Origin of the sequence: uncultured Aquimarina sp., assembly GCF_947496855.1 — a bacterium.
In the GTDB taxonomy this organism is placed as follows: domain Bacteria; phylum Bacteroidota; class Bacteroidia; order Flavobacteriales; family Flavobacteriaceae; genus Aquimarina.
This window is the reverse complement of sequence record NZ_CANMED010000001.1, coordinates 1,038,088-1,095,758: the sequence shown is the minus strand read 5'-3', so window position 1 is coordinate 1,095,758 and position 57,671 is coordinate 1,038,088. Positions and strand designations below refer to the sequence as shown.

45 protein-coding genes and 1 pseudogene (2 of these 46 only partly in view) are annotated in these 57,671 nt (G+C 32.7%); 37 read left to right on the top strand and 9 right to left on the bottom strand.

The genetic code is table 11. The features are described from left to right. Positions 1-802, bottom strand: partial view of a putative LPS assembly protein LptD gene (locus tag Q0921_RS04865; RefSeq protein ID WP_299254091.1) — the beginning only. The gene continues 1,979 nt to the left of window position 1, outside the view; only the first 802 of its 2,781 coding nucleotides appear in the window; its start codon is at positions 800-802; its stop codon lies off the left edge, out of view. A 198-nt stretch (positions 803-1,000) separates the two neighbouring features. Here Q0921_RS04865 and Q0921_RS04860 point away from each other — a divergent pair, with 198 nt between their 5' ends. The 32 genes from Q0921_RS04860 to Q0921_RS04705 all read left to right on the top strand — a co-directional run bounded on the left by Q0921_RS04860 (position 1,001) and on the right by Q0921_RS04705 (position 47,977). Next, complete coding sequence (locus Q0921_RS04860; protein WP_299254089.1) at positions 1,001-2,134, top strand: N-acetylmuramoyl-L-alanine amidase; 1,134 nt, start codon at positions 1,001-1,003, stop codon at positions 2,132-2,134. An 86-nt stretch (positions 2,135-2,220) separates the two neighbouring features. After that, positions 2,221-3,171: an MlaD family protein gene (locus Q0921_RS04855; protein WP_299254087.1), complete on the top strand. Its 951-nt coding sequence runs from the start codon at positions 2,221-2,223 to the stop codon at positions 3,169-3,171. Positions 3,172-3,184: 13 nt separating this feature from the next. Further along, a complete protein-coding gene (locus Q0921_RS04850) occupies positions 3,185-4,504 on the top strand; it encodes a (Fe-S)-binding protein (protein ID WP_299254084.1) in 1,320 nt (439 codons plus the stop codon). Positions 4,505-4,571: 67 nt separating this feature from the next. Continuing rightward, positions 4,572-5,018, top strand: a complete 447-nt coding sequence (locus Q0921_RS04845; RefSeq protein ID WP_299254081.1) for a phosphoheptose isomerase — start codon at positions 4,572-4,574, stop codon at positions 5,016-5,018. 63 nt (positions 5,019-5,081) lie between these two features. Continuing rightward, on the top strand, positions 5,082-5,873 hold the full coding sequence (locus Q0921_RS04840; RefSeq protein ID WP_299254079.1) for a (Fe-S)-binding protein: 792 nt from the start codon (positions 5,082-5,084) through the stop codon (positions 5,871-5,873). A gap of 122 nt (positions 5,874-5,995) precedes the next feature. Next, positions 5,996-6,481: an ABC transporter ATPase gene (locus tag Q0921_RS04835; RefSeq protein WP_299254077.1), complete on the top strand. Its 486-nt coding sequence runs from the start codon at positions 5,996-5,998 to the stop codon at positions 6,479-6,481. Between the two features lie 157 nt (positions 6,482-6,638). Then, positions 6,639-9,500 (top strand): glycoside hydrolase family 3 N-terminal domain-containing protein, encoded by a 2,862-nt coding sequence (locus Q0921_RS04830; RefSeq protein WP_299254764.1) that lies wholly within the window; start codon positions 6,639-6,641, stop codon positions 9,498-9,500. Between the two features lie 40 nt (positions 9,501-9,540). Further along, the gene (locus tag Q0921_RS04825) at positions 9,541-10,443 is read left to right on the top strand and encodes an aldo/keto reductase family oxidoreductase (protein ID WP_299254074.1); all 903 of its coding nucleotides are present in this window, start codon (positions 9,541-9,543) and stop codon (positions 10,441-10,443) included. A gap of 394 nt (positions 10,444-10,837) precedes the next feature. Further along, a complete protein-coding gene (locus Q0921_RS04820) occupies positions 10,838-11,566 on the top strand; it encodes a hypothetical protein (protein WP_299254072.1) in 729 nt (242 codons plus the stop codon). Next, complete coding sequence (locus Q0921_RS04815) at positions 11,567-12,799, top strand: hypothetical protein (RefSeq protein ID WP_299254069.1); 1,233 nt, start codon at positions 11,567-11,569, stop codon at positions 12,797-12,799. After that, a complete protein-coding gene (locus tag Q0921_RS04810) occupies positions 12,774-13,142 on the top strand; it encodes a hypothetical protein (RefSeq protein ID WP_299254066.1) in 369 nt (122 codons plus the stop codon). The genes Q0921_RS04815 and Q0921_RS04810 overlap by 26 nt, the downstream gene beginning before the upstream one ends. Beyond that, the gene (locus Q0921_RS04805; RefSeq protein WP_299254063.1) at positions 13,135-13,599 is read left to right on the top strand and encodes a type II secretion system protein; all 465 of its coding nucleotides are present in this window, start codon (positions 13,135-13,137) and stop codon (positions 13,597-13,599) included. Before Q0921_RS04810 ends, Q0921_RS04805 begins: the two co-directional genes overlap by 8 nt. Then, positions 13,599-14,741: a type II secretion system F family protein gene (locus Q0921_RS04800; RefSeq protein WP_299254060.1), complete on the top strand. Its 1,143-nt coding sequence runs from the start codon at positions 13,599-13,601 to the stop codon at positions 14,739-14,741. Before Q0921_RS04805 ends, Q0921_RS04800 begins: the two co-directional genes overlap by 1 nt. 57 nt (positions 14,742-14,798) lie before the next feature. Then, complete coding sequence (locus Q0921_RS04795) at positions 14,799-15,239, top strand: type II secretion system protein (protein WP_299254057.1); 441 nt, start codon at positions 14,799-14,801, stop codon at positions 15,237-15,239. 4 nt (positions 15,240-15,243) lie between these two features. Further along, positions 15,244-15,732 (top strand): hypothetical protein, encoded by a 489-nt coding sequence (locus Q0921_RS04790; protein ID WP_299254054.1) that lies wholly within the window; start codon positions 15,244-15,246, stop codon positions 15,730-15,732. A 2-nt stretch (positions 15,733-15,734) separates the two neighbouring features. Further along, the gene (locus Q0921_RS04785) at positions 15,735-17,159 is read left to right on the top strand and encodes a GspE/PulE family protein (protein WP_299254051.1); all 1,425 of its coding nucleotides are present in this window, start codon (positions 15,735-15,737) and stop codon (positions 17,157-17,159) included. 3 nt (positions 17,160-17,162) lie between these two features. After that, positions 17,163-19,085, top strand: a complete 1,923-nt coding sequence (locus Q0921_RS04780; RefSeq protein ID WP_299254048.1) for a type II and III secretion system protein — start codon at positions 17,163-17,165, stop codon at positions 19,083-19,085. Further along, the gene (locus tag Q0921_RS04775; protein WP_299254045.1) at positions 19,085-20,278 is read left to right on the top strand and encodes a PilN domain-containing protein; all 1,194 of its coding nucleotides are present in this window, start codon (positions 19,085-19,087) and stop codon (positions 20,276-20,278) included. Before Q0921_RS04780 ends, Q0921_RS04775 begins: the two co-directional genes overlap by 1 nt. Beyond that, on the top strand, positions 20,271-20,798 hold the full coding sequence (locus tag Q0921_RS04770; RefSeq protein ID WP_299254042.1) for a hypothetical protein: 528 nt from the start codon (positions 20,271-20,273) through the stop codon (positions 20,796-20,798). Before Q0921_RS04775 ends, Q0921_RS04770 begins: the two co-directional genes overlap by 8 nt. Continuing rightward, entirely contained in the window at positions 20,782-21,753 is a 972-nt protein-coding gene (locus tag Q0921_RS04765) for a hypothetical protein (protein WP_299254039.1), read from the top strand. Before Q0921_RS04770 ends, Q0921_RS04765 begins: the two co-directional genes overlap by 17 nt. Continuing rightward, positions 21,753-22,241 carry a hypothetical protein gene (locus tag Q0921_RS04760; protein WP_299254036.1) on the top strand — a complete coding sequence of 163 codons (489 nt, stop codon included), beginning with the start codon at positions 21,753-21,755 and terminating at the stop codon, positions 22,239-22,241. The genes Q0921_RS04765 and Q0921_RS04760 overlap by 1 nt, the downstream gene beginning before the upstream one ends. A gap of 605 nt (positions 22,242-22,846) precedes the next feature. Beyond that, positions 22,847-23,359 (top strand): OmpH family outer membrane protein, encoded by a 513-nt coding sequence (locus tag Q0921_RS04755; protein ID WP_299254033.1) that lies wholly within the window; start codon positions 22,847-22,849, stop codon positions 23,357-23,359. 11 nt (positions 23,360-23,370) lie between these two features. Then, a complete protein-coding gene (locus Q0921_RS04750) occupies positions 23,371-25,371 on the top strand; it encodes a tail fiber protein (RefSeq protein ID WP_299254030.1) in 2,001 nt (666 codons plus the stop codon). A gap of 29 nt (positions 25,372-25,400) precedes the next feature. Next, positions 25,401-25,994 (top strand): hypothetical protein, encoded by a 594-nt coding sequence (locus Q0921_RS04745; RefSeq protein WP_299254027.1) that lies wholly within the window; start codon positions 25,401-25,403, stop codon positions 25,992-25,994. 161 nt (positions 25,995-26,155) lie between these two features. Next, positions 26,156-32,323 carry a hypothetical protein gene (locus Q0921_RS04740; protein WP_299254024.1) on the top strand — a complete coding sequence of 2,056 codons (6,168 nt, stop codon included), beginning with the start codon at positions 26,156-26,158 and terminating at the stop codon, positions 32,321-32,323. Positions 32,324-32,353: 30 nt separating this feature from the next. Then, on the top strand, positions 32,354-32,983 hold the full coding sequence (locus Q0921_RS04735) for a hypothetical protein (protein WP_299254021.1): 630 nt from the start codon (positions 32,354-32,356) through the stop codon (positions 32,981-32,983). 3 nt (positions 32,984-32,986) lie between these two features. Beyond that, positions 32,987-33,718, top strand: coding sequence for a hypothetical protein (locus Q0921_RS04730; RefSeq protein ID WP_299254018.1), 732 nt, complete (start codon positions 32,987-32,989; stop codon positions 33,716-33,718). A gap of 4 nt (positions 33,719-33,722) precedes the next feature. Then, on the top strand, positions 33,723-44,579 hold the full coding sequence (locus Q0921_RS04725) for an RHS repeat-associated core domain-containing protein (RefSeq protein ID WP_299254015.1): 10,857 nt from the start codon (positions 33,723-33,725) through the stop codon (positions 44,577-44,579). Between the two features lie 7 nt (positions 44,580-44,586). Further along, positions 44,587-45,114, top strand: a complete 528-nt coding sequence (locus Q0921_RS04720; protein ID WP_299254012.1) for a hypothetical protein — start codon at positions 44,587-44,589, stop codon at positions 45,112-45,114. Between the two features lie 980 nt (positions 45,115-46,094). Next, the gene (locus tag Q0921_RS04715) at positions 46,095-46,775 is read left to right on the top strand and encodes a hypothetical protein (protein ID WP_299254009.1); all 681 of its coding nucleotides are present in this window, start codon (positions 46,095-46,097) and stop codon (positions 46,773-46,775) included. A 457-nt stretch (positions 46,776-47,232) separates the two neighbouring features. Further along, the gene (locus tag Q0921_RS04710; protein ID WP_299254006.1) at positions 47,233-47,685 is read left to right on the top strand and encodes a hypothetical protein; all 453 of its coding nucleotides are present in this window, start codon (positions 47,233-47,235) and stop codon (positions 47,683-47,685) included. A 157-nt stretch (positions 47,686-47,842) separates the two neighbouring features. After that, a complete protein-coding gene (locus tag Q0921_RS04705; RefSeq protein ID WP_299254003.1) occupies positions 47,843-47,977 on the top strand; it encodes a hypothetical protein in 135 nt (44 codons plus the stop codon). 62 nt (positions 47,978-48,039) lie between these two features. On the opposite strand, the gene Q0921_RS04700 is transcribed toward Q0921_RS04705, so the two are convergent. From Q0921_RS04700 to Q0921_RS04685, 4 genes are all read right to left on the bottom strand, one after another. After that, positions 48,040-48,234 carry a hypothetical protein gene (locus Q0921_RS04700; protein ID WP_299254000.1) on the bottom strand — a complete coding sequence of 65 codons (195 nt, stop codon included), beginning with the start codon at positions 48,232-48,234 and terminating at the stop codon, positions 48,040-48,042. Positions 48,235-48,771: 537 nt separating this feature from the next. Further along, a complete protein-coding gene (locus Q0921_RS04695) occupies positions 48,772-49,317 on the bottom strand; it encodes an RsmD family RNA methyltransferase (protein WP_299253996.1) in 546 nt (181 codons plus the stop codon). Between the two features lies 1 nt (position 49,318). Next, entirely contained in the window at positions 49,319-50,152 is an 834-nt protein-coding gene (locus Q0921_RS04690; RefSeq protein ID WP_299253993.1) for a DUF3822 family protein, read from the bottom strand. Continuing rightward, the gene (locus Q0921_RS04685; protein WP_299253990.1) at positions 50,124-50,780 is read right to left on the bottom strand and encodes a hypothetical protein; all 657 of its coding nucleotides are present in this window, start codon (positions 50,778-50,780) and stop codon (positions 50,124-50,126) included. Before Q0921_RS04685 ends, Q0921_RS04690 begins: the two co-directional genes overlap by 29 nt. Before the next feature lie 136 nt (positions 50,781-50,916). On the opposite strand from Q0921_RS04685, the gene Q0921_RS04680 reads away from it, so the two are divergent. The 5 genes and pseudogenes from Q0921_RS04680 to Q0921_RS04665 all read left to right on the top strand — a co-directional run bounded on the left by Q0921_RS04680 (position 50,917) and on the right by Q0921_RS04665 (position 55,424). Next, positions 50,917-52,344 (top strand): AAA family ATPase, encoded by a 1,428-nt coding sequence (locus tag Q0921_RS04680; protein ID WP_299253987.1) that lies wholly within the window; start codon positions 50,917-50,919, stop codon positions 52,342-52,344. 11 nt (positions 52,345-52,355) lie between these two features. Beyond that, on the top strand, positions 52,356-52,919 hold the full coding sequence (locus tag Q0921_RS04675) for a DUF4126 domain-containing protein (RefSeq protein WP_299253984.1): 564 nt from the start codon (positions 52,356-52,358) through the stop codon (positions 52,917-52,919). Positions 52,920-52,997: 78 nt separating this feature from the next. Further along, positions 52,998-53,702, top strand: a pseudogene (kdsB, locus tag Q0921_RS25035) (3-deoxy-manno-octulosonate cytidylyltransferase); the annotation flags it as partial. A gap of 78 nt (positions 53,703-53,780) precedes the next feature. Then, on the top strand, positions 53,781-54,842 hold the full coding sequence (locus tag Q0921_RS25030) for an iron-containing alcohol dehydrogenase family protein (protein ID WP_367183322.1): 1,062 nt from the start codon (positions 53,781-53,783) through the stop codon (positions 54,840-54,842). A gap of 24 nt (positions 54,843-54,866) precedes the next feature. Beyond that, complete coding sequence (locus tag Q0921_RS04665) at positions 54,867-55,424, top strand: 1-acyl-sn-glycerol-3-phosphate acyltransferase (RefSeq protein ID WP_299253981.1); 558 nt, start codon at positions 54,867-54,869, stop codon at positions 55,422-55,424. Here the strand turns inward: Q0921_RS04665 and Q0921_RS04660 are convergent. The 4 genes from Q0921_RS04660 to Q0921_RS04645 all read right to left on the bottom strand — a co-directional run. Next, positions 55,421-55,933 (bottom strand): hypothetical protein, encoded by a 513-nt coding sequence (locus Q0921_RS04660; RefSeq protein ID WP_299253978.1) that lies wholly within the window; start codon positions 55,931-55,933, stop codon positions 55,421-55,423. The two genes, Q0921_RS04665 and Q0921_RS04660, sit on opposite strands and share 4 nt — an antisense overlap. Positions 55,934-56,039: 106 nt before the next feature. Next, positions 56,040-56,537: a hypothetical protein gene (locus tag Q0921_RS04655; protein ID WP_299253975.1), complete on the bottom strand. Its 498-nt coding sequence runs from the start codon at positions 56,535-56,537 to the stop codon at positions 56,040-56,042. Positions 56,538-56,702: 165 nt separating this feature from the next. Then, on the bottom strand, positions 56,703-57,428 hold the full coding sequence (locus Q0921_RS04650) for a YebC/PmpR family DNA-binding transcriptional regulator (RefSeq protein ID WP_299253972.1): 726 nt from the start codon (positions 57,426-57,428) through the stop codon (positions 56,703-56,705). Between the two features lie 79 nt (positions 57,429-57,507). After that, positions 57,508-57,671, bottom strand: the 3' portion of a protein-coding gene (locus Q0921_RS04645) for a 4a-hydroxytetrahydrobiopterin dehydratase (protein ID WP_118455154.1). 124 nt of this gene lie beyond the right edge of the window; 164 of the gene's 288 nt are visible here — the last part of the coding sequence; its start codon lies beyond the right edge, outside the window — the gene reads right to left on this strand; its stop codon occupies positions 57,508-57,510.

Genomic DNA, 57,671 nt, shown 5'->3' with positions numbered 1-57,671 from the left:
ATGGGAAATAACCAAAAGGTAAACCAAGAGGTGTTGGAACATCTGCAATAAACATATTTACAAGACCAGTTACAATCTTCTTTTTAGGGACTAGTTTTATTCGTCTGGCATAAAAGTAATAATCTGCGTTATCAACATCTTCAGCAGTAGTGAATTTTACATTACTCATATATATAACAGAGTCATTTTCTCTTTTTGATACTTCTCCTTTAACATTCATTTCACCTTGTTTGGTTCTGGAATTATAAATAAGAGCTTTTTTTGTGTCAAAATTAAAACGAATAGAATCTGGTTCTACTACATTTTGGGCTTGTTTAAAAACTGGAGTTTGAGAATAATCACCAACAGAATCTTTAATTCCATAGGCATATACTTCATTCTTAGCATTATCAACAATAATAAGTCCAGCGTTAATTTGCATTTCACCATATATAATTTCAGCTTCATTGTAGAGGTACATTTTGTTTTCTCTACGGCTAAGTTTCATATAATCAGTAGATTTGTATTTTACCTTATCCGTCAATAATTGCGGTGGTTCCACCGTAGTGTCTTTCTTAGTCGTGTCCTGATCTTTCTCATTCTGTAGTATTTCTGATTTTGGATCTACAGTGTTCTTAGGTATAGAAAGAGTATCCTTTTTAACTGGAACTGGTTTCTTAGTGGTTTTATCAAACTCTTGTGCAGTTGTATAACAAATACAAAATAGTGAAAAACTTAGTGAATAAAGTATGTTACGTACCGTTGTTTGCAATGGTTTAAATCCTATTTTTGTAAAACTATGGCTTAGTTTTTGAAGTGCCAAAATTACATATATTTTTTATGTAGAGATTGTAATTGGTGAAAAAATAAATATTTATATCAAATACAGGGCTCTAACGTTATTATAAATAAAACTTGTATTGTAATTTCTAAGATCATAACCATATGATTTTAGAATTATTATACTAAATACGGAAACATTTAGGTAATGTTTCAAGCTAAGTGATAATTTTGTATAATTATGAAAAAGAAAATAATATATAGCTCCTTGTCGATTGTGTTGATTTTTATACTATCTGCATTTTCTATATCAGTAGGAAAGACTAGTCTTAAAGAGAAGTTTGTGGTGGTTTTAGATGCCGGACATGGTGGACATGATCCTGGAAATAGAGGGAATGGTTATAAGGAAAAAGATATTTCACTTAAAGTGGTGTTAGCAGTTGGAGCGGCTTTAGAAAAAGACGATAGATTTAAGGTGGTTTATACAAGGAAGACAGATAAATTCATAGAATTACACGAAAGAGGGAAAATAGCAAATAAGGAAAAAGCTGATTTGTTTGTGTCTGTGCACTGTAATTCGCACCATTCTCAAGCGTATGGAACAGAAACGTTTGTACTAGGTTTGCATGCTAATGATGAAAACTTTAATGTAGCAAAAAATGAAAACTCTGTTATTTTACTTGAAGATAACTATGAAGCAAATTATGATGGATTTGATCCTAATTCTCCAGAATCTATTATAGGGTTAACATTAATGCAGGAAGAATATCTTGATCATAGCCTTACGTTAGCAAGTTTTGTGCAGAATCGATTTAATAAAACATTAAAGAGAAAAAGTAGAGGAGTAAAACAAGCAGGTTTTGTTGTATTACATCAAACATATATGCCAAGTGTGTTAATAGAATTAGGATTTCTTACTAATAATAAAGAAGGGAAATATCTTAATTCGAAGAAAGGCCAGGAAGAAATGGCTAAATCTATAATCAAATCAATAGTCGATTATAAAGAAAGTCTGGATGCAGCATATTATGTTCCAGAACCTGAAATCCCAGAAATAGTTAATAATGATTCTATAACACAAGCAGTGGGAGAGCAATTATATGATAACATAATTTTTAAGGTTCAGATTGCAGCCGGTTCTAATGATATTGAACTTGCTCCCAAAAATTTTAACGGATTAGATCAATTATCTAAAGTTCAGTTTGGTGAGTTACATAAATATTATTTCGGAAACACCTCTAATTATAATTTAATCAAGCAGTTAAAAGGGGTAGCTGAAGAGAAAGGATATACCTCTTGTTTTGTGGTTGCGTTTAAGGATAATGAATTAATTCCACTTACAGAAGCGTTAAAAACAGATGCTTCATCGAATTAATCTAAATAAATACTGAGAATTCGTTCGTTAATAATCTTTAGAAGTATTTTTTTTGTTCTAAATTTGTGTCCTAAACATATGCTATTTTGAAATTTACTCGCGAAGTTAAAACAGGAATTTTAGCACTCTCTGCTATAGCACTTTTGATTTTTGGTTATAGTTTTTTAAAAGGTAAAAACCTTTTGAATGATGATAGAACTTTTTATGCTATATATGATAATGTAGAAGGTCTAATACCTTCTTCTGCTGTTACCATAAATGGTTTAGTGGTTGGTAAAGTAATCTCTATAGGTTTTGCCGATACTAATGGAAAGCTATTGGTTAAATTTAATGTTAATAATAAGTTTTCTTTTTCTAAAAATAGTTTAGCAAAGGTTTATGGAGGTGGTTTAATTGGAGGCAAAAGCCTTGCAATAGAACCAATTTATGAACAAGGACTCGAAGCGAAAGATCAAGATACACTTCCGGGAAAAGTAGAAGCAGGCCTTCTGGAACTGGTGAATGAACAGTTAACTCCTCTTCAGCTCAAGTTAGAATCAGCAATAAAAGATGCAGACACCTTATTAACTTCTGTAAATGAAATTTTATCTATTGATAATAAAAACAATCTAAACTCTATATTTAAAGACCTAAGTATTACCGTTAAGAACTTCAAAGGAGCATCTGGAGCTTTGAACAATATTTTATCAGGAAATGAAGGGAAGCTAAATAGTACACTTTCTAATCTCGATGAAATGTCAACGAATCTCAACCAATTTTCGGATTCTTTGTCAAAGGTTAACATAGGTAAACTGGTTAATGATTTAGATAGTGTTTTAGCTAATTTCGAAAAAATCTCTAAAGATTTAGAAGTAGGAAACGGAACTGCAGGTAAACTACTTAAGGACGATAAATTATATGGTAATTTAGAAAAAGCCAGTAAAGAGCTAGAATTATTACTTCAGGATCTGCGATTGAACCCTACAAGATATGTAAACGTCTCTGTCTTTGGAAAAAAGAACAAACCATACGTAAAACCTACAGATTCAATAAATTAACTACTGCCAAACTATGCAATATATTCCTAATATCATATTTATAATTGTTTTAACAGCCGGAATTGGATATTTTACTAAAAACATTCGTAAAGTTATTCGGAATATTCGATTGGGTAAGGACATAGATCGAACTGACAACAAAAAAGAGCGTTTCAATAATATGGCACGTATTGCTTTTGGGCAATCTAAAATGGTAAGAAGACCTATTTCAGGAATATTACACGTTGTTGTTTATTTAGGATTTGTTATTATTAATATTGAAGTGCTAGAAATTATTATAGATGGTATTTTAGGTACACATAGGATATTCAGTTTCTTAGGAGGTTTTTATGATTTCCTAATCGGTTCTTTTGAAATTTTAGCACTTTTAGTACTAGTGAGCGTATTTATATTCTGGATAAGAAGAAATGTTATAAATATTAAGCGTTTTAAGACTTTAAAAGGTTGGCCTAAGAATGATGGTAATATTATCCTATATTTTGAAGTTGTATTAATGACGTTGTTTCTTACAATGAATGCCGCAGATTTCCAATTACAAAGTTTGGGTGCAGAACATTATGCGAAAGCTGGAGCGTATCCAGTAAGTCAATATATATCACCATTATTTAATGGAATGTCACAAGCAACCTTAATTCTTGTTGAAAGAGGAGCCTGGTGGATGCATATTATAGGAATTTTAATATTCCTGAACTACTTATATTTCTCTAAACACTTACATATCCTTTTAGCATTTCCTAATACATATTATGGAGATCTAAATCCTAAAGGACAAATGGATAACTTAGAGGCTGTTACCAATGAAGTGATGCTTATGATGGATCCAAATGCAGACCCGTTTGCAGCTCCTTCGGATGATGAAGCCGAAACGGAACCAGAAAAATTTGGAGCATCTGATGTAACGGATCTAAACTGGGTACAATTACTTAATTCTTACACCTGTACAGAGTGTGGTCGTTGTACAAGTGAATGCCCTGCAAACCAGACAGGTAAGAAGTTGTCGCCTCGTAAAATTATGATGGATACCAGAGATCGACTTCAGGAAGTGGGAGATAATATTGATAAGAACGGTAGTTTTGTCGACGATGGCAAACAATTATTAAACGATTATATTACTCCAGAAGAATTATGGGCGTGTACAAGTTGTAATGCTTGTGTGGAGGCTTGCCCTGTGAGTATTAGTCCGTTATCTATTATTTTAGATATGAGAAGATATTTAGTAATGGAACAAAGCGCAGCACCGACAGATCTTAATAATATGATGTCAAATATCGAAAACAATGGAGCTCCTTGGCCATTCAACCAAATGGATAGATTAAACTGGAGCAAAGAGTAAAAACTATAAGATTATTAACCATAACTATTAACCATAAACTTTAAAAAATTAAGAGAATTTAGAAATTATGAAGAAGGAAGAAGTAGAGAAATTATTGCACGATAAGATAGAAGCTGGAGAACATATTAGTCCTGTTTTACCGGAAGGGATTAAAAACTATCTTATTGATATTGATGGAACAATTACGGAAGACGTTCCTAATGAAGAACCAGAGAGAATGGCTACTTGTGAACCATTCCCAGATGCATTAATTACATTGAATAAATGGCATGAAGAAGGACATATTATATGCTTTTTTACATCCAGAACAGAAGATCATAGAGAAGTTACTGAGACTTGGTTAAATAAACATGGATTTAAATATCATAGTCTTCTAATGGGTAAACCAAGAGGAGGGAATTATCATTGGATAGATAATCACTTGGTAAAGGCTACTCGTTATACAGGTAAATTTACTGAATTAGTAGAAAGAGTAGTTACTATCGAAGTTTTTGATGACGGTAAACACGATTAAATATAGATTTTTGATTTGATGAATTTTCAAACAAAAATCATTACATATAAATAGTATATACATATGAGTGAAGCATTAAAGGTGCCAACGATGGCAGAGTATATGGCTGAGGGTAAAAGGCCAGAAGTTTTATTTTGGGTAGGATGTGCTGGTAGTTTTGATGACAGAGCCAAGAAAATCACAAAGGCTTTTGTGAAATTACTTCATAGTTCCAAAGTAGACTTTGCTGTATTAGGTACTGAAGAAAGCTGTACTGGTGATCCTGCTAAAAGATCCGGGAATGAATTTTTATTTCAGATGCAGGCGGTTACCAATATAGAGGTAATGAATGCTTATGAAATAAAAAAAGTGGTTACCGCTTGTCCTCATTGTTTCAATACACTAAAAAATGAATACCCGGCATTAGGAGGTAATTATGAAGTAATGCATCATACGCAGTTTCTTAAATCGCTTTTGGATGAAGGGAGATTAACTGTAGAAGGTGGTAAGTTTAAGGGCAAACGTATTACTTTTCATGATCCTTGCTATCTAGGAAGAGCAAATGATGTGTATGAAGCACCTAGAGACCTTCTTAGAAAGTTAGAAGTAGAGCTTATAGAAATGAAACGTTGTAAGCGCAATGGATTATGCTGTGGAGCAGGAGGAGCACAAATGTTTAAGGAACCAGAACCAGGCAATAAAGACGTTAATATCGAAAGAACAGAGGATGCTCTAGAAACAAAACCTGATATTATTGCAGCAGGTTGCCCTTTCTGTAATACCATGATGACCGATGGTGTGAAAAGTAAAGAGAAAGAAGATAGTATAGATGTGATGGATGTAGCAGAATTAATTGCCAATGCTCAAGATTTATAAAAGTATTTTTTAATAAATTAAATATAATATTTAGAGAGTTGATATGTTTATTCATATTAACTCTTTTTTGTTGCAACAATTAGAAATAGTTTTTGTTATTTTAGAGAATAAAAAGAAAGCTGATGTTAGTAGATTTTAATGAGCTCCCTGATACCTCGAGAATTTGGATATATCAAGCCAACAGATCCTTTACTTCGGAGGAGTTAGAAGAGATAAAAATAAAGTTGGATACTTTTATAACCCAATGGACTGCACACGGATCAGATCTGAAGGCAGGGTATGATATAAAATATAAAAGGTTTATTAGTATTGCCCTAGATCAGGATATAAACGCAGCTACGGGGTGTTCCATAGATGCTTCTGTTCACTTTATCCAGAAATTAGAAGGCGATTACAATGTCGATTTGATGGATAAAATGAATGTTTCCTATAAACAGGGAGAGTTTGTTGCATATAAATCGCTTACAGACTTTAGGAAAATGGCAAAAAACAGATCTGTCTCTCCTAATACTATTGTGTTTAATAATTTAGTAACTAATATTGCCGAATATAAGACAGATTGGGAAGTTCCTGCTAAGGAGAGTTGGCATAACCGTTTTTTAAATTAGTTTTTTTGTGCGATATACTTTTACAAAATACTTTTCCTATATAATTTTTATTTTCACTTTATCAGTTTATTCCCAGCAATCTGATGTTTTAAAGATAGAAGATTCTATCGACGTAAACCATCCCGATTCTCTTACTATTGAATTAATAACTGATGTAATTCCATTAAGTCCTCTTGTTGTTATAGATGAATACGATACCCAAAGAGTGTGGGTAGATAGTATTTATAATAAAATGACACTAAAGGAAAAAATAGGGCAGTTATTTATGGTAGATGTTTTTTCTTCAGAACCTAAGAAAGAGACTGAAAAAATAAGGAAACTAATTGATGAATTTCATATTGGGGGAGTTATCTTTTCTAAAGGAGGGCCACAACGTCAGGCTAAATTAAATAACGAATATCAAGAACTTTCCAAAGTACCGTTGCTCATTGGAATGGATGCAGAATGGGGATTAGCTATGCGATTGGATTCCACCAAAGCTTTTCCTTGGAATATGACTTTAGGAGCTATTCAGAATAATGATTTAATAGAAGAAACTGGTCGGCAAATAGCTAAGCACTGTAAACGATTAGGCGTTCATATTAATTTTGCACCTGTTGTTGATATGAATACAAATCCAAAAAATCCAATTATAGGGAATCGTTCTTTTGGTGAGGACAAAGATAATGTGACAGAAAAGGCGTTAGCTTTTATGAAGGGAATGCAAAAAGAAGGTGTTCTAGCAAGTGCAAAACATTTTCCGGGTCACGGAGATACCGACAGTGATTCACATAAAACATTACCAACCATTAATTTTGATCAAAAAAGAATAGATAGTATAGAATTATATCCATATCGTAAACTAATTGCTGACGGATTATCTAGTGTGATGGTCGCACATCTTAATATTCCTAGTTTGGAACCTCGATCCGGATATCCATCCTCAATTTCTGAGAATGTAGTAACAAATATTTTGCAAGACAGTCTTGGTTTTAAAGGGCTAATCATTACAGATGCTTTAAATATGAAAGGAGCTTCTGATTTTAAGGCTCCTGGCGATATTGATCTTGCAGCTTTTAAGGCTGGAAATGATATTCTTTTAATATCAGAAGATGTTCCACTGGCATCTCAGAAAATTGTATCCGCATACTATGCGGGCGAAATTACAGAAGAACGCTTATCGCTTTCTGTTAAAAAGATATTACAAGCAAAATATAAGGCAGGACTTCATAAATACAAACCTGTGAAAATGGAATACCTTACCGAAGAGCTTAATAGTATTGCCAATGAGGTTTTGCATCATAAACTGGTAGAAAACTCTTTAACTTTAATTAAAAATGATCGAGCAATATTACCTGTTAAGAATTTGGATCTTAAAAAAGTAGCATATGTTTCTCTAGGAGATGATTCTGGAGAAATTTTTTTAGAAGAGTTGAACAAGTATGCTAAAGTAGATTGGGTAAAGGGTAATCAACTTCCTGATATATTAGATCAGTTACGAAACTATAATTATGTCATTGTTGGTTTACATAAATCAAATACAAACCCTTGGAAAGATTACAAGTTTAAGGATAAAGAATTAGTGTGGTTATATGAAATTGCAAGACTAAATAATACAGTGCTAAGTGTTTTTTCTCGTCCTTATGCAATGTTAGATTTGCAGACAACTACAAACTTCGAAGGTGTTTTAATGGCATATCAGAATAGTCCGATTGCCCAACAAAAAGCAGCTCAATTGCTTTTTGGAGCTATAGAAGCAAAAGGAAAACTTCCGGTAAGTCTTGGTGTAGATTTTCCTTTAGGAATGGGATTAGAAACAAGATCGTTAAAACGTCTTACCTATGGCATACCAGAAACGGTAGGTATGAACTCTCATAAGTTAAAGCGTATTGATTCAATAGTTGATATAGCATTAAAAGGAGATATGACGCCTGGCTTACAATTAATCGTTGCGAGAAAAGGTAAAGTAGTTTTTAATAAAAATTATGGATATCATACCTATTCAAAATCCCGAAAAGTTAAAAGTTCCGATATTTATGACTTAGCATCCTTAACCAAAATTCTTTCTACATTGCCATTAACTATGGAGCTTAAAGATAAGGGAATTTTATCTTTGGATTCTAGAGTAGGAGAGATGTTGCCTTCGTTTAGTGATTCCAATAAAAAAGATATTACAGTAAGATCGATGTTATCTCATTATGCACGATTAAGAGCTTGGATTCCTTTTTATTTGAAAACATTGGATACGGCTACAACAAGGCCTGATAAGAAATATTATAGAAATAAACCTTCTGATGAGTTTAATATTAAGGTGACTGCTAATTTGTATCTGAGAAGTGATATGAAAGATTCTCTAATGTTAAGGATAAAAGATAGCGAATTAAGAAGTAGACTCAGTTATAAATACAGTGATCTTCCATATTATTTAATGAAATCTTTTATTGAAGAACACTATGGGAATAGTTTAGACGCTTTGACGCAGCAACATATTTATAAAGGGATAGGAGCAAATAATATGGGATATTTACCTTTAAATAAGTTCGATAAAAAGCGCATTGTTCCTACCGAAAATGATCAAGCATATAGAAAAGAGATTGTTCATGGGTATGTTCACGATCAGGGAGCGGCAATGTTTGGAGGTATTGGAGGTCATGCAGGGTTGTTTTCTAATGCAAACGATGTTACTAAGATAATGCAGATGTATCTTAATGGCGGGTATTATGGTGGTAAGCAATATATAAGTAGTGAGACTATAGATGAGTTTAATACCTGCACATATTGCGATAAAAGAGTGAGAAGAGGAGTGGGCTTTGATAAACCTCAGTTAGGAGATGTGGGACCTACTTGTGGTTGTATATCGATGAATAGTTACGGACATAGTGGTTTTACTGGTACATTTACTTGGGCTGACCCTGATGAAGAAATAATCTACGTATTTCTAAGTAATCGTACATTTCCCGATTCTGCTAATCGGAAGCTTATATCTAATGATATTAGGTCAGAGATTCAGAGATTGATATATGAGGCAATAAATTATTGACAAGATATATATTAAGTCATTAGTCTAAAAATTTTATAAAATGAATACAAAACTTTCAGAAAACGGATCATTATTTTCTAGAATAGTTGCAGGATGTATGAATTGGGGAGAATGGGGAGCAAATCTTTCTATTGATGAATCTCAAAAATTAATTAAAGATTGCATTGGTATTGGTGTAACAACATTTGATCATGCAGATATTTATGGGCATTACACCACAGAAACATTATTTGGGAATGCTATAAAAGATAAAAGTTCATTAAGAAATCAAATGCAATTGGTTACTAAATGTGGTATTCAGTTAGTGACACCCAATCGTCCGGGCAACAAGATAAAATCTTACAATACAACGAAAAAATATATTATAGAGTCTGCAGAAAAATCATTGATGAATTTACAAACAGATTATATAGATATGTTGTTGATTCATAGACCAAGTCCTTTAATGAACCCATCTGAGATAGCAGAGGCATTTGCTATACTAAAGTCAAGTGGTAAAGTGTTGAGTTTTGGAGTGTCTAATTTTGCTACTTCTCAATTCGATATGTTAAATGCTTATTTCCCGCTACAAACCAATCAAATAGAAATCTCACCTTTACAGCTAGCACCATTCATTGATGGTTCCTTAGATCATTGTATACAACATAAAATAAAACCTATGGCATATTCTACACTTGCTGGAGGAAAGTTTTTTTCACAGCAATTAGATAAAAGAGTTGTTAGAATTAATAAAGTAGTGAGTCATTTAATAAAAAAGTATGATGTTCCTGCTGATCAGATATTAACCGCTTGGTTATTAAAACACCCATCAGGAATATTACCGGTAATGGGATCTACAAAAATAAACCGTATTCAGTCTGCTGTAAATTCGCTATCGCTTCAGATTACAGAAGAAGAATGGTTTAAGATATGGGAAGCTTCTACAGGTGAGGAGGTTGCTTAATTATATTTCTGTTTAGAAGCTCAAAAGGAGGTTTCAGCCTTCATTTTCGTTACTATAAAATTAAATACTACATCTTTTAGGAAAAGAAGTTGTTTTTTACGTGTCACATTTTATCAAAAAATAAAAAAAAATAAAAAAATCAAGGAAGAGAGGGTAACAAAATAATCATTCGCGACACATGTATATAGTAATAGTTTAGTTTGATAATCATGGTAGGCATTTTAATCAGATTAATTTTACTCAGAAATCAATGGCTACGGTGGCGTAGGGGTATGTGTGCCGTAGTCATATTTTTTATTGTTACTGTATATGTTTGATTATCAAAAAATTGCATTTTTTTGTTCTTTTTTTCAGATGAAAGTAGTTTATTTGCAAACCCAAAAAATCACCCAAAATGAAATTGTTATTTACACTGATTTTGCTATTCGGATCTACCCAGTATATCAACAAGGATATAAGTAGAAAGGTTATTTCTGATGATGATTATAATTATACATTCTTTGTTTCTGAAAAGAATACATCTAATTATCAAGATTTCAAGGAGTATCATTGGTATAAAAGTGGGAAAATTCATTCTTCTTTTGGAGGCGGTAATGGTCAAATTTTACATGGACAATATAATAAGACTTATAGAGGTAATGGAATTGCAGAACAAGGAGAGTTTTATTACGGTCTTAAGGATGATACATGGAGGAATTGGTATGAAAATGGAAAAATAAAGAAAATATCAAATTGGCAAAAAGGGTTTCTTTCTGGAGCTTATCGGGAGTTTACAGAATCTGGTATCTTATTGGTAAGTGGTAAGTATAAAAAGAATAAAAAACACGGTAGATGGATTCTTCATAATACCAAGGATACACTTTATTTCAAAAGAGGAAAAAAAGTAATTAAAGAAGAGGCTGTAGAAGAAATAGAGGATGATAAAAAGGAAAAGAAGAGCTTTATAATAAAGACCAAAGCCTTTTTTAAAGATATCTTTAAAAAGAAAACACCTGAAGAAAAAGAGAAAGCCAAGAAAGAAAAAGAGATTCGAAAGCAAAAGAAAGAAATAGAGAAAAAACGTAAAGAGTTAGCAAAAAAGAAAGAAGCTAGTAAAAAGAATACTTCAAAAAACAATAGGTAAATGTTAAAAGCAGGTTCTTTACTATATGCTATTTATGTCTGTTTGATTATCGCTATTCTAAGTGGTGGACTTATATACGTTTTTACAATCAACAAAACTTTAGCAACCAGACAATCAGTTAAAGAACAGCTTATAGATCGTTGTACTTCCTGTTTTAATTACTTTTTGTTAAACTCCGTATTATTCGGTAAAACGAGTACGCAACAAGTTGATCTATTTAATGATGGATTAATATGTGAGTTTACAAAAGAAAGGTGGGGAATGTATTCTAAATTATTAGGAAAATCTTTTTTCAAGAAAGATACAATTGATAGAAATTATATAATAGGAGAAGTCGTTGATCAAAATCCATTAGCACTATATCTATGTGATTTTGGAGAAGAACTTAAAATTTCAGGGACTACTAAGATTAAAGGAAATGTGAGACTCCCTAAGAAAAGATATAAAGTGGTTAATATTTTGGGTAATCAACAAGCCAATAATCCAAAACTAGAGGGGAATATTACTGTTTCATCTCAGAATTTACCTAAAATAATTTCTCCCAAATTAAAATACCCAAATAATACTATAGAAACTACTTTATCCAAGCTAAAGGAAAACCAACCAATCTTTCGCGGATTTGACCAGAAAACAGCTATAGTTTACCTAGATAAAGGAGAATCACTGGATAGATTAAATATCAAAGGTAATTTTATTTTTAAATCAAGAGATACAATACGTATTGATGATACAACAAAAATAGAAGATGTTATTGTTCAGGCGCCGAAAGTAGTATTAGAAGAAGGTTTTGAAGGAAGTTTGCAGATTTATGCAGATAAAGAAGTAGATATAGAATCGGACGTCAAGTTACGATATCCATCTTGTATTGTAATCGAAGCTTCGACAAGAGATTATAAAAAGAAAATTAATATAGCCGAAGATGTAGAGATTTATGGTGGAATTGTAATCAATGGTTCGAGTTTTAGAGAAAAGCAAAATAACTTTGTTGCTATCGATCAAAACTCTTTAGTGATGGGAGATGTTTATTGTAATGGTATTATGGAATTAAAAGGTAGTATTATAGGTTCTTTATATACGCATAAATTACAATTAGAAACAAGAAGCTCTAAGTATGCTGACGTTATTTTAAATGGTGTGATTGATGCAACTGAATTACCAGATAACTTTGTAAGACTGCCATTATTTGGAAGTACAGGAGAAAACAGATTTGAAAGAATTAAAAACATACAATAAACATCTCCTTAAAGGGAGTTCATTAATCGAATCGGTAATAGCCATTGCGATTATAGCTACTTGTTTATTAGTAGCGATTAGGTTGTATGCGGCAGTTTTAAACAGTAGTTCATCTTTGAGTTCTTATAAAATGAAGTTTAAAGTAGCAGAACTGTATAATAATGCTAAAATAACTAGTGATTTTGATGATGAATTATATGAATTCAAAACATATTCAATTAAAAAGAAAGTTGAAGATTTTCAAAGTAATAAGGAGTTGAAAAATATAAAATTTATAGTACAAACAGCTTCAGATACTATTGTATATAACTATTTATTAGTCAATAAAAAAAGAAATGAGTAAGGTAAAAGCATTTACTATATTAGAAATGTTAATTAACCTGACCATTATGTCAATCATAATGGGGCTAATATATTTTGCGTATGCCTCATTTGTAAAACAGGTAATAAATTATCAAGTTTCTATAGATGAACAAAATGAATTGACAACAAGTTATGTGCAATTAAGAACTGATTTTTTTAATGCAGAAAGAGTTGTGAAATCTTATAAAGGATTTAAGGTGATTCCTTATAACAATAAAGAAATAGAATATAAAATTACAGATAAATACCTTATTAGAATACAGGTTCATATGCTGGATACCTTACCTGTAAATAAACTTTCGATTTCATCTGATTTTAATATCATTACTAAAGAAGATCTTATTACTAAAATGATTATAGAAACAACGCTTTTTGATGAACCAATAGAGTTCGTAATAGCTAAGGATTATGCTCCTAATCTTAAACTGAAATTGTAATGGGAATTGATATAAGTAAAATCCATAAAAACACGAATGTTAAGATAGATAACAAACCATCTTCTGTTGGGAATTTCTTTAATCAAGAATTTAGCTTTTCCAAAAAAGTAGGAGCAAAGGAAAAAGTAGCATTATATAAAGATTTATCTACACTATTGAATGCAGGTGTAGATTTTAAAACGGCATTAGAGATATTAGCGAATCAACAGAAAAAGAAGTATTTAAAGGAGTTGATTTTGGAATTAAAATCCAAAATTATAAAAGGAAAAAGTTTTTACGAGGCTTTAGAAGATACAGGGCTTTTTTCTTCATATGAGTATTTCAGTATCAAGATAGGAGAGGAGACAAAAAAATTAGATACTGTTCTTTTGGAATTGCATAAATATTTTAAACGTCAGATTAAATTAAGAAAACAAATTATTTCGGTGATAACGTATCCGTCATTTGTTTTAATATTGACTGTAGGAGTTTTATACTTTATGTTAACCTATGTGGTTCCAATGTTTAAATCTGTATTTAATCAATTTGATGGAGAGCTTCCGGCATTGACTAAAAATATAATCATATTATCAGAAAAATTCCCGACCATATTCGTAGGAATATTGGTTGTTATTGTTACTTGTACGTTTTTATTTAAAGTATATAAGGAAAACCCATCTTTTAGAAATTTTAAGGCAAAATTTATTTTGAAAATTCCATTTTTTGGCAAACTAGTTAAAATGGTTTATTTGGCAAGGTATTGCCAGTTTTTAGATTTGTTATTGACTTCAAAAACCTCGTTAACAGAATCGTTGGATATGGTAAAAAAAATGATTGGCTTTTATCCTATAGAATCTTCAATTGATCCCATTAGAAATGATGTGATCAAAGGGGTCCCTTTTGCAGCAGCTATGAAAAAGCATAAGATTTATGAATATAAATTAATTTCTATGGTTGAAGTAGCAGAAGAAATTAATGAATTAGATACCATGTTTTCTCGATTAGCAGATGAATATGATGAAGAAGTCGAACACAAAACTAAAATGATTGGAGTAGTCTTAGAGCCATTGATAATTATTGTCATAGGGCTAATTGTTGGGCTAATAATGGTAGCTATGTATGCACCAATGTTTGATCTGAGTAAAATTATAAACGGAAATTAAAAAATTTAGATTTTGTTAACACAATTTAATACTTTTGCAAACCCTAAATCGATCTTAATGAACTTATTAAGATTACAAGAAAAACCTATGAAACGCAAAAACAACTGGTATGCTGCGGCATATTCTATGACAGAGATATTGATTGTACTTTGTATTATCGGTATTTTGCTCCTAATGGTACTTCCTAGTCAGACTTCTGTAATTACTCAAGCTAAATCTATAGAAGCTCAGAGTATGTTAAATCATTTATATGGATTAGAGAAAAACTACTTTTTTAGACATTCTAAATATACAGCTGATTTTGATGAGCTCGGTTTTGAACCTGCATTAACGATAGAACAAGGTGGTCAAGCGGTGTATAGAATTGAAATCATAGAAGCTTCTACGAACTCATTTAAAGCTTCGGCTACTTCTTTATCTGACTTTGATGACGATGGTAACTATAATACCTGGGAGATCGATCAAAAAAAGACACTGAAAGAAACAGTTAAAGATTAATTCGTTGGATACTGTTATTCAAATAATCATAATACTACTATTTACATTGGTATTTATTCAAGACCTAAAGCTTAGAGCTATTCATATATTATTGCCAATTTTTATTTTAATTTTTGGGTTGATATCTTATTTTAATAATGGGTATAGTGCAATTGGTTTGCTATATAGTTTTACTTTTTTGATCATTACTTTTGGTGGTTTGTATTTGTATTTATCCGTTAAAAATAAAAGATTGACCAATCCTTTTAAAAAGAATATGGGGTTAGGAGATGTGCTGTTCTTTGTAGCGATAATTCCTTTTTTCTCTTCTTATAATTACATCTTGTTTTTTATAACAGGGATGTTGTTTTCGATACTAGGGTTTTTAGTGATCAAACTAGTTGTTAAAACAGATTTAGTGCCTTTGGCCGGGCTATTAGCATTGTATTTAATTCTACTCAAGATCGGAAGTTATATTTCGGATTTTGATGTTTTCTTTACTAATTTTTTATAATTATGGATATAGCTAAAGAAATCATATTAACTACGGAAGAGCAACAAATCATTAATACAGATTTAGCTCACAATTACCAGATTGTTCCTAAAGAAGATAAAGGAAAAAGTACTAGCTTTTATATATCCGAGGCTGTTGCAAAAGACCCTATTAAGGATGAGTTAGAATTAATCATGGGGAAAAAGGTAGAACTATACCCAGTTTCTGCTGATACAATTAACAGAGCCTTGATCTTATATTATAGAACAGGTAATGCTAATAATACTCAAAATACTACTAAATCAGAAAACTTCAGGTCTACATCTCAAGATTTCTTAGAAGAATTGATTTTTGAAGCAAAATCAATAGGAAGTAGTGATATTCATTTCGAAGTTTTTAAAGATGAAGCTAGAATTCGATATCGTATTGATGGAAAGCTTACTGAGAAATATAAAATAGAAAAAGAAAATTACCTTGAATTAGTTAATAAGATCAAAATCAAGTCAAATCTTGATATTACCGAGAAAAGATTGCCGCAAGATGGTCGCATTAACTATGATGATTTTGATATTCGAGTTTCAATTTTACCAACATTACACGGTGAAAAAATAGTGATGAGGATATTAGGAAGAGATACAGCACATCTTAGTATGGACAAGCTAGGAATGGAGGAGAAAGAAAAAGAAATATATCTCGAAGCATTAAAAGCATCCAAAGGAATTATATTGATTAGTGGCCCAACAGGTTCTGGAAAAACAACTACGTTATATGCTAGTTTAAAAGAATTAAATAAAGTAACAAGCAATATAGTTACGGTAGAAGACCCAATTGAATATACGTTAAAAGGAATTAATCAAGTGCAGCTTAGAGAAGACATTGGGTTAACTTTTACCAGTGCTCTTAAAACATTCCTGAGACAAGATCCTGATATCATTATGTTAGGTGAGATCAGGGATGGTGCTACAGCAGAGATGGCAATTAGAGCAAGTCTTACAGGACATTTAGTATTATCCACTATTCACACAAATTCTGCTATAGGAACAATTTCTAGATTAATTGATATGGGAGTGCCAGCCTTTCTTATTGCAGAAACATTAAAAATTTCCGTAGCACAACGATTGGTAAGAAAATTATGTAATTCTTGCAAAGAGCATGCAGTTTTACAAGAAGGTGAATATAAGAATGATGCTTTTATAGGAATAGAAGAACATTGGATTTCTAAAGGATGTGAACATTGTCATTATACAGGCTATAAAGGAAGAACAGCAATTTATGAGATTATACCTGTTGATAATGTATTAACTCAAGAAATAAAGAAAAATTCAACAAATCTGGAAGAATCCATTTCAGATTATACGGAATCGAGTTTGTCGGGGAAAGCAATTCGATTAGTACAAAATGGAATAACATCAATTGAGGAGGTTTACTCAATTATTATAGAAAAATAAAAAATGATAAGAAAAATACTATTAATTAGTTATCTCTTAGCAATCAATGTGTTGTGTGCCCAGAATACACAAATGACGGTTGAAGAAAAGTTAGAAGAAATAGCCAAAACAAAGATAGGTTTAGAAGAAATAACTCAAATGGATGTTTCTGGTTTAACGCTTTTTGAGATCATAACTTCATTGGGAGAAGAGCATAAACTTAATGTAGTTGCTGACCCTGGACTAAGCCAAATGGTAGTTAGTAACTTTTTTGATGTAAAAGTTAAAGATGTTTTTCTTTTTCTAATTAGAAAATATGATTTGGAAGTTGAGTTTATGAATAATATCATTGTTTTTAAACAAAGAGAAATAGTAAAAGAAATACCTAAACCAAAGCCCAAAAAAGAGTTAGATATCAGGTATAGTAAGCAAAATAATTTTCTTTCTGTAAAGCTTAAAAACGATTCTTTACCATCTGTAGCAGCAAAAATTACGGAATTAGCAAATAAGAATATAGTATTGGCACCAGATGTCAAAAACATGAATGTTTCCGCTTATATCATTAATCGACCTTTTGATCAAGTAATCGATATGATTGCTAAATCGAATCAACTGATTGCAGAACAGGATGATAATGGGTTTTATTTTCTTTCAAAAGATACAGAAGTTCTAAACCCTGAAAACAAGGGTAATAGAAATAATAATAGAAGGAGGTCATCATCTAGAGCTTCTACTAAAAATGTGATAGGGGATTTAGAAATTAAATTAAATGATAACGGATATTTAAATATAAAAGCATTCGATGCTAGCGCCACTGAAATCATATCAAGAGCAGCAGGGTTATTGAAATTAGGTTATACAATGTATGACAAACCGGATGAAATAGTAACGACTATTTTTTCTGAAGAAATAGATTTTGATAGCTTATTAAAACATATGTTTAGAGGAAAGAAATTTGCTGTTAATAAATCGGATGAATTTTACTTAATAGGAAAAGAGACGACAGCTGGTTTAAGAGCAACAGAGTTAATCCAATTAGAGAATAGAACGATTGAATCTGTTTTAGCAACATTACCTAAATCCTTAACTCAAGACGTAGAAATTCAAGAATTTGTAGAACTTAATGGAATGCTTGTATCAGGATCAAAACCCGTGATAATTGAATTACAACAAGTTATTCGGAAATTAGATAAAGTTGTACCATTAGTACAGATAGAAGTGCTTGTTGTTCAGTATAATAAGTCCTATGATGTACAGACCGGTTTACAAGCAATTCTTGGTGATGGATCCGAAGACGTAATAACACAAGGAAACATTTTTCCAAGTACGGATGTTACTGTAAATTCGGGTACTATAAATCAATTGATAGATGCTTTTAATGGACTTGGGATTATCAACATTGGTAAAGTAACTAAAAATTTCTATGCCAATCTGAGCGCTTTAGAAAATAATTCTATTGTTAACCTAAAATCTACTCCAAAGATAGCTACATTAAGTGGCCACGAAGCGAGTATTTCTATAGGAGAAACCGATTATTATTTCGAACAAACTAACAGGTTGATTAATACTGGAGTCAATGATAATATTTTGCAATCTGGTCAATGGAAGCCAACGGAAGCAAATTTAAGCGTAAATATAAAACCTTTTGTATCTCTGGATGAGCATGTAACTCTAGAGATTTCTGTAGAGAAAAGTGCTTTTTTAGGGAGAGCAGGAGAGAATGCTCCACCTAGCAAGTCTACACAGAAATTCGAATCATTAATTCGAGTTCGGAATAATGAAATGATATTATTAGGAGGATTGGACGAATTAGAGAGAGAGAATTCTGGTAGTGGTACTCCAGTATTATCGAGAATACCAATAATTAAATGGTTTTTTAGTAGTAAAAGAAAAGCCAGAGATAAATCCAAATTGCATGTATTTATAAAGCCAACAGTAATCTACTAATGATCATTAAACTTTTAAATAATATCCTTTCAGGAAGCAGAATTCAATCTGTTCAGATCCATTTGGATGCTGATCAGAAAGAGTATAGTTTGGTTGAAATTCAGAAGAAAAAAAGTAGTCTGGCTATTGTAGAACGTTATACTACTCAAAATTTTGAAGAATTAACAGCAAAAATTTCTAAAAATAAACCTGTTATACTTTTAATAACTGGTATGGGAATATTGTCTAAAAAGGTTAAAAATGACGTAGGGTATCAATCAAAAATAATATTCAACGCGGATCCTAATGATTTCTATTGGAATGAATATACACAAGAAAAAGAAATTTTTGTTTCTGTAGCCAGAACAGAAATAATAGATGCAGAGATAGAATTATTTGATAAAGCGCAGATTTCTATAGTTGATTTTAGTATTGGCCCTTTTGTAATGACTTCGTTAAGTCCTCTTATGAATGAAAAGGAAGTATATACAAAAAATACCGTCTTACATTTTAATAAAGATTATTCGTTAGTAAATTTTGAAAAAAGACATGAGCAAGATATTCTTGAATATACGATTGGCGATGAAACTTTATCTAGTTTAGATATTCTTTGTTTTGCAAATGCCCTCAACAATTTATATCCAAATGATGCTATTAGTTCCGAATCTAATACAATGTCTTTAAGAAGGGAAGAATTTGCCTTTAAGAAAGCATTTAATATTTTAGGAATTTTTACACTATCATTTTTCTTAGTTTCGTTATTGATAAGCTATCTTTTATTAGGTCATTATCAAGAAGCACATCATAAAATACAGGTTGAATTAGGTCAGCAAAATGTAGCTTATTCTAAATTAGTTTCTTTGGAGAAGGATAAAGAGAATAAAGAGGCAATACTAAAACAATCTGGACTTAGTGACACTAATTTCTTGAGTTTTTATATTGCCAAAATCACTAAAAATGTTCCGTCAGAGATTAACCTAAAAATGTTAAGTATATTTCCAACTTCTTCAAAAATTAAAGCAGAACAACGAATTAATTTTAGTAATAATCTGATAGAATTAGAAGGAACAGCTTCGTCTAATGCTGAATTTACATCTTGGATAAAAGAACTTAAAAGAGAACCTTGGATCAATAACTTAGAAATTATTGATTTTCAAAGAGAGAACAGAACGAATTCTTTTAAAATCAAATTAACACTGAAATTCGATGTTTGAAAACCTATCATATAAGAAGAAATTTTTTGCGTTACTGGCTTTGATGCTGGTTTTAGGTATAACAGCATATAAACGATCCTTTAGCATGACCATAGATGCTGCTCAATTATTAGAAGAGTCTAAGCTAAAATTAGAGAAAGTAAGTAACTCTCAGCAGCGTATTACTAATTTAATCGCAGAGGTATCGTATTTAGACAAACTCATCGGTAAAGAGGTAGCAAATCCAGATATAGTTCAGCAAGAAATTTTAAATACATTTAACGATATAAATACAGATACCCAGTTAGTAAAACTAGAAGCAATTCATAAAGCTAGTGATGAATATTTTAATATTTATACGAATAGATTGATTCTAACAGGTACTTATGGTGATCTATTAAAAACTACTTATAATTATGAAAAAGCTTTTGATTTTTCTAGGGTAGTAAGTCTGCAGTTTTATATTGAAAAAGAACCAAGAACACGAAGAAAAAAATTATTTGAACAAATTATATTTCAGAATTATGAAAAAATACGTTAGTTATATTACCATAGTATGTGTAAGCTTTTTTATAGGCTGTGATGATATTATTGAGGACGATATTACCAATGATGTAGTAACAATTACCGCTCCAGAAGATATGACGCAGATCGAAGGAAATTCTGTACAGTTTAGATGGAATGGAATTGATGGAGCAGATGAGTATCGCATACAAATTAATAATAAAGTTTCAAACAGTATTATTTTAGACTCTCTTGTAAATACTACTGTTTTTGATTATACGATGAATCCAGGATCATATCTATGGAGAGTAAGAGGAGAAAATTTTGCATATCAGACGGGATATTCTTTTAATTCGGATTTCGATGTAATTTCATCAATAGACCTGTCCGAGCAAGTGGTAACATTAGAACGTCCCCTTAATGAAGAATTTCTGAATAATACGGATATTACTTTTTCTTGGCAATCAATTAGTACGGCTACTTCCTATAAGATTAAGATTTCGAAAATAGAAGGAAATTCAGAAACCCTAATTTTTAATAATGATGATAATAATATTAGCGGCACATCCATTACTATCGGAAATTCAGTGATACCAGAAGACGGTCGATATAAATGGGAAATACAGGCTCTAAATGATTCAAGTATGACCTTGTTTTTTTCGCATTTCTTTTCTATAGATACTCAGAATCCTCCAGAACCAGTTTTAACAGAGCCTACTACGGGTGAGACAGGTTCTGTAGATCAAGAAATCAGTTTTAAATGGACTTATACGGATACAGGAGCCATAACATCGGGGATAACAAGTACGATCCAGATAGCTACTGATGATAGTTTTAATGATGTTATAGAAACAAACTCTAATCCGCTCACTACAAATGAGTATACGTTTACTTTTACTGTAGCAGATACTTATTTTTGGCGAGTAAAGGGGGAAGATGATGCCGGAAATTCTGGTGAGTTTAGTGATGCTAATCAAATTATTATTAATTAATGCAAAAGAAAAAGATTAATAAAATTTTGATTATAGCTGTTGCTCTGATTTGGGGAGTAGTTATTTATAAGTTTGCCGCTCCATATTTTTTAACTAATGATGTGGTAGTTACAGCAGATGCTCTTGTTAGTCCCCCCAAAATATTTTTACGAAAGAAGGATACTTTTAATCTCAACATACCAAATAGAGACCCTTTTTTAGGTAAGACATTAAATAAAAGAAACGCTTCAGTATTTATACCCTCTCGACCTCAAAAGAAGTCAAGATCTAAAACGGTTGCATCTAAGAGCTGGCCCAGAATTGAATACTTAGGTTTTATAAAGTCAAAAGAGAGTTCATCCAGATTAGGATTGTTACGAGTAAATGGTATTTTAAAAAGAGTACGAAGTGGGGCTGATATGCAAGGTGTTAAAGTTAAAACTATTTCTGAAGATAAGATAACTCTTCAATTCCAAAAAGATGTCAGAGATTTTAGAAAAGCTAATTAATAGAACTCGTTGTGCATTTAGGTATTTTTGGGATAAGATTCGTCAGTTCGAGTGCTTCGACTTTAGGAGAAGTGTATCGAGAATAGAATTTTAATCCAAAAAAGCTGTTCTCGATACACTTTGTCTCCATTTCAGTTAGACAAAACACTCGAATTGACGCTTTTTTTAATATAATCATTTCTAAATACACAACAGGTTAATAGCTTGTTATTTGATTCTGAATATAATAAAACGATTTTTATAGACTTTTCAATGAAGGGACTATTAAAAAGGCTGTGATATGTTAAAATATGTCACGGCTTTTTTTATGTTATTATTTTTTTTGAAAAAAAATGAATTTTCATGGTAACATTTGAATTGTTAAAGACACTTACTTATAGGGAAAGGGGAAATACTATATTTTCCTTAATCATTGGAATACTAAATAATAATTAATAAACTGAGAGCTAATAATTTGTAATGTTTTTTACGAGTTTTTGAAAGAATCGTATGTTTTTAAACCAATTATTAATGAACAATTAAATGTTAAAAAATTTACGGTTTTGACTTACTATTTTGATTTATTTAACATATATTTGCCCTCCCAAAATAAAATTCAAAATATCTTGAAAAAAAATTACACTACTTTGTTGGTGATATGCAATTTTTTATTTTTAGTTGTCATATCTGCTTTGTTTTCATTTTGTTTTTTAAGTAGATCTGAATCTACTATTGCATATGTTGACAATGTTACCTTATTTAATGGATTTAATATGTCCAAAGATCTTGGAAAGATCAATAATGGGAAAATTATAAAGCAAAAGAAAAAATTAGATAGTCTGTATACCATCTATTCAATCTTCAAAGAACAGAAGAATACGGAAAAAGCTACAACACTAGAAACTCAGTTAAGGTTAGAGGATCAAGAATTAAGAAAAATTAATGAATATTTTTCTAAAGAGGTGAGTCAACAAGTTTGGAATCGATTAAATCAATATATAAAAGATTACGGAGAAGCAAATAAACATGAAATTATCTTAGGAACACAAGGTAATGGGAATATTATGTTTGCTCAAGATGGAATCGATATTACAGAAATGGTATTAGAGTATGCTAATACTAAATACGAAGGGAATTAAAATACAAATCAATGAGAAAAATATATTTTTTTAAATTTTTATTAGTACTTAATGCCATAGTGGCTTATTCACAAAACCTTGTGGATAGTTCTTCTTGGGTTGTTGGTTCTACAGCTACTCCGTCAGGGTTTACTAATTACGGTTTTACTCCAGGAGTAAATACTAGAGAATTAGGTCTGGGCCCCAATGGAGAAGAGGTAGTTTTGTGGACGGCAACTCCAACAGATGTTAATAGTTTAGATGGTGGGTTTATTACAACAAATGTGCCTATAGATAATACAAAAACATATCGTTTATCGGTTTGGATAAAAAAAGCAGGAACTAATGATGGGGCAACATATTTTGGAATGTATTCAAAAGATAGCAGTGATAGTCAAAGCACGTTAAATCTTGATGGTACATTGAATAACAACCCTTATTTTAGAATAGGAGATTTGCCAACTTTAAATGAGTGGTATTTACTAGTAGGGTTTGTTCATAAGAGTGATTATAATAGCACAGTTGAAATTGGAGGAATTTATAATACGAATGGAGATAAAGTGTTAGATTTAAACAATGATTTTAAGTTTTCTACGACATCAGTGAATTTAGTACTAAGAGCTTTTCAAAATGGCACGAACACTCTTACGGATCGTGAATATTTTTATGACCCAAGAATTGAAGTTGTAAATGGCACAGAAACAAGTGATGGTGAAAATAATAATACTGCCACGGATCCGAGTAATGTGTTTATAGGTAACGATGCAGGAATAAGTAATACTACAGGAAAAAACAATGTATTTGTAGGTACTAATTCAGGACAAAGTAATACCACTGGTCAAACCAATGTTTTCGTAGGCAGAAATTCTGGAAGGAGTAATATAGATGGGAAAAATAACGTTTTTAGCGGTAATGCTGCCGGATTTGGTAATATATCCGGAAATTTTAATACGTTCTTAGGGACATATGCTGGTAGAGAAAATATAGATGGGAAGCGAAATGTATTTATTGGTAGTAATGCAGGAAGGAATTCTATCGGAAATACAAATGTTTTTATTGGGTATGAAGCTGGCTTTAATGAAGTAGGGAATAATAAATTATATATCGAAAATTCTAGTAGTGATACTCCTTTGGTCTATGGTGACTTTGCCAAAGATCAACTAGGTATCAATACCAATGCCATCCCAGATGGTTATAATTTTGCTGTTGGTGGTGGTGCTAGTATTGATGGTAGTATAAGGGCAGCAACCTTGGATATAGAAGCTCCGGATAACTCAGAGGATTGGTTGCCAGTTACTATTGGTAGAGAAGTAAAGCCTTTTTTTAGAAATTTTAATTTTGTGGTTTCTCCTAGTACTAATACTAATGAATTGTTAGGGTTTAGTATCATTGATAAAAATTTAATTTCTAGACAGGATAATTATTTCCGAGATGATTTTTCTAGAGTTTCCTATATGACTAATAGAGATCAATATTTTTTCTCTGTAGGTCATAATGATAGAGAAGGGCAAGATCGCGCATCGATACAAATGCCGTTAACAAACTCTAAAGTTGTAATTGCTGGATTCGGAGATTATTTAGAAGATCAAAATCATAAACTGATAGTGAAAGACGGTACCGCCCTAATAGAAAATGCTATTTACACCAATGGTAGAATCGCTATTGGTACTACAGAAGAAGATCCTGGATACGCACTTACGGTAAAAGGGAAAGTACATGTACAGGAAGTAAAAGTTGATCTTCTTGGAGTATTAGCACCAGATTATGTATTCAAAAAAGAGTATGACCTTAAAACTTTAGAGGAAGTTCAGAATTATATTGCTAAAGAAGGGCATTTACCGAACATTCCATCTGCATCAGAGATGGAAAAAGAAGGAGTGAATCTTAAAGAAATGAATATGAAATTGCTCGAGAAAGTAGAAGAACTTACTTTATATACGATTGCTCAGGAAAAAGCAATAAAAGAGCAAAAAGAAGCAAACGATTCATTAGAAAAACGTTTGCAAAAACTGGAAGAATTGTTACAACAATAATCAGTAAAATTTACCACAATTTTAGAATTATGATGTTCAAAAAGGAATATATCCTCTTTTTGATGGGGATACTACTGTTTGTATCCTGCCAAAAAGAAAAGAAAGTACCGAAATCAGAATCAGAATACAAGCTATTTAATCTGGAACAAGCAGGTTGGAAATCTAAGTCGGTTTCGCATTTGTTTTCGCAGATAGAATACAAGGCTACCTTGGTTCCTTTGCAATATTATATTCTAAAAAATGAAGGAAGTAAGAATTTAGCAAAAATAGATTCAATATACGAATCACTTAAAAACGAACGTATTTTAGAAGTTGAGTTTCAACAAGAAAAAGAAGATGATTTACTAAAATCAAAATATACGAATCGAGATTATGAAACCTCAGTGAAGTATATGTCTTTTTATATAGAGAATGATTTTAAAGCAGTCACACAAAGCGGAGATACCATCGATTGCTCCGGAGTTACGTTTGAAAGAAATTTTAAAGTTGCACCTTTTAAACGATTATTACTCCATTTTGGCAACATTCCTGAAGAGGAAAATATACAATTGATCTATAACGATCAATTATTTGGTAACGGATTAATGAAATTTAATTTTAAAGAAACACCTATTAAATTGTAATAGATAGCTTTTTAAATAAAAGTCGAAATATAGTAGTAACATTTTAATCATAGACGACACTATAGTATATACAACAATAATTTTTGTTTGTATATAAGAGGTAAATGATGATAAATAGAACACGATTACACTAAATTATAAAATTATAACACATCAGTGATATGATCAATACAATTAGAAAAAGTAAGGTTACAAAAGTAATTGCAAGTTATTTGGCAATCCAAATGGTTATTCAGATGACACAGCCTATGCAATTACTTGCATTAACTAGTGGCCCCTCACAACCTGAGTTTAACTCATTTACACCTATTGGTACTTCTGATATGGTGAATTTGTCCTCAGGTAATTTTAATTATAACATCCCGATTATGGATGTAGGAGGATATCCATTAAATCTGGCATATGATTCAGGTATTACTATGGATCAGGAAGCTTCTTGGGTAGGATTAGGTTGGAACCTCAATGTGGGTCAGATCAATCGTCAAGTACGTGGCTTACCTGATGATTTTAGCGGGGATTTAATGCGTTATGAAAATGACATGAAAACGAATAAGACTGTCGGTGTTGGAATAAATACTACTATCGGTTGGAGTGGTATAGAATCTCCTCTTATAGATCTTAATGAAGGGATTATTGTACAGCATAATAATTACGAAGGAATAACCTTTAAAAGGTCTATGGGAATTGGTTATCAGTTAAACGATAATGTTAGAATTGGTGTGGATATCTCTTCTGCTGTTGGGGATGGAGCTACAGTAAACCCTATGGTTTCTTTATCAGGGCGATCAAAGGAGAATGCAGATAATTATATTACGACAATGACTGGATCTGTAGGAGTAAGCTATAATAGCAGAAGAGCATTAGAATCTGTTAATTTAGGATTTGTTGTAAATGCTACTCAAAGAGAAAGTTATATGGATGCTAAAGAGCTATTTGATCGAGAAGTTACAAATCAGAAAGTGGGAGGGCCTTCTGGGACTATTTCATTTAATAATAACACATTTACCCCCACTAAAAGGGCAGGGATAACTCATGGTAATTTCAGTTTTGCTGGATCTATAGGACCTTCATATTATGGAGTTGATTTACAATTTCAAGTAAATGGTTTTGGATCTTTTCAGGAAATAAATGAAGATGATCGTGATAAACGAGTTCCTGCATTTGGGTATGAAAACACAGAAAAAGGAGAAGGACTAAATGGGGTGCTGGATTTTAATAGAGAAAAAGATCGAGTTTTTAATAAACATACTACAGTTGTTCCTGTATCGAACTATACCTATGATTTGTATGCTATTCAAGGACAGGGAGTACAGGGGATGTTTAGGCCCTATCGTAGCCAAGTAAGTTATTTGTATGATCATCGTGTAATCGATCAAGGTACAGGAGCAAGTTTTGGAGTAAAGTTTGGTGCCGGTTGGAATTTTTATGCAGGAGGAAAACAAGAATATACACCATCTTTTGGAGAGACTGGGAAATGGGTAGATAATAATAATGCATTAGGTAAGTTTTTAGAGTTTGATAAGGATAAAAACCCTTTAGATTATGAACCCTCCTATTTTAAGATGATAGGAGAGCGACGCATAGATCAAGAGGAAACACTTTTTACAGATAAGTTACACAATAACAATCCTATGAAACTGGAAATCTCAGGTTCTAAGTTTCATAGACGCGCTGAGCCAGCATATAGAGTAAAAGATATATCTGGAAATATAACGTATCCTGACCCACTAAAACCGATAAATTCCTCAAAATTAAAGAGAACCCAGAGAGATCTTAGAAATCAAAATATTCTTAAAGTATCAAAAGCCGAAGCAATCAACGATCCATTGGTTGAAGTGAATGCAAATGCAAAAAGTCATCATACCGCTGGAATGAAAATTCTAAAACCTGATGGAAGTACCTATGTATATGGAGAAACTGCTTATAATCTTAAAAAAGTAGAAGCAACGTTTGACGTTTCAGGACGACCAGATATAGATTGCTCTGATGGTACGATTGGGTTTTCTAATCCTAAAAATGATGCTTCCAGGTATAGTGATCAATATCTTAATAGGATTACAACACCAGAATATGCACATTCATACTTATTATCAAGTGTGCTGTCATCGGATTATGAGGATATAGATAATAACGGGCCTTCTGTAAATGATCTTGGTGCATATACACTCTTTGAATATGAAACACCTACATCGGATTATAAATGGAGAATACCGTATGAGTATACAAAAGCAAGTTATAATGAGGGGCTGAAGTCCAATGAAGACGATCAGAAAGCCAACTATCTATATGGCGAGAAAGAACTAAAATATATTAATAAAATAGAAACCAAAACCCATACGGCTATATTTCATTTGTCTAATAGAGAAGATGCCCGCGGTGCGCAAGGAGAAAAAACAGATGAAGGAACTGAAGGTTATATGAGAAAAATTGACAGCATTTCCCTCTATTCAAAGCCTGAATATGATCAGTTAGGAGAAAATGCATCTTATATTAAAAGAGCACATTTCGAATATAATTATGAATTGTGCAAAGGAGTACCTAATAACCTTAATAATGAAGGGAAATTGACTTTGGATAAAGTTTATTTTACCTATAGAGGGTCTAATATGGGTAAATACACTCCATATGTATTCAATTATGATGGTTTTAATCCTGATTATAATCTAAAAAGTTATGATATCTGGGGGAATTATAAACCTGTGGTTAAAGAAAAACTAAACTATATTAATGGAGAAGTAGAATATAAACCCAATGAAAATGGCGTAGAGGTTCCTTCTGTTAATAATAGTTTTGAGGAATCAACAGACTACTGCAAAGTGTCAGGATCATTATTAGCTCCTGAGTTTCCCTTTGTACAGCAGGATGATAAGAAATTACAGGATGCATTTGCATCTGCTTGGACTATGACCTCCATCGATTTGCCATCAGGAGGTAATTTAGAATTAGAGTATGAATCGGATGATTATCAATATGTTCAGAAACGTCGCGCTATGCAGATGTTTAAAATAACAGGAGCAGGTTTTGTTTCTAATCCAGACAATTTTAATGAAGTAGAGAATGCTGTGCTATATAACAGTGGTGATCATAAAAAATATATTTATGCTAAACTAAGTGATCAAGTACTTTCGATAACTGAGCAAGATTTTGTAAATGATTATTTAGGGGATCAAATTGATAAACCTATACAATTTAGAATGTTGTTAAATATGGTTGATGGTAAGGAAGAACAGTCTGATTATGTTTCAGGATATTTTGAGATTGATAGACGTCCAGAGTTTCAAATTAAACTTTTAAAAGAAGAAGGAAAAGGTACCTATGCCGCAATACCACTAAAATTTTTAAAAAGAGAAGGCGGGTTTATTAATAGTAATAAGGAAGTAAATCCTATTGCAAAAGCAGGTTGGTACTTTGGCCGTCAATATTTAAATAGACAGGTATATAGTCTTAATGGAAATGCAACGAATGATACTTTTGAGGAAGTTTTAAATGAAATAGTAGGTAGTATAGGGGCAGTTGCTGAGATTTTTATCGGTCCTAATGGAAAACTACAAGAAAAAAGATCCTCCAGAAAATTTGAGGCTGAGAAATCTTGGGTACGACTACTTAATCCAAATAAGAGAAAATTAGGTGGAGGTGTACGCGTAAAGCAAATAAAAATGCACGATGCCTGGGGAGCGATGGTTAATGATCAAAGCAATCCTAATTATTCTCAGTTTTATGGACAGCAATATAATTACAATAAAGAAGATGGATCTAGTTATGGAGTTGCCACTTTTGAACCAAATGGTAGTAAAGAAAACCCATTTGTTGAACCTTTTTATGACGAAAAGCCTAATGGTAATTTTCTGGGAAAAGATAAACTATTGTCACCACAAGCATTTAATTATGCCGAAAAACCTTTTGGAGAATCATTTTTCCCTTCCTCTACAGTAACTTATAGTAGAGTAGAGGTCAAAAACCTTCCTAGAAAGAGAACAGAAAATGGGGACACGTATGTAGTCAAGAAAAGTGCTACAGGAAAGGTGGTAAGCGAAAGATATACCACTTGGGATTTCCCAACGATAGTGCGCCATACAGATATTACCAAAGCTAATGATGTTACGCCTGTGTTATTTAATATTCTAACCTTAGGAGTAAGCGATAGAAATCATCTTACGTTATCCCAAGGATTCACAATCGAAACTAATGATATGAATGGGAAGCTAAGAAAACAAAGCGTTTTTCCTGAAAATCAAAAGGATCCGATATCAGAAGTAGAATATCTTTATAATGTTAAAGAGAGTGGAGAGTTAAATAATATACTCCCTGTAATCGATAGTAAAGGTAATGTGATTACTGATAAATCAATTGGTAAGCATTATGATGTAATTAATGAATTTAGAGAACATAAATCCAGTTCTAATTTGGTAGGAGTAAATATGAACCTTACAGGATTTCTAGTACTTATATATCCTGCTATCATTCCAATTCCTTTACCGGCATATTCTGATCATGAAGATATATTAAGAACTGCGACTACAACTAAGGTGATCCATAAAACGGGGATTTTGGTAGAGAAAATTGCAAGGGATCTTGAATCTGAAGTATCTACAAAAAATATTGCCTGGGATGCACAAACAGGTGATGTGTTGTTAACCAGAACCATCAATGAATATGATGATTACTATTATAATTTTAATTATCCAGCACATTGGGCATATGATGGTATGGGACTGGCTAGTAAGAATATTGGAATTTCTGGAGAATTAGGTGCTACAGAAAACGTTCCAAAATTTAGTTTAGTGGATGTAGATGCTGGCAAAACACATTTGGATTATTTCAGAAATGGAGATGAACTAATGACATTGGACAGGAATACCAGCACTGAAGAAAAATTATGGGTAGTTAATGTTACTGAAACTGATATAACATTAATGAATAGCAGAGGGTTTCTCATTAATCAAGAATGTTCTGACTATGCAACAGGTAATTTAAAATTTAAAATTGTTCGATCGGGATATAGAAATCAACAAATGGCTTCTATGGCGTCGGTAACAAGTATGGTAAACCCATTAAGAGATACAGATAATGATGGAGTTGTGGATACATTTTCTACAAATGCATATGATTACAATGGTTCTGGTACTAATAATCCAAAAATTGTAAATGCAAGTGCTGTAGAATATACAGATTATTGGAAACCCCAAAGAGAACAAGGTTTACCTGGTTTTCCTAGCTTATTAGCAGATTTATATGATAAAATAAGTAATGGAGAAATAGATGAAGATGGAAACGAGTTAACCGATGCTGATCTTATAGTTGCGCATAAATATGGATTTAACCCATATCTATATAATGTAAGGGGAGATTGGAGAGCCGTAAACTCCTATGCACATTTAACAGGAAGAAATTCTGATGTAGATGCTCCAGAGTTCTCTACCGCTTCTAATGGATTTTTCACTTCGTTTAGTAATTTTTATAAAAATTCGGAAGACGGTGTTTGGAAAAAAGACCAACAAGATTGGACTTTTGCGAGTAAGGTAACTAAATATAGTCCATATGGAGCAGAGCTAGAAAACAAAGATGCGTTGAATAGATATTCTGCAGCGCAGTATGGATATGATTATACCTTACCAGTTGCAGTAGCCTCCAATAGTGAATATAAAGAAATAGGATTTGATGGATTTGAAGATTACCAGCTAGAAGATGTAATAGGCTCAGATTCTCAAAGTGCTGCATCAAATTTCCGAGCCCTTTTATCAAATTCCCACTTTGATTTTAAACGATTGCTACTGGATAATAGAGAAAGTGTAGAAATATCAGATGAAGCATCGCACACAGGTAAATACAGTATAAAAGTTTCTGGTAGTTCAACAAAGACAGTATCCATGTCTTTATTAGATTATGAATCTGTGGTAGGTACTATCCGCTGTAATACTGGTGGATCTGGCAGTACTGATGAACCTAATGACAACTGTAACAATAGAAGAAAACGAATATTCTTAAAGGGAGACCCTAATGAAGATATAAGTTATACATACGCATTTCGTAAAATCGGATTGAATTCTGACGAATGCGTGTATTCTAAGTATCTTACTGTTAATGGAGTAACTTATAGTACTAATGGTGGTTCCAATACAATTCGTTTAGATAGTAATGGAGAAAGAGAATTTATTGTTTCCGGTGGAGCAACAGGTTATTTTGGATTCAGCACTAACGGTGATGTCGAATGGGAAGTAAATTTTGCGGCAGGCACTTCCAGTAATGCGGTAAGAGTATTGCTAAAAGACCTATGTGATGATAGAGGTTGCAATACCACTGGAAATCCAGTTGGAGGAACAGGGTTTTAATTATAAAAATATTTCATAAAAAATAAGCATATGATAGTGTGTAAAAAATATATAGTCTTTGTTTTTATAATTATAGGAACATATATATCCCGAGCTCAGAAAGATCCAGTTTTAGTTCTTGATGTTTCAGTACCGACCTATACTTCATTTAAACCAATACCTGGAGAGAAATATGTAGTTAGTGGATGGTTAAAAGAAGATCGACCACAGCAGGTGGTATCATATACCAGTAGCGGTATAATAATAGATTTTGGACCTAATCAATTATTCAATGACGATCAGATCCCTATTGAAGGAGATGCAGATTATACTTTTTATCCTTCTGGAGATATTATTGATGGTTGGCAACGTGTTATCGGAATTTTTGAAATTCCACAAGATGCAGTTGCTATCAAAATAGGTCTAAAAGGAGTAGGATTTGGGATTGACACCTATTTTGATGATATCCGGATATATCCATTTAATGGTAATATGAAGTCTTTTGTTTATGATAATGACACGCAAAGATTAATGGCAGAATTGGATGAAAATAATTATGCGACTTATTATGAATATGATCAGGAAGGTGGTTTAGTTCGTGTTAAAAAAGAAACTGAAAAAGGAGTGTATACCATCCAGGAAACTAGATCAGGGAATTCTAAATTAACTACACAACAGTAATAGATGAAAAATAATAATTGGATGCTTTTGTGGTGTAGCTTTTTCCTTTTTGGAATAGTAAATGCACAAGATTCAGATCTGGATAAGGCAAAAGTCATAATCCAGAAAGTAAAAGACGCTTATGAAAAGCAATCTCAATATAATGTAAATGTTGATTATACATTATATGATGGATATGAAGGTAGTTCTGTATTAGAATCCTATGCCGGAGTTATGGTAAGAAATAACGAGAATTTTTATTCTAAAATACATCATACCGAGAGTTTGCAGACGGAGAAGCATTATGTAAGAATCAATCATGATGAAAAAGCGGTAATGTTTGGTATGATGAAAGCTAAAGATAAAAAGATGGCAGGATTAAACCTCGAAATTCTTTTTCAAAACTTTGATAGCGCGATAATTAAAGAAAAAGGATCTGTGTACAAGATAGAAATGATGGCACCTCCTGTTTCTCAATCTCCGTATGGTAAAGCTTTTTTAATAATAAATAAAAATGATTACAGTATTAAGAAGCAAACATTATTTTTTTCTTCAAAGATTCCTGTAAAAAATCCAAATGGTGGAGAGAGATTAACGAATCCAAGACTAGAAGTGGTATTCACTAATTTTTCTCTAAATAATGATTTGTATACGGGTAAATTCGATATCTCATTATACGTTTTAATATCAAAAACAGGAAATAGAATTTCACCTGAATTAAAGAACTATCAATTTATAGATACAACAAGACAATAAGCATATGAATTCTAATAAGATCAATTACTTCATCAAAAAAGGAATTTTAAGTTTTCTTACATTAATCTGTGTGTTTTCAGGATCGGCGCAAGATTCAGTGTATACCGTTCAGCAATCTTTTTCTTCAGTACAAATTGACGAATCGCTAAATAATAACAGCATAGTACTCGAATCTCTTGATACAGAAATAAATGCAAATACAGTAGTAGTCAACCCTCAGTCATTTGTTAGGATATCTGTGGATTCTGATAAAGCTCCGTTCTATTGGTATTCTTATACAATTACCTTACAAGTTACCCCTATCTTACAGGACGGATCCCTAGAAGAATCTGCTACACATAATAAAGTTTTTACAGTTACTTCTAATCCAACCAAAGTTTCATCCGAGTATACTGATATATCAGAATATGTCATCAATAATAAGTATGGAGTTAGCGTAAAAGTAATAAGTATTTTAACAAAAAACATTGAAGATAATTCGGCTGCCGATAATATATCAACTTCTCCAGAAAATGTGTCAATGAATCTTGGATTCAGAGCAAAACGATATGATCCTTTGTCCACGATTGCAGTTCAGGTAAATAAAGAAGAACTTAAAGATAATCAAAATACAACGAATGTTGGTTTGAAATTAAAATGGGATCCTATTGATGGTGCATTAGAATATGATGTAGAGTGGACATGGATTGATAATTATGGATTGGATCTTAGTAATCCTTTACCTGCTGAAGATATTGATCTTACGAATAGACAATTTGAACTAAATAGTACACGTATTTCTACAGATGAAAATTTCTATGAAATACCTTTGATCTATGATAATGGATATCTAGTGTATCGTGTACGTGCTGTAGGAAGGTTTATGGAAGATGTTTCTAAAAAATACTATGGCGATTGGAGTACGGGAACTTCTGAGAAAACTAAAATTTCTAACTGGGCACCAAGTTTTTATTTGGTTACAGCTCATGAGAATCGCAAAAACTGGCAGTTTCAGGCAAGTTATGCAGAAGAAGGAAAAAAGAAAGAAGTAGTTAGTTATTTTGATGGAACTTTACGAAATAGACAAACGGTTACTAAAATTAATAGTGATGATAATGCTATTGTAGGAGAAGTAATTTATGATAATCAAGGGCGTCCAGCAATCGAAGTATTACCAGTTCCTGCTGCGGATAATCATATTGGGTATTATAAAGATTTCAATAAAAATAGCACAGATGATACTTCATATTCACATGTAGATTTTGATTGGAGTTTAGTTTCGCAAAACGGAACAGCTGTAGATGACAATTGCGCTAATGCAACGGATGGTATGTCTAACAATTCCGGAGCAAGTCACTATTATGGACCGCAACCAACGGTAAGTAACACATTTCAGGATTATGTGCCTGATGCAAAAAATTATCCTTTTAGTCAGATAGAATATACTCCTGATAATACTGGACGAATAAGTCGAAAAAGTGGAGTGGGAGTTACCCATCAATTAGGTTCAGAACATGAAATGAAATATTTTTATAGTACTCCTGAACAAGAAGAACTAACCAGATTATTTGGCACTAGTGTTGGAAATGCTAGACATTATAAAAAAAATATAGTAATTGATCCAAATGGGCAGGTAAGCACGAGTTTTATTGATCCGCAAGGGCGTACAATTGCAACAGCGCTAACTGGAGGAACTCCCTCTTTTTTAGAAGGTTTGGATGATGAAAGTTCTGTAGATTTACATCAAGACTTTACGTTAAATCTTATTAATAGAAATAGAAAACAAGAATCAGAATTATATCCTGGAATTTATGATGCCTATGTAACAGGTAAACAAATCATTGCTACTAGTGATGGAACTGATTATCTTTTTGAGTATAACGTACAGGAAGATATATCTTTTGAGCTAGCATGTAATCCAGGGTATTACTACCCTTTTGTATATGATCTTTCTATAAGCCTAAAAGATGATTGTGGAGAGGAACAATTACTTCCAGAAATAAATACGACTGCAGGGACAGAAGACTTAACAGGAAATAATATTGTTGTCCGCACACCAGATGAAGCAAAAACGGCTTCTGTACGATTAAATACAGGAACCTATACGTTTAGTAAAGTGTTACAAATCGATCATAACGTTTTAGATAGATATGCTAGTGATTATAGGGATAAATTACAAGACCCTGATCCTTTAAATAACTGTTATATAGATCCAAGTCAGTTTGCACCATCTGCAACTTTTGATAGTTGTTTTACAACTTGCGAAGAATGTGTAACTAACCTAGGGAATATTGAAGCTTACATAGTCGATGAGTTAAAAGGCAAATACTATAATACCTCTTTTAGTGCAGGTAGCGAAGACGAAGAAGGGTTCGTAACGGTTACTTGGACAGATAGTAATGATGATATTAATGGTGAAGAAGTTCTGGATAGTGCGGAAATTACAGCATTTATCAAAACTTTTACACGAGAATGGGAATTAATTAAGCAAGCTTGTGAGGCACCTTGTGCTACCTTTTATAATGGGGCAAGTTGTGAGGTAAGTAATACCACTTTATTGCAGGATATGAAACCTCTTGGGCAATATGGCTCAGTTGATTTTACAACGGTGTTTGATGAAAATGAAACCCCGGTTTTAGATGAAGATGGTAGTGAGGAAACGGCCATTCAGGATGAACTAAGTATTTTTAATAAGGATAATAAATTAGTATATAACGGTACCAAGGTTACTTGGAGAACTCCAGCAGAGCCATATCAGGATTCTCCTAGTGTAATTTCTAAAATTGTTGTGGTACTGAATGAAGATGGAACTTATACGCCAGCAGTAAAAGAAGGGGTGACACCCAATCCAGGTACTACCCAATCAGGAGCTCCATATGAATGGATAGTCCCTCAAAATCTAGAAAAAATTGAAGATTTCTTAAGTGAGTGGAAAGAATACTGGGCGGTTTCTTTATTGCCCTATCATCCAGAGAATTGTTATTTGGAGTATGCAACCGCTTTATGTAATATCAAATCAGATGTTGACATTTATGATGTAATTTCTGGAGATCCTCAAACTGTAGCTATGGACAGCGATGGTTTTGATAGTTATATACGTGAAATCAACTCGTATCAGACAGCTACAAATAGTAATTATAATCTGCTTACAGGTGATGTTTTGGCTCTAATGAATTTAGATCCTTATTTTAATGAAGATGTGTTTTTATTAGGCGAAAATACGACTCAGAATACGAATCTAAGAAATTGGAGAAGAGGGATTATGCAAACCGCATTAGAAACCAAATACGAAGATTATACGGATAATGGTGCTAATATTACGATGCTTCATTTCGCTTACTTAACAGCTACATGTGATGGGCTTACTACCTGTGATGATAACTCTTTTAGCGGAATTTCCTCTGTGAATTCATTAGGTAGTGCTACTCAAAAAAACCAAATATGGAATACCTATAAAGGAAGTTATTTAAGCTTAAAAGAAAAGATAAAAACCGTTTTCAGAAATTTATATGCCCTGCAAAATGGCTGTTATAATGGTTGTATCGGTAAAGGAGTCGCTAGTTCTAACATTACCAGTGTGATTCGTAACTATACCATATCAAATACTATTTTTAATCATGCAAATGCTACTGCTAATCCTAGTCAATTTTGTGATGCACAAAACGCTGAGTTGTATAAAGAAAAACTAAAACGATTTGTAGGAGCCGATGAACAGTATAATGCTGATCAGGATGAGGGAGATATTATAGAAGAAAACGCAGACGATGGTGATTATTTCAATTACGTACAAACCGGAGAATGCCCTTTAATTAGTGACTTGGAAAATTTCCTGGATAAATTTGTTACAGAAAAAGGTATTGATGGTAATGTACAATCCTTTGTTGGTAATCGAATCTATAGAGGACAATATCTTAATGCAGACTTATTTGAAGCCTTTGGTGGAGAAGTAAATACCCAATCTCAACTTAACTTTGATGGTGTTGTAGAAGGTAACAGCCTTAAACTACAATCTAATATCGTCAATGCGTGCAGTAATTTGCTTACCCTTAACTTACCAACTATAGGTTGGGGTAACACAAACAATTGGAATAACTACAACACCTTAGATGGAGTTGGTTGGCGTATACTTAACTTTTCACAATTGTTCTATGATCAAACACTTTCTAGTCCGTCTCAAGGTGTTTTTGGTTTCCAAATTCTAGCACAGGTGGCTATGGGAGCGGATATCAAGGAATTTGTGTTTACCGGTAGTACTTGTGTAGCGATAGGAGAATGTGGTACCCAAGATGATGGTATAGGCGAGGTATTAGACGACCAGGTTGATAATGATCCAATTAACAATAATAATACCATCGGATGTACGAATCGAGCTCAGTTTGCTGATGATTTGGTAAACCTGATTAATGAATTAAGAAGGAGGAATACGGTTAATAATACAACTGATTTATCTACTATAGAGGAGTATACCAAGAGTATCATACCAGAGATTATTGAAGATGATATCGAAACTCCAAGAGCAGTGTGGTCATATGCAGGTCAATCCTCGGATACATATGATATTGCTTTAGATGGGAATGTGATTTTTTCATTTTCTGCTACCACATCATTTTTAGCAAATTCAAGTATAAGTAATTTTACGAGCCTATATTTTGTGCCTGATACAGGTAATAGAAATCAGAAATTATATTATACAGATACGTCTGGAACTAGCCAGTATGTTGAAACTTCCATTGCACAAGATGTAGATTATTCTTGTTGTAAAACGCAAGAGGAGGTAGTGTACGATTGTTTCGAAGATTACATAAAGATCAATAAAAGCAAATTAGAAACAGGATTCTTAAATATTTTAGTCGCCACTTATAACAATAATTGGCATCAAATAGATCCCTCGGTAAAAATAGATTTGATTGCAAATGGTTTGGTTACTCAAGAATTAAACCGCGTATTTGAAGATATGGTGGGAGGAGCAAGTATTACTTCTGTAGAATTAATTAATCCATCCGATACGGGGCCTGCTTTTGGAATATTAATCAACAATAATAAGTTTTTAGCATTAGCTAATAGATCGGAGTTATTCGTTGCAGAAACTACTTCTCTTGTGCAATTAGGAAGTCAGGACTCAGGTGGTGTATTTTATAATCTACTTGTATATGATGCTGGTCAGGAGAATACAATAGTTACTACATTAGTCATTAGGGATATAAAAACTGCCCTAGTTAGTCCATATATAATAATTTGTGATACAGATACACAATATGATTGCTCAACAAGTCCTTCATTTGAATCTGAAATGATTTCCATCGGGCAAGATTTACATGAGATTAATATATATTTAGAGGAACAAGGTATATATGATTTATATTACAACGGCGGTTTTTCTGTTGTAGATCTGGAAGCAGAAGGAAAGTTAACCCCTTCACTTCGAGGTATTTTTGGGCAGGCGATTGATAACCAAAGCATCACTTCTTTTAATGTCGCAAAAAGAGAATTTGGATCTCCTAATATAGGAATCGTAATAAATAACCAATACTTTTTCCCATTTTCAATTAGTAATTATTCTGGTCCAAATTTTCATCAAGTTACATTTAATAATTTAGAGGATCAAATCATTATTGATGGCGTACCGCACTTTACATTTCAAATAGAGAGTACTAGAAGTTTACCTCAAGGTAATACTTTTCGTTTTTTGTTAGATTTCGGATATTATCGAGCTAGTATAGTCAATGATAAGGTGGTTCTGGAAGATGGTCAATTTGAGCAGTTTAGAGTTCCATGTGCTGTTGTAAATGATGATGTAGACCAACCCTTTGCAGCTGCATCAGCCATCCCGGAACCTAAACCAACTTGTGAAATCTGTATCCCACAGACCGTAGCACCAAAGCCTTGTGAGGCAAACTATGAGCAATTTTTGAGTGATATGCAGATTAATCTGGAAACCTTAGAATCTTCCAGGGTTGAAGGATATACATTATTAGATAACTTTTATACACAAACAAATTTCTGTAACCTTAAGTTTCAGTATCTGGTAGCTTCTTATGATAGGTATTTAACAGAACTAGGTGTGGTATCAGCATTTGATCCTAATTTCCTAACCATAACAGAATTTGGGAATACCCATCTTAACTATGGCTATGATAAGATCAATACAGTAATCAATGCTTATAAAGCATATAGAGTAGCAGAAAGTGCAAACCCTACGGATGATTATTTTTGGAGAGAATTTGTGAATAATAAATATTTAGTAGACAATAGCAGCGTGTGCCCTCCTGCTCCCTTGGATGTTACCATCGATATAGAAATAGCTGACGATGATACAACTAATTGCGAAGAAGCTAATATTGTGGTGGCCGAGACGTATCAAAGCGATTCGTACCAAGCATATCTTGATGCATTGGTACATCAGTTTAAAAGAGAATACATTACAACAGGAATTGATAATGTAAACGAAACGCTAGAGGTAACCTATGAGGATAAAGAATATCAATATACATTATATTACTATGATCAGGCAGGTAACCTAGTACAAACGGTACCACCAGAAGGAGTAAACAGAGACGAAAATTTAATAGATAATGTGATTCCTTCGCATAGCCTACAAACCAAATACAAATATAATTCGCTTAATCAGTTGGTGTGGCAGTCTACTCCAGATGGAGGAGAGACACGTTTTGCCTATGATAAATTGGGTAGAATTATCTTATCTCAGAATGCGAAACAAAAAGCAGCACAAGTGTATGAATATGATTGTTCGGCAAATGAAACTGTATTTGCTATAAGTTTAGCACAGACCAATGGATTAGAGGTTATTGAAAATGGAACGATCAGTGTAATAAATGGAGAGCAACCCCTACCTGGAACACCTAATTATGGAGCGTTTTCTAATGAGTCTGTCCAAGAGCAAGGATATATAGAATTTAATTTGGATATTGGGGTATCGGGTGGATTAGTCCAAAGAACTCTAGGTGTTGGATTATCCTACGCTAACTCAGATGACTCTTTTGATACGATTGATTATGGTATTAAAGCAGATCTTTTATCCAAAGAGTTTACGTTACTATTTAATTCTCCAATCACACCATTACAGCAAGGGTTTAATGATAATGATCGTATAAAAATTGAACGTAAAGATGGTAAAATCAATATTTACCGCAACGGACAAATAATAGCATTTCCTCCAGATTCCAGACCAAACGATCCAATGTATATTGATATAAGTATTGCAGGAAATAGCGCCGTTACTGGATTAACTCTAACTAATAAAGTAGATAAAACCTGCTTTACAGGAAACTATAGTTATACCGATTATGATGAGTTGGGTAGGATTGTAGAAGCCGGAGAGTTGGCACTAAGTGACCAGTATGCTATAAGCAATTCGGGTAGGTTGATAGCCGTAAATACTGGAGCTATTATTACAGAAGTAGATGAAACATCATTTCCACAGAATCTTACAGATCAACCCAGAAATGAAGTAACGCGCACACAGTACGATACATTCTTGCCAGGTACAGAAGGAATGTTTACAGAGAATGTCTTTACTGGAGATATCCTTTTAAATAACGATATCACTACCCGAAACAGAGTAACGGCAGTACTATACCACGATTCTTACGCAGAAGGAGATACAGAGTATGATAACGGAATCTTCTATAACTATGATATCCACGGTAATGTTAAGGAACTGGTATGCGATAACAAAGTACCTGAACTGGTAGCCATTGATCAAAATCAAAAAAGAGTTCGATATGAATATGATCTAATTAGTGGTAATGTGCATCAAGTAATTTTTCAGGAAGATAAATCGGATCAATTTATACATAACTATACCTATGATGATGATAATCGTATTACGGCTGTAGAAACTTCTAATGATGGAGTGATTTGGGAGAAAGATGCATCCTACGAGTATTATGCGCATGGCCCATTAGCAAGAGTACTGATTGGTGATAAAAAAGTACAAGGTATGGATTATATCTATACGTTACAGGGATGGTTAAAAGGAGTAAATGGTGAGGCTACTGATAGTACAGGAGATGTAGGTAATGATGGAGTCGTAGGAGACATACATGAAAAAGTAGCCAAAGATGCTTTTGCATATTCACTCAATTACTTTACAGACGATTATACAGCACGTAATCAGACATCTCCATTTACATTAGCGGCTAATGTTCCTGATCCAGGCAAGCAATTATATAATGGTAATATTAATACCATGGTAACTGCTTTATTGGACACAGATGAACAAGCGATTAATGCCAGTGTGAATACTTATAGCTATGATCAGCTAAACAGGATAAAAGGGATGACCAATTACGAATCCGGTTCTAACGGGATCTTAGCTAGCACAGGTGTTAGTTCATCCTATAGCTATGATCGTAATGGTAACTTACAAACATTATTACGTAAGGCTAAATTATCTAATGGTACAGCTGTACAGATGGATGAATTGTCCTATAAGTACATACCGGGAACCAACCAGTTGGATCATGTAACTGATGCTGTTGATGCTGACACATTTAGTGTAGATATTGATAGTCAATCACCAGAGAATTATGTGTATGATGATATAGGCCAATTGACAGATGATATAGCAGAAGGTCTCAAGATAGACTGGCGGGTAGACGGCAAGGTTCGTAGCGTAACCAAAGATGATGGTACTGTCATCAGTTTTGGATATGATGGATTAGGAAATCGTTTGAGTAAAACGGTAGTAAAATCAGAGGATCCAAATGATAAGATGACTACCTATTACTCCAGAGATGCCCAAGGTAATGTACTCGCGGTATTTGCTACCGGTAGTGATGAGGCTAACTGTGCCGTAACCTTAACATTGGATGATGAGGTAGTAACCAGTACGGGTATTACCGAAAAGGCACAAGCAGATATTATTGTGGCTCCTACAGCAGACTATGTAGTAGAAAGTGGCGCAATGATTACGCATAAAGCAGCAGAAGGTATTACATGGTTACCTGGTACTCATGCTAAGACAGGTAGTGATGTACGTGCATTGATCGATGAAGTAGCATGCGTAAATATACTACCTGATGGTAGTGAAGTTATGGCGCTAAGTCTAAAAGAACATCACATTTATGGTAGTAGCAGATTAGGACTACAGGAGTCTGACTTACAATTAGGTAATGAAGCTGATACTACCGATGATACTGTCTATATAAATACTGCAGGAGATAAACGTTATGAATTAAGTAATCATTTAGGTAATGTACTAAGTGTTGTAAGTGATCGAAAAATTTCTGGAGCTGGATCAGAAGTCAGAGAAAATGAAATTTTCTTTAATGAATTTAATAATCTAAACTCTTTCTTTCTTGTCTCAGCAACTCTAAATATAACCTCGGATAACCAATTAAGAGTTAGTCCTAGTTTCGGATCTATTGTTGTTCCATTTTCGACAAATGGTTTTGCCGTGACAGGAAACAGATTCAAAGTGTCTTTTAATTATAATGATGGTGGCTGGAATACTTCGGAATCTCTTTATCTAAAAATAGGAGGTCCAGGACTTGAACCTATTTTATATGAAATTCCAAGGGGAGTGGATAAAGTCGAGCAAATTTTTGATATTAGTTCACTGCAATCTGGTGAAAATATTGGTGTATCCCTTGAAGCACTAGAATATATACCTGAAGGTGATAATACTGCTTATTCAGTTGTAATAGATAATTTTAAAATATCAGAGCTTATTGAGCAAGATTCCGCAGATTTAATTACCTTTACACCCGACGTTCTTACATTTAGTGACTACTATCCTTTTGGCATGTTGCTACCTAATCGACATGGGAATAGCTCAGACTACCGATATGGGTTTAATGGTAAGGAAATGGACAATGAAGTTAAAGGAGAAGGTGCTCAATATGATTATGGGTTTAGGATTTATGACCCACGTATAGGTAAATTTTTAAGTAGAGATCCATTAGCATCAAGTTTTCCTTGGTTTACACCTTATCAATTTGCAGGTAATAAACCTATAGTGGCTATTGATTTAGATGGGTTAGAGGAATTAGATTATAGAATTCTCGATAAACTTAATTATGGAGATATAGCAATTGATATGTCTAATGCTCCAGATATTTTTGAGCTTAATGGGAAAAAATATTACACTACATTAAATGCTCTTGGTGAGAATAGAAATCCACAATATTATTTTAGTAAAGCTCTTGAACAAGCTCCTGATTTTTGGAGTGCAGATAATGAAGTGAGAATTAAAGCAGGAGAAATGCCTCATCCAGATGATACTTTTTTAAAGAAATTAGGAAAGAATCTTGATGAAGCAGAATTTGCTTTGTTGAAAGAAACATCAATGGTTCCAAAGACTAGGCGCAAGTTATTAGGTATGGAACATCACCATATAGAACATGGTAAAAAAGCTATTGCATTACCTTGGAAAGTACATAGGGGAAAAGGAAATACAAAATATTGGCACAAGCTCTTTAAGGGAGGAGCAAAAGTTGTTAAAGGTGCTAAAAAAGTATTACCGATGGTGGGTGCTATTCTAGGAATTACTAGTGTGACGGCTGGTAGTAGTGATCCTGCGTCAGAAATGATTGGAGCTTCACCTATTGATTATAATAATGAAACTATAGCTTTATTTCAAGATATATTAGATACAGAAGAGCTAGGTTCAGCTATTGATCAATTATCTCAATTTGAACAATTCTCTATATATTATTCAACCTTACAAGAAACAAGGGAGTTATTACAAACAGGTTTATTACCAAGTGGAGAAAGTTATTATTATGATCTAAGAACAACTCAAGAACTTGATTTTTATGATGATATTAAGGCTCCGCATATGTTGATATTCTACGAAGGTCAGCTAATTAAAATACTGGATACACCTCAAAACCCAGATGATGATCCAGCTAACAATTAATAAAAAAATGACAAATAAATTTATAGACACTTACAATGATTACATATTGTCGAAGAAAAACTTTTTCGTTAACGAAAAAGGGTTTAATGCAAATAAGTTTAATTTAATTGTTAAAAAGAAAAATACTAGAGAATTTGATTTTAAATTATTTGATATAGTTGAGAATCATATTTTAGATGAAGGCTCTGCATTTTCTGATTTGTTATTTTTTGAAGATTTGCAACAGAACTCTGAAAACTCTAAATGGGTAGCATTTGCAGAATATTATGGGCGAGATTGGTATTATACTTTAGATTTAGAATCAAAAAAAGTTTTTTTAATAGATGTAAACACCAATTTTTTGCAGTTTTCTTGTGCTACTAGCGAAGATAATTTTTTAAATGCAATGCAAGAAGTTTTAAAACTAGAATCAATACGTTTTAACTCACCAGAGCTTATTAACGAAGATATTTTAAATGATTTTTATACTAATTGTATTAAGTTATCAGGTCTATCTGGAGATAACATATTTTATAAAATAATTTTAGGTGTTTAAGCCCCCGCTAGCGCGAGCGTCACGCTCGTGCCGAATCAGTGTCTCGTTCTAAAAAAAGTTTACATATTTTACATTAATCCTAAAATAGTTTTACAACTTATTCTTAGTCCTATTATTGGTTTACAATGATAGGACTTTTTGTATAATAATTCTTCCATAATTTTTCTGTTTTTAAATTATTTTGATGCCCCTGATGGCGCGAGCGTCTCGTAATGATCGCTAGTGCTAGCATCCATGCTAGTACCCTGTCTCGTCCTAAAAAAAGTTTACATATTTTACATTAATCCTAAAATAGTTTTACAACTTATTCTTAGTCCTATTATTGGTTTACAATGATAGGACTTTTTGTATAATAATTCTTCCATATTTTTACACTTTTGTGTAAACCTATTTCAGGACAAGACAGTGTTCTTTTATCTTTTTTTAGTTTTCATGTGAGTATGAGTTAAACCAGATTGTTGTAGAAAAAAATAATATAGAGCGGTACTTAATATTAATACTTTATAATAAATTTTAAAAAAACTTCAAAATAGGCAGTAACAAAACCCCTCCTAATGACACTTACCTATAGTAAGAACAAAATTCAATAATTAAGGTAGGCATTTATTGAACACGTAATTACTAAAAAAATCAATGGCTACGGTTATATGTGGGGTATGTGTGCCGTAGCCAGATTTTATAAATTAGATGATGGTAATCTTTATCTCGCTCTGCAAAGAGTGATTAAATAAAAATGAAAAGTTGTGTAAATGTTTCCACATGTTGTGCAATGATCAAAGAAGAAAAGATAATTTTATAAGTGAAAGTTGCTTAGAGATAAGTAGGTCTTGATGGTTTTAGTATTGGCTAATGCTAGTTTGTAACGAACACCGTATCAGCTTGGTTTTGCTGAGCGATCAGACAGGAATAATGAATAACATATGAGATAATAGCTACCTGGTGATGGGCGGTTTATAATTAATAACCTAAAATAAATAAAAATGAAAAAAAGAGTACCCAAAATTTTACTTGTATTATTATTAGTTAGCGTTTTTACAGTTGGATGTTCCAGTGATGATGGAGATGCAGGAAGTGGATCAGGTTTTGATTTTTTTATTGCTGCGGATCTTGATGGGGTGGGATTTGATGCTGGAGTAAATGAAGGATCCACGACAATACCTACATACACATTGGCTAGTGGCGGTATAGATATCATAGGGAACAGTAATTGTATATACTCATATGATGCTGGCTTTACAGCTATTAATGATGCCGTTTTACCAAGTAGTTATTTTAATTTTGATTCTTATTATAATGGTTCTTGCGGATCAGATGCAGAATTATCTGTTTTTAAAGAACTTTTTGTTACTGGTAATGAATCATATATAGATAATAGCAGTTCTAGTAAAGGAGTAGAATATTTGTATGTTCTTAACGGAACGGACTATTCTACAAAATATGGAGATCAAACAGGTAGTAGTTTTACGATTACTTCTATAGAATTAAAGCAAGAGTTAATAGCAGGAGATCTGTACAGGTTTTTTCATGTAGCAGAAGGAGTTTTTAATTGTAAAGTGTATAGTTCTTCCGACCCTACAGATATGCTGGAGGTTACAAATGGCAGGTTTAAGATTGTTGTTTTTGCTAAAAATAATGGTTTTTTAGATGCGATAGGGAATTAGTTCCTTCCTTGATGGTCCTAGTATGTGGTAACAGTTAACGCTAATTAACAACTAGTACCACATCAACTAGGTATGTTGCTTATTAGTGAGACAGGAGTAGTAACAAAATGTAATACGAAAGCTCTACTAAATTTAGTAGCGTTTAGAGTAAGTGGTAAGGGTAAGAAATGAAAATTAAGAGATAGGTTTTCTGGTAAGTTGCTCAATTTATAAAAGATAAAAGAAGATATGAAGCAACGTAATCTTACTTCATAAGATTAACACAATGAGGGTTAAATTGTGAATAACTATGCATGCATTGTTAATAAATTATGGTAAAACCGTTTTTTTATTAAATTTTGTGTACATTTATCTTGCTTAACAATTGACCCTTATATGATTTTATCCAGAAATAAAAATCATAATGTATTATAAACAATCACAAATCGTCATCACTTTAAATCTCACGACCCCTCCAATGAACAACTATAAGCTTACGATCATCGGATTATCTTTATCCGTGTTCGTGTATTTCTCCGCTATTTTTTTAGAACTAGACCTTTTTGAAAAAGTATTAGCATTTTTAGCCAGTATAGAGCAATTCAAGTTTGATGAATTTATTATTCCCTTTTTGATATTTTCCGTTTTCTTAGTATTTGATATGCGTAGACGCTTAAAAAAAGTCAAATTAGAAAATGCCAAATTGAAAATTTATAAAGCGATGCTATCTTCTAGTCATCATATTCTAAATAATTTTATCTATCAAATGGATATATTTAAGATCACTGCAGAAGATACCCCTGGTTTTGATGCTAAGATATTGGCATTTTATGAGGATATTATTAGCAATACTTCACATCAGATTTATTCACTTAGTAATCTTTCTAGTATAGATGAATATTCCATACGCACCTCTGTGATGACTGGTTAACTATTGATTGTTTTTTTATCATAATTTCTCAAAAAGAAATAGAATAGAATTATCTTTAGACCTTTAGTATTAGGTCCTTGGATTCTATGGCGAAGAAGATTAAAAAAAAATGTAAGTACGTACCATTTTTAGCGACTTTAGAACAAAAAATGTAGCTATGGAGATTATTGATTACTTAATGGGTAGAGGAGGATTTGTGCTGTTAGCACTTTTTGTGGTAGTGATTGTATTGTATAATAAGATAAAAGATAGACGACAGTTTAGGGTTTCTTCTAAAAAGAAAAACAGATAAAATATGTATATAAAAGATAGGAGTCATACGATTTGCATAACTCCTTTGTCTTTATAATTATATTAATTAAACTGACATACTTTGTGATCAGAAAAAGGACTGAGTCTACAAGAGACATCCCCAGGACCTAAAAATGGAGAAAGAGCCCAGCAATCTGCATTTGAATTACATCGTCTTCCACCGATATTCCCTCCATTGATTTCTTTTTGTTGTTCTTTGTTAAGAGCCGTTCCTAAATTTTTGATTTTGTTAATCATAATGTGAAAAATTTATAAGTTATGAAGTTCAAGATAAATTCTTCATAATAATAAAATACAAACTTGTGGAAGTTCTACAGGATAATGTGGAAGAATGTATGTATTTAGTCAAAAAATACTTTGGAAATATTTTTTTATGATAATAAGTTGAGAACAAGAGTTTGGTATAAGAAAAAGAATAAACAAGATGTAATTATCTACAATTATGGCTTTTGTATTTCCTCTCCTTTTTGTGTTACTGTGCGGATATATTTTTTTACGCTAAGTTTTTACTTCAAAAAATAATAGTTCAAGAAGTCTTCTTATGAAGGAAGATTTAGAGAGGTGTTTTTTGCATTTTTAGTTAAATTAGTATTTGTACATATGAGGTGGCTCGTTGGAAGGATTAAGGTTAAGGTTAGATTTTTATTATGAAAATCTTTTATTCTAATTCCATAGGCATATCTGGCTAATTTCCATGGAATACACTCCAAAAGAGAAAGAATTTATTTAGGTTAGAAAACATCAAATAACAGTGTTTTGGTATAGAAACTCAGGTTAATGTTTATTTTTTTCAAAAAAACTAAAAACAGATCCTCCGTATTTGCGAGCATTACTAAAGTTAGCAACATTATCCAGTTTGGTGTGTTTGGAGTGTTCTATGATCAAAACACCATCGTCCTTGAGCAAATCATGCTCAAAAACTAATTCGGCAATTTTCGAAAACTTAGCATCTGTAAAATCATAAGGTGGATCAGCAAAGATGATATCAGATTTCCGTTTTACTTTTTCTAGGTAATGATATACATCACTTTTTATGGTATCAATATCAAAATCAAGTTCTTTAGTTATACTTTTTATATAGCCCACACACCCATAATGCGTATCAACGGCTGTGATATGTTCCGCACCACGAGAGGCAAATTCATAACTAATATTACCTGTTCCAGCAAAAAGATCAAGTAAGGTAACTTGAGAAAATAAATAATGATGATTTAGGATATTAAACAATCCTTCTTTGGCCATATCAGTTGTAGGTCGTACAGGTAATTTTTTGGGAGCCTGTAATCTTTTTCCTTTATATTTTCCGGAGATAATTCGCATACTAAAAATGATTTAATAAAACAAAATGTTGGTGATCATCAATAGGAGGTAAAGCTTCAGAGAATATGGTATTATTGTTTCTATTCCCGAAATCCACATGACGTATGTACTTATATGCAATAGTGTAACAAGGACTGTTTTTTGAAATGTCGCCTAAAAAAACTAATGTAAATTCTTCTGGATTTAGTCTTAATTGCTCAGCAGCAAACATTATATAATACAAAAAATCCTCACTAGTTTCATAAATATATGAATTACTCAATAGCAGTTTTCCTTTATTGGTAATTACGAGATCGAATGTTCTAGAATTCATATGAGCAAAAACTCTCGTAGTTTCATTATTCTTCTCTTTTGCTAAAACATTATCAATGAGTATTGTTGCAGAATGCTTGTAGGTGAATGATCCAAAAGTTTCAAAAAAGAAATTATTAATATTGGTGTATGGAATATAAACGATAACTATTTCGTGTTGATCCAATTCATCATACGCTATAAAATCATTTCCTAATACTTTGATATTGTGTTTTAAATAATCTTTTAGAGATTCAGAATTAAACAAAGCTTTTGGAACGCAAGTATAAAGGTCGTTTTGGTAAATAACTTCTACAATATCAAAGTTGTGCCTTAGATTTGTATTATGATCGAAGTTGTATTTTATCTTTTCTAATACTTGTTCTGGAGATAAATGTATCCCAAAATCATCTTGTTCTAAAGTAATTATTTCGTTATCAGAATTTACCGTACAAAAAGAAAGTCCATTCAGGCTTACCTGAATGGACAATGTATATTTTGTATTATCAGAAGTATTACTCTTCTTCTTTTGTGTTTGAGTCATAAGTTTTTGGCCAATTACCAGTAGTGTTTACTTCTTGCATAGAACCAACTGATAAGAATGGTCCATCTACACCTTCCACAGATTTTACTTGTTTTTCTTGATAAAGTAAATCTTTATCTAGATCGTGTAATAGAATATCCTTAGAAACTTTAGCTTCAAAAACGCTAATTCTAATTCCGTTTTTATCAATAAAACCAGCATCAAGATCAAACTTAGCATCTTTACCATCAACAGGAACATTAATCATAGTTTTATAACGATCACTTCCTCCAAACAAAGAATCTCTTATAGATGCGTAACCAAGTGTATCTACTACAACAGTATCTCTTGGTTCGTCTATTTGTAAGACTTTATTAAATCTGATAAAACTAGAATCTCTACGCTGAGTAAGAGTAAATTTAGCAGTATCTATAAAAGCAACTAATTTGGCGGGATCTTTTTCAAATCTACCAACCACCGTATTATGAGCTAGTTCTGCTTGTCGAATATCTCTTAAGTTTTCGATAGCTTTTTCATAACGCACTTTTTTAATTTTGTTGAATCGTACAGGACCCATTACAGAATTGTATACCATGTAACCCAAGGCTGCGATAACTACCCATAGAACTAATTGAAGAACAATTTTCATTTTATAATTTAGCTTTTAGACATTAGTGTATACGCAAATCTACAATTTTTTTTCAATCGTAAAAGTTTATAGCCAAAAAATCATTACTATCTTTGATTTATTAACAGAATATGAATTTAAGGATTATGGATATTTAATGAGGGAAACAGAGTTTTATCAGTTATTAAAAGACGATTTTCCTTTTGAACCTACTCTAATACAGGATATTGTACTTCAGAAGCTTTCGGCTTTTATCTTGTCAGGCACAAAAGATTCACTTTTTTTATTAAAAGGATATGCAGGAACAGGAAAAACAACTTTAATCGGAACTTTGGTCAAAAACCTAGGAAAAGCAAAATTAAATGCTGTTTTATTAGCTCCTACAGGTAGGGCCGCAAAGGTAATTAGTAATTATTCGGGTAGGCAAGCACAAACAATACACAGAAATATTTATTATCCAAAAAAAACAAGTAGTGGAGGTCTTGCTTTTCAATTAAAACAAAATAAGAGCAGAAATACCATCTTTATAGTAGATGAAGCTTCTATGATCCCAGACACACCTAGTGATAGTAAACTATTTGAGAATGGATCTTTATTAGATGACTTAATGATGTATGTGTACTCTGGTCATAATTGCAAAATTCTTTTTATTGGTGATACAGCTCAGTTACCACCAGTCAGGTTAGAAGTAAGTCCTGCTTTGGATGCTGATAATTTGTCATTAGGTTTTAATAAAGAAGTAACGCAAATTGAATTAGACGAAGTAGTGAGACAGGCTGAAGATAGTGGTATTCTGATGAATGCTACATCGCTAAGAGAGTTACTAAATGATGGGTTTTATGAGTCTTTTCAATTTAATATCGAAGGATTTCCAGATATTATAAGATTGATAGATGGTCACGATATTATGGATGCCTTAAATGATTCGTACGCTAGTTCGGGTCATGAGGAATCAGTAATTATTTTAAGATCTAATAAAAGAGCCAATATATACAACCAGCAAATTCGCTCCAGAATACTTTTTCAAGAAGAAGAACTATCCGCAGGGGATTACTTAATGGTTGTAAAGAATAATTATTTTTGGTTAGACAATAAAAGTGAAGCAGGATTTATTGCAAATGGGGATATTATCAAAATTCTGGAAATATATGCTATAAAAGAATTGTATGGCTTTCGTTTCGCAGAAGTGAAAATCGCCATGGTGGATTATCCAAATCAAAAGCCATTAGAAACCGTTTTGATTTTGGATACGTTAACTTCAGAAACGCCCTCTTTATCCTATGAAGAATCGAATACCTTGTATCAGGAAGTGATGAAAGATTTTGAAGGGGAAAAATCAAAGTATAAAAAATTTATTGGAGTGAAAAACAATAAGTTTTTCAACGGATTACAAGTAAAATTCTCTTACGCAATTACCTGTCATAAATCACAAGGAGGCCAGTGGGATACTGTTTTTATAGAGCAACCTTATCTTCCTGATGGAATCAATAAAGATTATTTACGTTGGTTGTATACAGCAGTTACTAGAGCTAAAGAAAAATTGTATCTTATAGGGTTTAAAGACGATTTCTTTATTGAGAATTAAATTATTAAAAAATGCAAGAAACAATTTTAAGCATATGTTTAGGAATTGGACTAGCAGCTTCTGTTGGTTTTAGGGTGTTTCTGCCATTATTAGCAGTTAGCTTGGCAGGTCATTATGGTGTTATTCCTTTAAATTCTAGTTGGCAATGGGTAGGGAGTAACATAGCTTTAATCGTTCTATCTATAGCTACAGTAGTTGAGATTTTAGCTTATTATATTCCTTGGTTTGATAATTTACTCGACACTATAGCGATTCCACTTGCGGCAATAGCCGGTACAGCAGTTATGGTGTCAACAGTTGCTAATTTAAGCCCTGTAGTTACATGGGCACTTGCTATTATTGCAGGTGGGGGAACAGCAACTACTGTAAAAAGTACAATGGGAGCGTCTAGATTAACATCTACAGCAACTACAGGAGGGTTGGCAAACCCTGTTATTGCAACTGTAGAAACAGGAACAGCATCTGTGATGTCTCTGGTATCTATTTTTATAGCACCCTTGGCAATAATTTTGGTAATATTACTGTTCTTTGGTTTAAGAAAAGTTTATAAAAAACTATTTACAGGCTCTTCTTGAAAATCGATTTAAAAAAGTTATTTTTGATCCTTCAAAAAGCACACAATTTTGAACAAAACGAATCTAAAAACCATCGCAATGATTCCTGCGAGATATGCGGCATCCCGATTTCCTGGCAAATTAATGCAGGATCTTGAAGGGAAATCTGTTATTCTAAGAACATATGAAGCTGCAGTAAGTACATCATTATTTAGTGAGGTGTATGTGGTTACTGATAGTGATATTATATTTAAAGAAATTATAGCTCATGGCGGTAAAGCTATTATGAGTGGTAAAGAGCACGATTGTGGAAGTGATAGAATCGCCGAAGCTGTGGAGAATATGGATATTGATATTGTAGTCAATGTTCAGGGAGATGAGCCCTTTACCGAAAGAGAAAGTCTTGAAAAAGTTTTAGAAGTATTTCAAGGAGATGATGCGGAGAAAATAGATCTGGCAAGTCTTATGACTCCAATGAATGATTGGGATGATATAGTGAACCCAAATAGCGTGAAAGTAATTGTAGATAAAGACGATTATGCTTTATACTTTTCTCGCGCTCCAATTCCATATCCAAGAGATAAAGAAATTAGCCATACGTATTATAAACACAAAGGAATTTATGCATTCAGAAAGCAAGCAATTCTAGATTTTTATCGCCTACCGATGAGAACTTTAGAGGCTTCAGAGAAGATCGAATGTATTAGATATCTTGAATATGGTAAGAATATAAAAATGATAGAAACACACCATGAAGGTGTGGAAATAGATACCCCGGAAGATTTAGAAAAAGCAAGGAATTTAATTAATAAACAAAATCTTTTGAACATTACATCTACGATTACTCCTAAGATTAAAGAATCGATCCATAAGAATTTTCCTATGGTACCAAGAGTGGTTTTTGGTAAAGGATCATTTAATCAACTAGGACAAATTCTCTCTCCTGAAAGAAAAAACGGAGCTCCTTTTATCTATCTTATTGATAATGTTTTTGAAAATAATAAAACTTTTATCGAAGATAGAATACACCTATCAGGCAATGATAGATTAGTTTATATATCTACAAAAGAAGAACCTAAAACTTCTCAGGTAGACGAACTGGTATCAGAATTTAGAAACGCATACAGTTTTACACCAAGCGGTATTATTGGTATTGGTGGGGGATCTATTATGGATCTGGCAAAAGCTGTAGCGATTATGATGAACAATACTGGTAGTGCTACAGAGTATCAAGGTTGGGATCTTGTCGATAATAAAGCGGTGTATCACGTGGGTATTCCAACAATTTCAGGAACAGGAGCAGAGGTGTCAAGAACAACAGTATTGACAGGTCCTGAAAAGAAATTAGGTATCAATTCTGATTTTACACCCTTTGATCAGGTAATTCTGGATCCAGAATTAATAAAAGAGGTTCCTAAAGATCAATGGTTTTATACTGGGATGGATTGTTACATTCATTGTATTGAATCTTTAAATGGTACATATCTTAATGCATTTAGCCAGAGTTATGGCGAAAAAGCATATGATCTTTGCGAAGAGATCTTTTTAGAAAACACGCTAGATAAAGAAGAAGCAGACGCGAAGCTAATGATGGCTTCTTGGCACGGTGGTATGAGTATTGCGTATTCACAGGTTGGAGTTGCGCATGCTATGAGTTATGGATTAGCATACGTTTTAGGAACTAAGCACGGAATAGGGAACTGTATTGTTTTTGACAAGCTTGGAGATTATTACCCTGAAGGCGTAGCGCTTTTTAAGAAAATGAAAGAAGTTCATAATATTGAATTACCTACAGGAGTTTGTGCAAATGCGACAGAAGATCAACTAGATATTATGGCATCTGTAGCTCTGGGTCTAGTACCTTTATGGGAAAACGCTTTAGGCAAAAATTGGCAAGAAAAGATAAATGCTGATACTTTGAAGGCAATTTATCGAACCTTATAATTTATATGTTACAATAGAATTACTATGAGAAAACTTGCATCTTTTATATTTCACAAAATTATGGGATGGAAGATGATAGGTAGTTTTTGTGGTGATAATATAAAGAAGTGCGTTGTTATTGCAGTTCCGCATACTAGTTGGCATGATTTTTATATTGGTCTGTTAATAAGAAAAATTGACGGTGTGAAAATCAGTTTTATGGGAAAGAAAGAGCTTTTTAGATGGCCATTTGGATGGTATTTCAGAAAAGTTGGTGGAATTGCGTTAGATAGAACTCCTGGTCAAAACAAAGTCGAAGCTATAGCAAAAGAGTTTGAGAAACGAGACGAACTAAGATTAACCTTAGCACCAGAAGGAACAAGAAAAAAGGTGTCATCTTGGAAAACAGGTTTTTATTATATAGCTCAGGCTGCTAACGTGCCCATTCTTATGGTTGCTTTTGACTTTGGGAAGAAGCAAGTAGTCGTGTCTCCTCCATTTTATCCTACAGATGATATTGATAAAGACTTACAATCTATGTATGGTTTCTTTAAAGGGGTAAAAGGAAAGATTCCTGAATATAGTTTTGAACCGGATGTTTAAAACTTACGTGTATTTTCTTTTTTAATGATCTCCTTTTTAGGTTTTTCTTTTTCTTCTTCTAAAGCACTTGCACCGAAAAGTAGTTCTGTACTTGAGAATGTAGTTCCAAAAGTTTTTGCGGCTAAGTAAACTTGTGATATAGCACTTTCTGCTTGTTCTGTACTCAGTTCTTTTAAAGGATGTACATATGCCGACCAAAGAATTCCATTAGAAATAGCATATTTAACATCAAGAGCTGAATGAAAGTTCGCGGTCATAGCGTCTAATAATAAATCTTTATCAAGATTACTGGATTCTGTAATAGGAGCGATAATTCGCATTCTGTTATTTTTTGCATCCGTAATACACAACATAGGAGTTTTTTTATAAACAAACTTCCAGTTTCCTGCTATTCCTCCTAATGTGTCTGCTTTTCTGGTAATAATCTCACCTAGTGTATCATTGTTCATGTTTTGAGCCTGAGAAAATATTCCTAAAGAAAGAAATACCAAAAAGATACACTGTTTCATAATTGTCCTATTTTTTTGTTAAGTCGAAAAAACTGTTTAAACATAACAAAAAAAGATGCCATTTTAACTAACTACCTTTTTCGAATATAAACTGAAATAATTGGTTTTAGTCCATTCCCAAATCTCCAGAATAACTAATGGTGAAATCTTTACCATTTTCTAATGTTAAAGTCCCTCTGAAAATAAAATTCACTCCATTCTTGCTAACGATTATTTCACCTGCAGTTACTTTAATAGATTCGTCGCCGATTCTTAATTCAGCCGAGTCATAGTAAAATGATGATGAGTTAAGATCTGGTGAAGTTGAATGTGAGAATGTTCCAGGTCGGAAGAAACAAGAGTCATCTTCAATAATTGGTAGTTTTAATTCGGCATAAAACCCAACTATTTCTTCATCGAACATTCCTTTTAAATAGAAAACGTAATTTGAATAACCAGAAGGTTCAGAATCAAAACTTACAATTGTCATTTGGTCTACAATTATTATAGAATCTTCATAAACTATTTCATCCATGATATCTGTTGTTGGAATATCATCATTACTGGAGCAGGAAGAGAAAATAGATATTGATGTCAAAAGAAATAGTAAAGTAAATTTTTGCATATCGTTAATCTTTAGGTAATGTGAAAAATAAAATTTATTTATAAATGAATTTACAGATTCCTTTTAGGAATATTTACGTTCAAGAATGTGGATGTGAAAAACGTTATAATAAAAAAAGACCACCTAATAAGGCAGCCTTCTCGTAAAATATTATTATTCTTTTATTTACTCTTCTGTAGCAGACTCTTCCATAGTGTGATATGCATTTTGTACATCGTCATCTTCTTCTATTTTTTCAAGAAGTTTTTCTACATCGGCAACTTGCTCTGGAGTTAGTTTTTTGGTAACCTGTGGAATACGTTCAAAACCAGAGGATAGAATTTCTATTTCTCGGTTTTCTAATTCTTTCTGAATAGCACCAAAGCTTCCAAAAGGAGCGTAAATTAAAATTCCATCTTCATCTTGGAATACTTCTTCAGCACCAAAATCTATAAACTCTAATTCCAGTTCTTCTGGATCAAGCCCTTCTCCATTAATTCTAAAATTACAAGTGTGATCGAACATAAACTCTACAGAACCAGAGGTTCCTAAGTTACCATCACACTTATTAAAATAAGATCGGATATTAGCTACAGTTCGATTATTATTGTCTGTGGCTGTTTCTACTAGAATAGCAATTCCGTGTGGAGCGTATCCTTCAAACAACACTTCTTTATAGTCACTTTGATCTTTGTCAGAAGCTTTTTTAATAGCACGCTCTACATTGTCTTTAGGCATGTTTACAGACTTTGCATTCTGTATCACTGCTCTTAGACGTGAGTTAGAAGCTGGATCAGGACCACCTTCTTTTACAGCCATTACAATATCTTTACCAATACGAGTAAATGCTTTGGACATTGCTGACCAACGTTTCATTTTACGTGCCTTTCTGAACTCAAAAGCTCTTCCCATAATCTAAATTTAAAATCTGAATACAAACATAAGTAGAAACCAAATGTTTCACAAATACATATTCATTTCTACATAATTTTTATTCTTCTTCTACAATTCCATCAATTGCTTTAGCAAGTTGAAAATCTTTTTCCGTAACACCATCGGCATCATGAGTAGATAGACTTACATTAACTACATTGTATACATTGGACCAATCGGGGTGATGGTTTAGAGCTTCCGCTTCAAAAGCAATACGGGACA

Coding starts and splice junctions, on each gene's coding strand:
- Q0921_RS04860 (WP_299254089.1), top strand. CDS start 1,001: ATGAAAAAGAAAATAATATATAGCTCCTTGTCGATTGTGTTGATTTTT.
- Q0921_RS04850 (WP_299254084.1), top strand. CDS start 3,185: ATGCAATATATTCCTAATATCATATTTATAATTGTTTTAACAGCCGGA.
- Q0921_RS04845 (WP_299254081.1), top strand. CDS start 4,572: ATGAAGAAGGAAGAAGTAGAGAAATTATTGCACGATAAGATAGAAGCT.
- Q0921_RS04840 (WP_299254079.1), top strand. CDS start 5,082: ATGAGTGAAGCATTAAAGGTGCCAACGATGGCAGAGTATATGGCTGAG.
- Q0921_RS04835 (WP_299254077.1), top strand. CDS start 5,996: ATGTTAGTAGATTTTAATGAGCTCCCTGATACCTCGAGAATTTGGATA.
- Q0921_RS04825 (WP_299254074.1), top strand. CDS start 9,541: ATGAATACAAAACTTTCAGAAAACGGATCATTATTTTCTAGAATAGTT.
- Q0921_RS04820 (WP_299254072.1), top strand. CDS start 10,838: ATGAAATTGTTATTTACACTGATTTTGCTATTCGGATCTACCCAGTAT.
- Q0921_RS04815 (WP_299254069.1), top strand. CDS start 11,567: ATGTTAAAAGCAGGTTCTTTACTATATGCTATTTATGTCTGTTTGATT.
- Q0921_RS04805 (WP_299254063.1), top strand. CDS start 13,135: ATGAGTAAGGTAAAAGCATTTACTATATTAGAAATGTTAATTAACCTG.
- Q0921_RS04800 (WP_299254060.1), top strand. CDS start 13,599: ATGGGAATTGATATAAGTAAAATCCATAAAAACACGAATGTTAAGATA.
- Q0921_RS04795 (WP_299254057.1), top strand. CDS start 14,799: ATGAACTTATTAAGATTACAAGAAAAACCTATGAAACGCAAAAACAAC.
- Q0921_RS04785 (WP_299254051.1), top strand. CDS start 15,735: ATGGATATAGCTAAAGAAATCATATTAACTACGGAAGAGCAACAAATC.
- Q0921_RS04780 (WP_299254048.1), top strand. CDS start 17,163: ATGATAAGAAAAATACTATTAATTAGTTATCTCTTAGCAATCAATGTG.
- Q0921_RS04775 (WP_299254045.1), top strand. CDS start 19,085: ATGATCATTAAACTTTTAAATAATATCCTTTCAGGAAGCAGAATTCAA.
- Q0921_RS04770 (WP_299254042.1), top strand. CDS start 20,271: ATGTTTGAAAACCTATCATATAAGAAGAAATTTTTTGCGTTACTGGCT.
- Q0921_RS04765 (WP_299254039.1), top strand. CDS start 20,782: ATGAAAAAATACGTTAGTTATATTACCATAGTATGTGTAAGCTTTTTT.
- Q0921_RS04760 (WP_299254036.1), top strand. CDS start 21,753: ATGCAAAAGAAAAAGATTAATAAAATTTTGATTATAGCTGTTGCTCTG.
- Q0921_RS04750 (WP_299254030.1), top strand. CDS start 23,371: ATGAGAAAAATATATTTTTTTAAATTTTTATTAGTACTTAATGCCATA.
- Q0921_RS04745 (WP_299254027.1), top strand. CDS start 25,401: ATGATGTTCAAAAAGGAATATATCCTCTTTTTGATGGGGATACTACTG.
- Q0921_RS04740 (WP_299254024.1), top strand. CDS start 26,156: ATGATCAATACAATTAGAAAAAGTAAGGTTACAAAAGTAATTGCAAGT.
- Q0921_RS04735 (WP_299254021.1), top strand. CDS start 32,354: ATGATAGTGTGTAAAAAATATATAGTCTTTGTTTTTATAATTATAGGA.
- Q0921_RS04730 (WP_299254018.1), top strand. CDS start 32,987: ATGAAAAATAATAATTGGATGCTTTTGTGGTGTAGCTTTTTCCTTTTT.
- Q0921_RS04725 (WP_299254015.1), top strand. CDS start 33,723: ATGAATTCTAATAAGATCAATTACTTCATCAAAAAAGGAATTTTAAGT.
- Q0921_RS04720 (WP_299254012.1), top strand. CDS start 44,587: ATGACAAATAAATTTATAGACACTTACAATGATTACATATTGTCGAAG.
- Q0921_RS04715 (WP_299254009.1), top strand. CDS start 46,095: ATGAAAAAAAGAGTACCCAAAATTTTACTTGTATTATTATTAGTTAGC.
- Q0921_RS04710 (WP_299254006.1), top strand. CDS start 47,233: ATGAACAACTATAAGCTTACGATCATCGGATTATCTTTATCCGTGTTC.
- Q0921_RS04705 (WP_299254003.1), top strand. CDS start 47,843: ATGGAGATTATTGATTACTTAATGGGTAGAGGAGGATTTGTGCTGTTA.
- Q0921_RS04700 (WP_299254000.1), bottom strand. CDS start 48,234: ATGATTAACAAAATCAAAAATTTAGGAACGGCTCTTAACAAAGAACAA.
- Q0921_RS04695 (WP_299253996.1), bottom strand. CDS start 49,317: ATGCGAATTATCTCCGGAAAATATAAAGGAAAAAGATTACAGGCTCCC.
- Q0921_RS04690 (WP_299253993.1), bottom strand. CDS start 50,152: ATGACTCAAACACAAAAGAAGAAGAGTAATACTTCTGATAATACAAAA.
- Q0921_RS04685 (WP_299253990.1), bottom strand. CDS start 50,780: ATGAAAATTGTTCTTCAATTAGTTCTATGGGTAGTTATCGCAGCCTTG.
- Q0921_RS04680 (WP_299253987.1), top strand. CDS start 50,917: ATGAGGGAAACAGAGTTTTATCAGTTATTAAAAGACGATTTTCCTTTT.
- Q0921_RS04675 (WP_299253984.1), top strand. CDS start 52,356: ATGCAAGAAACAATTTTAAGCATATGTTTAGGAATTGGACTAGCAGCT.
- Q0921_RS25030 (WP_367183322.1), top strand. CDS start 53,781: ATGGTACCAAGAGTGGTTTTTGGTAAAGGATCATTTAATCAACTAGGA.
- Q0921_RS04665 (WP_299253981.1), top strand. CDS start 54,867: ATGAGAAAACTTGCATCTTTTATATTTCACAAAATTATGGGATGGAAG.
- Q0921_RS04660 (WP_299253978.1), bottom strand. CDS start 55,933: ATGAAACAGTGTATCTTTTTGGTATTTCTTTCTTTAGGAATATTTTCT.
- Q0921_RS04655 (WP_299253975.1), bottom strand. CDS start 56,537: ATGCAAAAATTTACTTTACTATTTCTTTTGACATCAATATCTATTTTC.
- Q0921_RS04650 (WP_299253972.1), bottom strand. CDS start 57,428: ATGGGAAGAGCTTTTGAGTTCAGAAAGGCACGTAAAATGAAACGTTGG.